Source organism: Candidatus Arsenophonus lipoptenae, assembly GCF_001534665.1.
Classification (GTDB): Bacteria; Pseudomonadota; Gammaproteobacteria; order Enterobacterales; family Enterobacteriaceae; genus Arsenophonus; species Arsenophonus lipoptenae.
In genome coordinates, this window is sequence record NZ_CP013920.1 from 747,843 (window position 1) to 805,513 (window position 57,671).

The 57,671-nt window shown below is 25.8% G+C and carries 39 protein-coding genes, 5 tRNA genes and 1 pseudogene; 31 read left to right on the forward strand and 14 right to left on the reverse strand.

From position 1 onward, the window contains the following. Nucleotides 1-627 precede the first annotated feature (627 nt). From hflK to rplI, 8 genes are all read left to right on the forward strand, one after another. A complete protein-coding gene (hflK, locus tag AUT07_RS03020) occupies nt 628-1,857 on the forward strand; it encodes an FtsH protease activity modulator HflK (RefSeq protein ID WP_066283968.1) in 1,230 nt (409 codons plus the stop codon). Between the two features lie 2 nt (nt 1,858-1,859). Next, nucleotides 1,860-2,858, forward strand: coding sequence for a protease modulator HflC (hflC, locus tag AUT07_RS03025; protein WP_066283969.1), 999 nt, complete (start codon nt 1,860-1,862; stop codon nt 2,856-2,858). A 187-nt stretch (nt 2,859-3,045) separates the two neighbouring features. Continuing rightward, entirely contained in the window at nt 3,046-4,344 is a 1,299-nt protein-coding gene (locus AUT07_RS03030) for an adenylosuccinate synthase (RefSeq protein WP_066283974.1), read from the forward strand. A 113-nt stretch (nt 4,345-4,457) separates the two neighbouring features. Next, the gene (gene rnr / locus AUT07_RS03035; RefSeq protein ID WP_066283976.1) at nt 4,458-6,662 is read left to right on the forward strand and encodes a ribonuclease R; all 2,205 of its coding nucleotides are present in this window, start codon (nt 4,458-4,460) and stop codon (nt 6,660-6,662) included. Nucleotides 6,663-6,763: 101 nt separating this feature from the next. Further along, nucleotides 6,764-7,510, forward strand: coding sequence for a 23S rRNA (guanosine(2251)-2'-O)-methyltransferase RlmB (rlmB, locus tag AUT07_RS03040; protein ID WP_066284202.1), 747 nt, complete (start codon nt 6,764-6,766; stop codon nt 7,508-7,510). 211 nt (nt 7,511-7,721) lie between these two features. Further along, complete coding sequence (gene rpsF / locus AUT07_RS03045) at nt 7,722-8,108, forward strand: 30S ribosomal protein S6 (protein WP_066283979.1); 387 nt, start codon at nt 7,722-7,724, stop codon at nt 8,106-8,108. Between the two features lie 316 nt (nt 8,109-8,424). Continuing rightward, the gene (gene rpsR, locus AUT07_RS03050; protein ID WP_066283981.1) at nt 8,425-8,652 is read left to right on the forward strand and encodes a 30S ribosomal protein S18; all 228 of its coding nucleotides are present in this window, start codon (nt 8,425-8,427) and stop codon (nt 8,650-8,652) included. Nucleotides 8,653-8,691: 39 nt separating this feature from the next. Continuing rightward, the gene (gene rplI / locus AUT07_RS03055) at nt 8,692-9,141 is read left to right on the forward strand and encodes a 50S ribosomal protein L9 (protein ID WP_066283983.1); all 450 of its coding nucleotides are present in this window, start codon (nt 8,692-8,694) and stop codon (nt 9,139-9,141) included. Nucleotides 9,142-10,151: 1,010 nt separating this feature from the next. On the opposite strand, the gene ppa is transcribed toward rplI, so the two are convergent. Further along, a complete protein-coding gene (ppa, locus tag AUT07_RS03060) occupies nt 10,152-10,679 on the reverse strand; it encodes an inorganic diphosphatase (protein ID WP_066283986.1) in 528 nt (175 codons plus the stop codon). A 598-nt stretch (nt 10,680-11,277) separates the two neighbouring features. Here ppa and mdh point away from each other — a divergent pair. Beyond that, on the forward strand, nt 11,278-12,222 hold the full coding sequence (gene mdh, locus AUT07_RS03065) for a malate dehydrogenase (protein WP_066283988.1): 945 nt from the start codon (nt 11,278-11,280) through the stop codon (nt 12,220-12,222). A 149-nt stretch (nt 12,223-12,371) separates the two neighbouring features. On the opposite strand, the gene ispB is transcribed toward mdh, so the two are convergent. Next, the gene (gene ispB / locus AUT07_RS03070; protein ID WP_066283989.1) at nt 12,372-13,343 is read right to left on the reverse strand and encodes an octaprenyl diphosphate synthase; all 972 of its coding nucleotides are present in this window, start codon (nt 13,341-13,343) and stop codon (nt 12,372-12,374) included. 162 nt (nt 13,344-13,505) lie between these two features. On the opposite strand from ispB, the gene rplU reads away from it, so the two are divergent. The 18 genes and pseudogenes from rplU to AUT07_RS03155 all read left to right on the forward strand — a co-directional run bounded on the left by rplU (nt 13,506) and on the right by AUT07_RS03155 (nt 34,148). Continuing rightward, nucleotides 13,506-13,814, forward strand: coding sequence for a 50S ribosomal protein L21 (gene rplU / locus AUT07_RS03075; RefSeq protein WP_066283990.1), 309 nt, complete (start codon nt 13,506-13,508; stop codon nt 13,812-13,814). 22 nt (nt 13,815-13,836) lie between these two features. Then, a complete protein-coding gene (rpmA, locus tag AUT07_RS03080; RefSeq protein WP_066284204.1) occupies nt 13,837-14,094 on the forward strand; it encodes a 50S ribosomal protein L27 in 258 nt (85 codons plus the stop codon). A 103-nt stretch (nt 14,095-14,197) separates the two neighbouring features. Beyond that, nucleotides 14,198-15,232 (forward strand): annotated as a pseudogene (cgtA, locus tag AUT07_RS03085) (Obg family GTPase CgtA); the annotation flags it as partial. 671 nt (nt 15,233-15,903) lie between these two features. Then, nucleotides 15,904-16,380 carry a transcription elongation factor GreA gene (gene greA / locus AUT07_RS03090; RefSeq protein ID WP_066283997.1) on the forward strand — a complete coding sequence of 159 codons (477 nt, stop codon included), beginning with the start codon at nt 15,904-15,906 and terminating at the stop codon, nt 16,378-16,380. 727 nt (nt 16,381-17,107) lie between these two features. After that, nucleotides 17,108-19,027, forward strand: coding sequence for an ATP-dependent zinc metalloprotease FtsH (ftsH, locus tag AUT07_RS03095; protein WP_157871128.1), 1,920 nt, complete (start codon nt 17,108-17,110; stop codon nt 19,025-19,027). 615 nt (nt 19,028-19,642) lie between these two features. After that, entirely contained in the window at nt 19,643-20,491 is an 849-nt protein-coding gene (gene folP, locus AUT07_RS03100; protein WP_066284000.1) for a dihydropteroate synthase, read from the forward strand. Continuing rightward, the gene (glmM, locus tag AUT07_RS03105) at nt 20,484-21,821 is read left to right on the forward strand and encodes a phosphoglucosamine mutase (protein WP_066284003.1); all 1,338 of its coding nucleotides are present in this window, start codon (nt 20,484-20,486) and stop codon (nt 21,819-21,821) included. Before folP ends, glmM begins: the two co-directional genes overlap by 8 nt. Before the next feature lie 143 nt (nt 21,822-21,964). Beyond that, the gene (gene secG / locus AUT07_RS03110; RefSeq protein ID WP_066284006.1) at nt 21,965-22,297 is read left to right on the forward strand and encodes a preprotein translocase subunit SecG; all 333 of its coding nucleotides are present in this window, start codon (nt 21,965-21,967) and stop codon (nt 22,295-22,297) included. 63 nt (nt 22,298-22,360) lie between these two features. Then, nucleotides 22,361-22,447, forward strand: a tRNA-Leu gene (locus AUT07_RS03115). Nucleotides 22,448-22,508: 61 nt separating this feature from the next. After that, nucleotides 22,509-22,584, forward strand: a tRNA-Met gene (locus AUT07_RS03120). Between the two features lie 314 nt (nt 22,585-22,898). Then, the gene (locus AUT07_RS03410) at nt 22,899-23,141 is read left to right on the forward strand and encodes an LSm family protein (RefSeq protein WP_257720821.1); all 243 of its coding nucleotides are present in this window, start codon (nt 22,899-22,901) and stop codon (nt 23,139-23,141) included. Between the two features lie 143 nt (nt 23,142-23,284). After that, nucleotides 23,285-24,799: a transcription termination factor NusA gene (gene nusA / locus AUT07_RS03125; protein WP_066284009.1), complete on the forward strand. Its 1,515-nt coding sequence runs from the start codon at nt 23,285-23,287 to the stop codon at nt 24,797-24,799. Nucleotides 24,800-24,819: 20 nt separating this feature from the next. Further along, nucleotides 24,820-27,438: a translation initiation factor IF-2 gene (gene infB / locus AUT07_RS03130; protein ID WP_066284011.1), complete on the forward strand. Its 2,619-nt coding sequence runs from the start codon at nt 24,820-24,822 to the stop codon at nt 27,436-27,438. Between the two features lie 162 nt (nt 27,439-27,600). Next, nucleotides 27,601-28,014 (forward strand): 30S ribosome-binding factor RbfA, encoded by a 414-nt coding sequence (gene rbfA, locus AUT07_RS03135; protein ID WP_066284012.1) that lies wholly within the window; start codon nt 27,601-27,603, stop codon nt 28,012-28,014. After that, nucleotides 28,011-28,958 (forward strand): tRNA pseudouridine(55) synthase TruB, encoded by a 948-nt coding sequence (gene truB / locus AUT07_RS03140; protein WP_066284014.1) that lies wholly within the window; start codon nt 28,011-28,013, stop codon nt 28,956-28,958. Before rbfA ends, truB begins: the two co-directional genes overlap by 4 nt. A 126-nt stretch (nt 28,959-29,084) precedes the next feature. Beyond that, nucleotides 29,085-29,354, forward strand: coding sequence for a 30S ribosomal protein S15 (rpsO, locus tag AUT07_RS03145; protein ID WP_236860971.1), 270 nt, complete (start codon nt 29,085-29,087; stop codon nt 29,352-29,354). A 252-nt stretch (nt 29,355-29,606) separates the two neighbouring features. Beyond that, nucleotides 29,607-31,706, forward strand: coding sequence for a polyribonucleotide nucleotidyltransferase (pnp, locus tag AUT07_RS03150; protein WP_066284018.1), 2,100 nt, complete (start codon nt 29,607-29,609; stop codon nt 31,704-31,706). Nucleotides 31,707-32,318: 612 nt separating this feature from the next. Then, nucleotides 32,319-34,148 carry a DEAD/DEAH box helicase gene (locus AUT07_RS03155; protein WP_066284020.1) on the forward strand — a complete coding sequence of 610 codons (1,830 nt, stop codon included), beginning with the start codon at nt 32,319-32,321 and terminating at the stop codon, nt 34,146-34,148. A 428-nt stretch (nt 34,149-34,576) separates the two neighbouring features. Here AUT07_RS03155 and pyrI read toward each other — a convergent pair whose 3' ends face one another. The 5 genes from pyrI to pepA all read right to left on the reverse strand — a co-directional run bounded on the left by pyrI (nt 34,577) and on the right by pepA (nt 41,799). Continuing rightward, complete coding sequence (gene pyrI / locus AUT07_RS03160; RefSeq protein ID WP_066284023.1) at nt 34,577-35,041, reverse strand: aspartate carbamoyltransferase regulatory subunit; 465 nt, start codon at nt 35,039-35,041, stop codon at nt 34,577-34,579. 12 nt (nt 35,042-35,053) lie between these two features. Continuing rightward, nucleotides 35,054-35,989 carry an aspartate carbamoyltransferase gene (gene pyrB / locus AUT07_RS03165; RefSeq protein ID WP_066284026.1) on the reverse strand — a complete coding sequence of 312 codons (936 nt, stop codon included), beginning with the start codon at nt 35,987-35,989 and terminating at the stop codon, nt 35,054-35,056. Between the two features lie 891 nt (nt 35,990-36,880). Then, nucleotides 36,881-39,784 carry a valine--tRNA ligase gene (locus tag AUT07_RS03170; protein ID WP_066284028.1) on the reverse strand — a complete coding sequence of 968 codons (2,904 nt, stop codon included), beginning with the start codon at nt 39,782-39,784 and terminating at the stop codon, nt 36,881-36,883. 9 nt (nt 39,785-39,793) lie between these two features. Then, a complete protein-coding gene (locus tag AUT07_RS03175) occupies nt 39,794-40,255 on the reverse strand; it encodes a DNA polymerase III subunit chi (RefSeq protein WP_066284030.1) in 462 nt (153 codons plus the stop codon). A 29-nt stretch (nt 40,256-40,284) separates the two neighbouring features. Next, complete coding sequence (pepA, locus tag AUT07_RS03180; protein WP_066284032.1) at nt 40,285-41,799, reverse strand: leucyl aminopeptidase; 1,515 nt, start codon at nt 41,797-41,799, stop codon at nt 40,285-40,287. A gap of 306 nt (nt 41,800-42,105) precedes the next feature. Here pepA and lptF point away from each other — a divergent pair, with 306 nt between their 5' ends. From lptF to ubiA, 4 genes are all read left to right on the forward strand, one after another. After that, complete coding sequence (gene lptF / locus AUT07_RS03185; protein WP_066284035.1) at nt 42,106-43,203, forward strand: LPS export ABC transporter permease LptF; 1,098 nt, start codon at nt 42,106-42,108, stop codon at nt 43,201-43,203. Beyond that, entirely contained in the window at nt 43,203-44,279 is a 1,077-nt protein-coding gene (lptG, locus tag AUT07_RS03190) for an LPS export ABC transporter permease LptG (RefSeq protein ID WP_066284037.1), read from the forward strand. Before lptF ends, lptG begins: the two co-directional genes overlap by 1 nt. A 243-nt stretch (nt 44,280-44,522) precedes the next feature. Next, nucleotides 44,523-46,175 (forward strand): glucose-6-phosphate isomerase, encoded by a 1,653-nt coding sequence (gene pgi, locus AUT07_RS03195; RefSeq protein ID WP_066284040.1) that lies wholly within the window; start codon nt 44,523-44,525, stop codon nt 46,173-46,175. 415 nt (nt 46,176-46,590) lie between these two features. Continuing rightward, nucleotides 46,591-47,457 (forward strand): 4-hydroxybenzoate octaprenyltransferase, encoded by an 867-nt coding sequence (gene ubiA, locus AUT07_RS03200; protein ID WP_066284042.1) that lies wholly within the window; start codon nt 46,591-46,593, stop codon nt 47,455-47,457. Nucleotides 47,458-47,601: 144 nt separating this feature from the next. Here the strand turns inward: ubiA and plsB are convergent, their stop codons facing one another. The 7 genes from plsB to rho form a co-directional block, all read right to left on the reverse strand. After that, nucleotides 47,602-50,055 (reverse strand): glycerol-3-phosphate 1-O-acyltransferase PlsB, encoded by a 2,454-nt coding sequence (gene plsB, locus AUT07_RS03205; protein WP_066284043.1) that lies wholly within the window; start codon nt 50,053-50,055, stop codon nt 47,602-47,604. A gap of 936 nt (nt 50,056-50,991) precedes the next feature. Next, a tRNA-Pro gene (locus AUT07_RS03210) sits at nt 50,992-51,065 on the reverse strand. A 75-nt stretch (nt 51,066-51,140) separates the two neighbouring features. Further along, nucleotides 51,141-51,213, reverse strand: a tRNA-His gene (locus AUT07_RS03215). A 56-nt stretch (nt 51,214-51,269) separates the two neighbouring features. Further along, nucleotides 51,270-51,343, reverse strand: a tRNA-Arg gene (locus AUT07_RS03220). A gap of 163 nt (nt 51,344-51,506) precedes the next feature. Further along, entirely contained in the window at nt 51,507-52,874 is a 1,368-nt protein-coding gene (locus AUT07_RS03225; RefSeq protein ID WP_157871129.1) for an amino acid permease, read from the reverse strand. A 1,772-nt stretch (nt 52,875-54,646) separates the two neighbouring features. Next, the gene (gene wecA / locus AUT07_RS03230; protein WP_066284212.1) at nt 54,647-55,735 is read right to left on the reverse strand and encodes a UDP-N-acetylglucosamine--undecaprenyl-phosphate N-acetylglucosaminephosphotransferase; all 1,089 of its coding nucleotides are present in this window, start codon (nt 55,733-55,735) and stop codon (nt 54,647-54,649) included. 216 nt (nt 55,736-55,951) lie between these two features. After that, nucleotides 55,952-57,211: a transcription termination factor Rho gene (gene rho, locus AUT07_RS03235; protein ID WP_066284046.1), complete on the reverse strand. Its 1,260-nt coding sequence runs from the start codon at nt 57,209-57,211 to the stop codon at nt 55,952-55,954. Nucleotides 57,212-57,671: the final 460 nt, after the last annotated feature.

The following is a 57,671-nucleotide window of genomic DNA, read 5'->3' on the forward strand; positions in this document are numbered from 1 at the left end:
AATATTCTAATATTACTATTAGAATTTTTAATTAAATTTTTACTTGTAATTATATCTTTAGTATTTTAGATTAAAATTATAAAAATAAGCATAATAATTTTAATTAATTTTAATTAAAATTAATTAAAATTAATTAAAATTCATAATCCATAAATTTCTAGAAATTTATAATAAATAAATTAATGAATAAATTTAGTTATATTGATTATTAGTATAAAACATTAAATAATCACATAATTATTTTTGTTTATATTTATTTGTAATATATCAATATATGAATAATTTTTATAATTATTATGAAAACTAACCTAATTTTTATTAAAAAGTTATTTATTCTTAGAATGAAAATATTTCGGTAACTAAAATATATGTTTATTTATTAAATTTTATAAATTAAAAATGATCTAAATATAAAAGAAAATTATGGTAAAATCATAATTTATTTAGTATGTTAGTTGTTAATTTAATAATCTATATTAACTAAAATTATTTATTGAAAATTTTTAATTACATGCATTTTAAACAATTAATTAAAATATAGTAAATTATAAATAAAATAAAAAAATTAAGAATAAAGATTATAATTTAAGCGTTTTAGAAATAATTATAACGAATGGGAGCTATAACATGGCGTGGAATCAGCCCGGTAACAACGGACAGAACCGCGATCCGTGGGGAAGCAACGATAGTGGCGACTCCAGTGGTAATAAAAGTAATCAAAAAAAGAAACCAAATAATCTTGATGATTTATTCATTAAGTTAAGTCGCAAAATTATAGATTTAGGTGGTAATTATAAGGGTAAAAATAGCTTTGGCTTTGGTAATCAAAATAATATTAATTTAAATATAAATAACCGTTTTATATCTTTTATTATTACTTTATTAATAATCGTTTGGTTTATTAGTGGTTTTTATACAATAAAAGAAAGTGATCGTGGTATTGTTTTTTTGTTTGGTAAATATAGCTATACAGTAGAACCAGGTTTAAATTGGAAACCTACTTTTATTGAAAAAGTAATTTCTGTTAATGTGGAAACTATACGTGAACAAGCTACTAGTGGCATGATGTTAACTTCTGATGAAAATGTTATTCAAGTGGAAATGAATGTACAGTATCGTGTAACAGATCCTACTTGTTATTTATTTAATGTGACTAATCCTAATAATAGTTTACGTCAAGCTATAGATAGTGCAGTGCGCGGAATTATAGGTCAATCAGATATGGAGCAGATATTGACAACAAAGCGTGCTTTTATTCGAGATGAAACACAAAAAGAACTAGAAAGTACAATAAAACCTTATAATATGGGTATAACAATATTAGATGTTAATTTTCAGGCAGCTCGCCCACCAGAAGCTGTTAAAGCAGCTTTTGATGATGTGATTGCTGCACGTGAAGAAGAACAAAAAACTATTCGTGAAGCACAAGCTTATCGTAATGAAGTATTGCCATTAGCAAAAGGTAATGCACAGAAATTAATTGAAGAAGCAATGGCTTATAAGGCAAGTGTAGTTTTTAAAGCAGAAGGTGAGGTCGCTAGTTTTTCTAAGATATTACCTGAATATCATGCAGCACCTCAAATTACTTGTGAACGTTTATATATTGAAACTATGGAGAAATTATTAGGTAATACTCGTAAAGTAATTGTGAATGATAAAAGTAATAGTGTTGTCATATTGCCATTAGAACAAATATTAGATATCAGCAAAAAAAATAAAATTTTAGATGCAAATAAAATAAAAACATCAAAAATTATAAAAAAATCAGATAAATCTAATGATGCACCTTATTCATATAGTTATGGTACTAGTGATAATGCTCGTAGTAATAGTTCAACTCGTATTGGGAGACAATAATTATGCGTAGTAAATCACTATTTAGTTTTATTATAGGTTTATTGTTGTTTTTATTATATATTTCAATTTTTACAGTTCAACAAACAGAAAGAGTTATTATTTTACGGTTTGGTAAGGTTGTGCGTGATAGTAATAATAAACCTATTATTTATGGTCCTGGATTACATATAAAAATACCATTGATTGAAAAAATAAAAATATTAGATGCACGTATACAGACACTAGATGTACAAGCAGATCGTTATCTAACTAGAGAAAATAAGGATTTAATGGTTGATTCTTATTTAAAATGGAAAATTATTGATTTTAATCGTTATTATGTTGCTACCGGTGGGGGTAATGCTTATCAAGCTGAGACTTTATTGAAACGTAAATTTAGTGATCGCCTACGTTCAGAATTTGGTTGTTTAAATGTAAAAGATATTATTACTGATTCTAGAGGAAGATTAACTGTTGATGTACGTGATGCACTTAATAAAGGTTCTAGTTCAGATATTGTTGTTATAAATAACATGAACAATAATATTGATTATCCTAATATCTATTCTAATAAAGATATTAGAAATAAAATAGATATTTTTAATTCAAATAGTATAGCTGCATTAGGAATTGAAGTTGTGGATGTTCGCATTAAACGTATTGAATTACCAAGTGAAGTTTCTGAAGCTATATATCAACGTATGCGTGCTGAACGTGAGGCTGTAGCAAGACAGCATCGTTCACAAGGTCAAGAAGAAGCAGTTAAGATACGGGCTGCAGCAGATAAAAATGTCACAGAAACATTGGCTAAAGCTAAACGTACTGCACTTAAATTACATGGTGAGGGAGATGCAATAGCATCTAAGTTATTTGCTGATGCTTTTAATCAAGATCCTGATTTTTATGCTTTTATTCGTAGTTTACGAGCGTATAAAAAAAGTTTTAATAAAAATGGTGAAGATGTAATGGTATTGAGTCAAGATACAGATTTTTTCCGATATATGAAAGCACCTACTAAATAATGATAATATTAAGCAACCAATTTTATGAAAATAGAAAGATTTATTATTACTGAATAACATAGATAAGCCCGCATAACGCGGGCTTATCTATGTTATTCAGTAATAATAACATATTTTTGATATTATAAATTATTTATAAATAATAATTCTTATACTTTGATTTTTAAGTAAATGAGTGAATTTTAAAATGAGCAAAAATGTTGTTGTATTAGGTACCCAATGGGGTGATGAAGGTAAAGGTAAAATAGTAGATTTATTAACTAAGTATGTAAAGTATGTTGTTCGTTATCAAGGTGGGCATAACGCTGGTCATACTATCGTAATAAATGGTGAGAAAACAGTACTTCATTTAATCCCATCAGGAATTTTGCATAAAAATGTTATTAGTGTCATTGGTAATGGTGTAGTATTAGCACTTGATGCTTTGATGGATGAAATAAAAAAATTAGAATTGCGTGGTGTTCCTGTGCGTAAACGTTTGAAAATTGCAGCATCTTGTTCATTAATTTTACCCCACCATGCTGCTTTAGATAAAGCACGTGAAAAAGAATTAGGTATCAAATTATTAGGTACTACAGGTAGGGGTATTGGTCCTGCTTATGAAGATAAAGTTTCTCGTTCTGGAATACGTATGTGTGATTTATTTAATAAGCATACTTTATCAGCTAAGTTAAAAGAAATTATTGATTATCGGAATTTTCAATTAGTTAATTATTATAAAGTTCCTGCAATTGATTATCAAAAAACGTTAGATGATATTATGTTTATGGCTGATATGTTTACTTCTATGATTGTTGATTCAGCTAATTTGTTATATCAAGCATATAAGAATGGTGAATCAGTTATGTATGAAGGTGCGCAAGGAACATTATTAGATATTGATCATGGTACATATCCATATGTAACCTCGTCAAATACAACTGCTGGTGGAGTTGCTACTGGTTCTGGATTAGGTCCTCTTTATATTGATTATGTTTTGGGAATTTTAAAGTCTTACTCAACTCGTGTTGGCAATGGACCTTTCCCAACTGAATTATCAGATGAAATTGGAAAATATTTACGTAAGAAAGGTAAAGAATTTGGTGCGACAACTGGTCGTTATCGCCGTACTGGATGGTTAGATATCGTTGCTATCAACAGAGCTATTCAAATTAATTCACTTTCTGGATTTTGTTTAACTAAGTTAGATGTATTAGATGGTTTAAAGGAAATAAAAATTTGTGTTTCTTATTGTAAACCAGATGGCACGAAATTAACAATAACACCATTAATGTCAGAAGAATGGTCAGTTTTAGAACCTATATATGAGATTTTACCAGGATGGAATAAGAATACTTTTGGAATGACTGAATATAAACAATTACCTAATGAAGCAATTAACTATATTAAACGAATTGAAGAATTAACTGGTATACCTGTAAATATTATTTCTACAGGTCCTGAACGTCATCAAATAATAATATTAAAAAATCCTTTTGATGCATAATTTTAAAAAATAAATGTAAATAAGTAATTTATTATATAATTAATACTTTTTTTTAAAAAAATTATTATTTTTATGATTATTGTATAGATTTTGGTTATAGAGAATTAATATAAATGATAAAAAAAATTTTATATAAGTACCTAGTAGATGAAAAATATTATTTACCAATTTGTGAATCCATTTTGAAATTATTAACAAAATTTACCATACCTATTAGCCAAAAAAAGATAGCTAAAATACTAAAATTAACTAAAGAAGAGGAATTAAAAACTTTGTATCATCTTTTACAAATGATGGAATATAATAAGCAATTGGTATCCACTTCCAGTAAATATTATGCGTTACCGGAGAATATTAATTTATTAAAAGGTGTTGTTATTGGTCATCATAATGGTTTTGGTTTTTTGCGAGTATATGGCAAGAAAAAGGATATGTATATCTCTTCAAAAGAAATGAAAAAAGTATTACATGGTGATTTTGTTCTTACACAACAATTATATAAAGATGGCCGAGAAAGTAAAGAAGAAGTACATATTATTCGAGTCCTTATCCCCAGAAATAATCATATTATTGGACGTTATTTAAATGAATCTGGAATTGGATATGTAATCCCTGAAGATCGTAGATTATCATTTAATATTTTTGTTTCTCCAGAGAACATTAATGGTGCTAATATAGGCAATATAGTTGTTGTAGAGATGACTACTAGGCCATTAAAAAATATCAAAGCATCAGGAAATATTATAGAAATATTAGATGAAAAAGTTAGTATTAATATGGCTATAGAGGTTGCATTAAGAACTCATGCAATTCCTTATATTTGGCCACAAGCAGTAAAAAAACAAGTTTCTAGACTTTCTAATAAAATTTCTATATCAGAAAAAAAAAATCGGGTTAATTTATGTCATCTACCTTTAGTCACTATTGATGATGACGATGCTAGTGATTTTGATGATGCAGTATATTGCAGTTTACAGGAAAATAGAAGTTGGTGTTTATGGGTTGCGATTGCTGATGTCAGTTATTATGTCCATCCACAAACTGCTTTAGATATTGAAGCTATCAAACGTGGAAATTCAGTGTATTTCCCGTCACGCGTAATACCAATGTTACCTGAAATTTTATCTAATGGATTGTGTTCATTAAAACCTTCAGTGGAAAAGCTTTGCTTGGTATGTGAAATGCAATTATCAGAACAAGGACAAATGATTTCATATAAATTTTATGAAGCAGTAATGTGTTCTCATGCTAGATTAACGTATAACAAAGTTTGGAGAATTTTACGGGGTGACAAAAAATTACGTCTGTATTATATTAATTTAATACCACATTTAGAACAGCTTTATCATTTATATAAAACAATATATAGTTCACGTTTGAAAAGAGGAGCTATTTCATTTAAAACCACAGAAGTTAAATTTATTTTTGATAAAAAAAAACAAATTAAGCGGATAGAAAAAATTAAACGTAATGATATACATAAATTAATAGAAGAATGTATGATTTTAGCAAATATGGCGGCTGCTAATTTTGTTGAGAAAAATAAAGAACCTAGTTTATATCGTATCCATGAGAGTCCTTCAAAAGATAGTATTATAAATTTACGTACAATATTAAGTGAATTTGGTTTACAATTATCAGGAGGTATGAATCCTAGGACTGCTGATTATGCTAATATTATGGATAAAGTTAATAAGCATTTAGATTATGAATTATTACAAATGATAATTTTGCGCTCAATGAAACCGGCTTTTTATTATCCGAAAAATATTGGACACTTTGGATTAGCATTGAAATCTTATGCTCATTTTACTTCACCTATTCGTCGTTATTCAGATTTATTATTACATCGTTCTATTAAATATATTTTATCTACTGATCAGAAAAACAGCGATAATATATTAACACCAACTGGTGGTTATCATTCATATGCTAATAATTTATTCTCATTAGGTGAGATTTGTTCAATGGCAGAACGGCGAGCTGATGAAGCGATTAGAGATGTTTATGATTGGTTAAAATGTGATTTTATGAAAAATCAAGTTGGTAATGTATTTAATGGTATTATTACTAGAATAACAGATTTTGGTTTTTTTGTACGCTTAAAAAATATTTTAATTGATGGTTTAGTACATATTTCTTCACTTAATAATGAATATTACTTTTATGATAATATTAGAAATCGACTTATTGGTGAATTATCAGGAATAGAATATCATCTTGGTGATAAAGTGAAAATTAGAGTTGAAGCTATACATATGAATATTCGAAAGATTGATTTTAAGCTTTTATCGATTTTGCGTAAAGTAAAAAAATAAAATAGTTTTTAAAAAAATTATTTAAAATTATGAAAAATTTTAGTAATTTAAATTTAAAAATTATTTATCATTTTAAATTATATTTATTAATTAATAAATTTATGAGCGAAATTATTTATGGTATTTATGCAGTAAAAACTTTATTAGAACAAAACCCTATGCGGTTAAAAAAAATTTATGTTATTAAGGATTCAAAATATAACCGTTTATTATCAATAATTAATCAAATTAAAAAATTAAATATCATGATTACGATTACCAATCGTCAATGGATGGATAAGTATACAAGATATGCTGTTCATCAAGGTGTTATCGCTCTTATAAAACCTGAAAGGCAATATCAAGAAAGTGATTTAAATATTATTATTTCTCAAGTAAAATCGCCTTTTTTGCTTATTTTGGATTGTATTAATGACCCTCATAATTTAGGAGCTTGTTTACGTAGTGCAGAAGCTGCTGGTATTGATGCTGTTATTTTACCAAAAGATAAATCAGCTCAGTTGAATAGTACTGTTAAAAAAGTTGCTTGTGGTGCAGCTGATAATATTCCATTAATTAGAGTTACTAATCTTGCACGTACTTTATATAAATTAAAGGAATATCATCATATTTGGATAGTTGGCACTTCAGATAAAGCTAGTAAAACACTATATGATAGTAAATTAATTGGTTCTATAGCATTAGTTATGGGTTCAGAAGGTTATGGAATGCGTCGATTAACAAGTAAATATTGTGATGAGTTAATTAGTATTCCTATGAAAGGAATAGTTTCATCTTTAAATGTTTCTGTAGCAGCTGGAGTGTGTTTATTTGAAGCAGTACGTCAACGTAGAAATTATTTAGAATGATAAAACTAAAATAATATTATAGCTATATTTATAATATAGCTTAGTACTAGATTAATAACCATTTATTTAATAATTGTAATGTAATTAAAAATTACATATAATATCATATATAAAAAATATTATGTTTTAACTGAATTCTATCAGTTCCTTCTTCTAAATAAATTTATTGATTTTTAATACTAGGTATAATTAATCTATAAGGAGCAAATTCATGCGTCATTATGAAATCATATTTATGATTCATCCAGATCATAGTGATCAGATTACAGATATGATTGAACGTTATAATAAATCAATTAGTGAATATAAAGGTAAAGTTCATCGTTTTGAAGATTGGGGTCGACGTCAATTGGCTTATCCAATCAATAAATTACACAAGGCACATTATATTTTAATGAATATTGAAGTACCACAAAATTATATTTTTAATTTAGAAACAAATTTTCATTTTAATGAAATTATCATACGTTATATAATTATTCGTGTTAAGTCTGCTATTACAGAGTCTTCACCTATGATGACCTCTAAAGATAATCGATGTCTGTCTAATTTAACTGATGAAAATCTAAAAGAGAGTCATGTAAATTATAATAAATAATCTTATTTTTTAATAGTAAAATATTACTATTAGGTCAATGTTATATAAAAAATAAAAAACATAATCTTTTTTACTAAGAAAGATTTTATTAAATATAGTTTGCAAATGTTTTTTATCATATCTTGCTGTTAAGCAAGATTATATTTACTATTATAGGTGTTATTATAGTTATTTAACTAAAATTGTAAAGATTTGATCTTCTAATTATTTAAAATTAAATCAAATATTGATTTATTAATATTATAATTTTATTAAACTAATTTGGTATTTTATATATGATATATCATGAAATTGATAAATTTTGGAGAATATTAAAATGACACGTTATTTTCGTCGTCGAAAGTTATGTAGGTTTACAGCAGAAGGAATTAAAGAGATTGATTATAAAGATATATTAATGTTAAAAAATTATATTGCTGAAAGTGGTAAAATTGTACCTAGTCGTATAACTGGTACTCGTGCAAAATACCAACGTCAACTAACTCGTGCTATTAAGAGAGCACGTTATTTATCTTTATTACCATATACAGATAATCATCAATAATTATTATATTTTACTATATTAATTAAAGGAAAATGAAATATGCAAATTATTCTATTAGACAAGGTAGAAAATTTAGGTGATTTAGGTGATTATGTTAATGCTAATGCTGGTTATGTCAGGAATTATTTAATTCCACGTGGAAAAGCTATGCTTGCAACTAAAAAAAATATTGATTTTTTTGAAGCACGTCGTGTTGAATTAGAAAATAAATTAGCAAATATTTTAGATATTGCAAAAGACAAAGCTAATAAAATTAATTTATTAACAGTGTTAACAATTTCTTCTAAAGCTGGTGAGGGTGGTAAATTATTTGGTTCTATAGGTGCTCGTGATATAGTACAGAGCCTTGTTAAGCATGGTATTAATATAAATAAAAATGAAGTTCGGTTACCTAATGGTTTATTACGTAATACTGGTGAATATGAAATACATTTTCAATTGCATAGAGAGGTTTTTGTAAAACTACAAGTTAATATTATTGCTGAATAACTATCTTTTTCTTTTTGTTTAGAATTATATAAAGTAAAATATCATAAAATATTGTGTAAAGATAATTACATTTATATATTTTATAATTCTAATAATTAATATAAATATAAATAAATTTTATTTATTATTGTATAATAAGTGATTAAAAATAATTAAAATAATTATAAGATATAAATTAAATCTTAGATATATAATAATGATAATTATAGATAATTAATTAAAGAAATTTTAATTAATTAAGTTCTCTATAGTTTATTTAATATTTGGTAATTGTTTCATTAAAAAAATAATTTATTTTAAATAATTTTATAATTCGTAATTCAGATTATTATTAATAATATAGTTGTCTATATAAAATAATTAAATGCTGATAAGTTCAAAACTATGATGCTTTATGAGTTAAAAATAATAAGATATATTATCTTATTATTAATAGATAATAAAGGTAATAAGATGAGAAATTATAAACTGTTAGTGTGATGATAATAATCATTTATTTTTTGATTAATGTTTTATTATCATAAACTAAAAAGTTATTAAAAATCATGGGTAAATTTTTTGAGTTATTATTAATATTAGATAATAATTAGTTAAATAGTAAATATTAAGTGAATAAAGATAAAGATCTTTTGTAAATAAGAGTGTGATATGTAGCATTAATTCATTGCTGTAGTAACTGCTATAAGATGTTACTCTATTAATTAATATCGCAAATATATTTGATAATATATATCTATAATTTAAAGATTATTGGATCTACTTAATTAGTTATTATAATAATATATATAAATTAAAATAAATATTAATATCATTATAAGTTGTTTTTTGCTTGTTAAAAATAAATAAATAATTTAATTATATATTTTATTTCTTAAAGTGCTTTATCATATCATATTAAGCATATTATTGTTAAATTTAGTTCATTTAAACGATATGTATTATGAAAAGTAAAAAAATATTTTTTTACACTAATAACTTTTTATTGAATTTGCATAAGCCAAAAATATTTTTTATTTAGATGCACGTTCAAAAGCAGAAATAATTTCTGATTTTGCTACATTAATATCCCCCCAATTTTCAATTTTTACCCATTTTTTTTGTTCTAAATTCTTATAGTGTTCAAAAAAATGTTGAATTTGAGATTTTAATAATTTAGGCAAATCTTGAATATCTTTAATGTCATTATATTCTTTAGTCAATTTAAAATGGGGTACAGCGATTAATTTTACATCTTCACCTGATTCATCTTTCATTTTTAATACACCTATTGGACGACAACGAATTACTATTCCTGTTTGTAGAGGATAAGGTGTTGGCACTAATACATCAACTGGATCTCCATCAAGCGAAAGTGTATGATTTATATATCCATAATTACATGGATAGAACATAGTGGTAGATATAAATCGATCTACAAATATATTGCCAGTATTTTTGTCTACTTCATATTTTATTGGATTAGTATTTGCTGGAATTTCTATAATGACATATATATCTTCAGGTAAATTTTTTCCAGCTGGAACATTATTTAAGCTCATAAAATATCCTTTTAAAAATTAAATATTTATTATATATATGTACATTATAGATATTTGTAAATCAAAGAAGTAATTATTAATTATAATTTATTTTATAATAAAAATGTTTTTCTGAAAAGGAAAATAAAATAATAATTTATAAAAGTATATTTCATATATTTTAGTATATTGTTAACATTAAATATATTTTAACAATATTTTTAAAATTATTAAAGTTTAATATATTTTAAATAATATATATTTTTACTGTAAAATTACATTATTAATCTTTATAATACATTATAAAGATAAAATTTATTTTTATAAAAATTAAGTTTTTTAAAATATAAAAAAATAATTTCAGTAATTTTGTTTATAATAATAATTAATAGTAAATTAATAATTAGCAGTAAAATACTAATATATATTCAGAATTATTAATTATTAATCTATTTGTAATTTTTAATTATAATTAATTAATATTTTATGTAAGTATTATAATACTTTGCTTTTATGATTATTTTTGAATAAATAAAATTTAATTTATTATATGGAATTGTTTTTAATTTTAGTTGTTTTCAAAAAAAATTAGCATAAAGTATATAAAGGAGTATTAAGTATGAAAGTTGTTATTCTTGGAGCAGCTGGTGGCGTGGGGCAAGTGCTTGCATTACTTCTTAAAAATCAGCTACCAGCAGGAACAGATCTTTCTCTTTATGATATTTCTTCTGTAATTATTGGTATCGCTAAAGATTTAGATCATATTCCAACTGATGTAAATGTGATTGGCTATACTAGTATAAATTATGTATCTGCACTTCAAAATGCTAATATAGTATTAATTGCAGCTGGTATTACAAGACAACCTAATATGAATCGTTCAGATTTATTTAATACTAATGCTATTATTATTTTTAATTTGATCAAAAAAATTGCTTATAACTGTCCTAAGGCATTAATTGGAATTATTACTAACCCCATTAATGCAATGGTCCCTTTGGCAGCTAAAGTATTAAAAAAAAATGGGGTTTACAATAGAGATAGATTATTCGGTATAACAACATTAGATGTTATCCGTTCTAATATTTTTGTTGCTAAATTAAAAGGCAAAAAAGCTCAAGATATTGAAGTAGTAGTTATTGGTGGTCATTCTAAAATGACTATTTTACCATTACTATCTCATATTCCAGATATTAGTTTTAATCTTAAAGAAATAGAATACTTAACTAGTTGTATACAGAATGCTGGTACTACAATTGTTGAAGCAAAATTAGGTTGTGGATCAGCTACATTATCTATGGGTTATGCTGCTACTCGTTTTTGTTTATCTTTAATCCAAGGTTTATATGGTAAAGAAAATGTAATCGAGTGTGCTTATATAGAAAGTGATATTGGATACACTAGTTTTTTTGCTCATCAAATCAGTTTAGGTATAAATGGTATAAAGGATAGATTCCCTATTGGTATTATTAGCAAATTTGAAAAAAAATTGCTAGAAAATATGTTAGATGAACTTAATAAAGATATTAAGTTAGGTGAATATTTTGTTGAAAACATGATATAAAATAAATATTAATAATAGTTATTAAAATTTTAAAATTTTTTATATTTTATAATCTAATAATATTATAATACATAAATATTTTATATTGTATTGATTAGTACTTTAAAAGTAGAATAATCTTAAAGTGATAAATTCTAAAAAATAATATATTATGATGTATGTTGAATTGAAATATATACTAAACTAATCAAAGCATCTTTATATGAGGTGTCAGATAAAATATCAAGAGCTTTAATTGCCTTATCTGCCTCTTCTTTAGCTCTTTTTTTAGTATATTCTAGGGAACCACAACGTTTCATAGTAATCAGTATGATATCCAGTAAATTTCGGCCATTACCTTTTTTTATTAAATTACGAATAAGTTTTGATTCTTCTTTAGTACCATTTTCCATTGCGTGAAGTAAAGGTAATGTTAGTTTACCTTCATTTAAATCATCACCAATATTTTTCCCAAAAGTACTACTATTTGAATCATAATCCATAAGATCGTCAATCAATTGAAATGCAGTTCCAAGATAACGACCATAATTTCGTAGAGCTTGCTGTTGTGTATCATTAGCACCTGATACAATTGCTGATGCATGTGTTGTTGCTTCAAATAATCGTGCAGTTTTGCTATATATTATCTGCATATAAGTATTTTCAGTGATATTTGGATTATTACAATTTATTAATTGTAAAATTTCACCTTCAGCAATAATATTTGTTGCATCAGACATTAATTTTAGAATTGGTAGAGAATTGAGTTCTGTCATCATTTGAAAAGATTTAGTATAGATGAAATCTCCTACTAATACACTAGCTGCGTTGCCAAAAATAGCATTTGCAGTTCTTTTACCACGTCGCAAAAGTGATTTATCAATTACATCATCATGTAGTAAAGTAGCTGTATGAATAAATTCAACTAATGCAGCTATATTAATATGGTTTTCCCCTTTATATCTAAGCGCTTTTCCGATTAAAATAGCAATCATTGGTCTAATTTTTTTACCTCCAGAACTAATAATATAGTTGCCTAATTGATTAATTAAGTGTATATCTGAATTTAATTGATTTAAAATTATTTTATTAACTGCTTCCATATCTTTTGCAGTTAATTTTATAATTGATTTTAGATTCATTTTATAAAATTTCTATTTAAATAACATTATTGAGTAATATTGTTTTATTTTGTTTATTTTGATATTAATTGTACTGTAAAATTAATTACAAATGAATGTTTAGATATATTTTATAAGGCTGATTTTTATTATTAATTTTGTATTGTTTTAATTGGAGTTCGTATGTATGCAATTTTCAAAAATGGGGGCAAGCAATATAAAATTAGAGAAGGTGAAATAATTCGTCTAGAGAAATTAAATGCTAAAACAGGTGTCATTGTTGAGTTTGATCAAATATTAATGATAGTGGATGGTAATAATATTAAAATTGGTACTCCTACTATTAAGGACGCTAAAATAACTGCTGAAGTCGTTGCTCATGGACGTGAGAAAAAAATTAAAATTATCAAGTTTAAGCGCCGTAAACATAGCCGTAAACAAAAAGGTCATCGACAATGGTTTAGTGATGTTAAAATTATTAATATTTTTTAATTATTACTTAGGAAATCAAGTTATGGCTCATAAAAAAGCTGGAGGCTCGACGCGTAATGGTCGTGATTCTAAATCAAAGAGATTAGGTGTGAAACGTTTTGGTGGTGAATTTGTCGTTCCTGGTAGTATCATCGTTCGTCAAAGGGGCACTAAATTTCACGCTGGAAACAATGTTGGATGCGGTCGAGATTATACTTTATTCGCATTAATAGGAGGGAAAATTGAATTTGAAATTAAAGGAATTAAAAATCGTAAATATGTAAGTATTAATCCTAGCTAATTATTTCTTTATAAATAGCATAAAAATCATAGCAAAATTTTGCTGTGCCTTTTATGCTATTTTCATAAAATGAAAATATAGTTTTTAATATATAGAGAAAATGATGAAATTCATTGATAAAGCTAGAATCTTAGTTATAGCTGGTGATGGTGGAAATGGTTGTATTAGTTTCCGTCGTGAGAAATATATTCCTAAAGGTGGTCCTAATGGTGGTGATGGTGGTGATGGTGGTGATGTTTACCTATTAGCTGATGAAAATTTTAATACATTAATCAGCTATAAATTTAAGAAAATCTTTAGAGCAGAACGAGGTCAAGATGGTAAAAGTCGTAATTGTACAGGCAGGAGAGGTAAAGACATTATAATTAAAGTGCCAGTAGGTACACGAGTAAGTAATTTTTTAAATAATAAAGAAGTTATTTGTGACATGGTGTTTCATAATCAGAGTTTTATGATAGCAAAAGGTGGATTTCATGGTTTAGGAAATGCTAGATTTAAATCATCAATAAATAGAAGTCCACGTCAAAAAACTATGGGGACAAAAGGAGAAACAAAAGAATTATTACTGGAATTGATATTATTAGCTGATGTAGGTCTTTTAGGTATGCCAAACTCAGGAAAATCTACTTTTATTCGCTCAGTTTCATCTGCAACACCCAAAATATCAACTTATCCATTTACTACTTTATCGCCAAGTTTAGGTGTAGTAATTATAAATATTTGTTCTAGATTTATTATTGCTGATATCCCTGGATTAATTCAGGGAGCTGCAGATGGTGCAGGATTAGGCATTCATTTTTTGCAACATTTAGAACGTTGTAAGATGCTTTTGCATATTATTGATATTTGTCCAATAGATGGTTCTGATCCAATCGAACACATTAAAATAATTGATGCAGAGTTGAAAAAATACAGTGTAAAACTAACACAAAAACCTAGGTGGTTAGTATTCAATAAAATTGATCTTTCAGTTTCTGAAAATATTAATAATCGTATTAAAACTATTATCCAAGCATTAAAATGGAAAGATAGATATTATCAGATTTCTGCTGTTAATTTTATAGGAACTAAATTACTTTGTTTGGATATTATGAGATTTATAGAATCTTATTCTAAAAATATATCTATACATGAAACTAAACTAAAATAACGCTATATTTATATAAGACTAATTTTTATATATAATTATATCTATTAATGTAATTTATTTAATAATAAATAAAATTTATTAAAAGTTTAAATTAAGATAATATTTTAGAAAAATTAATTAATATTATTTTTATTTTAAAGATGCTAGAAAATAATTTATAATATGTAATATATTCTATAGTTTTATGATTATATGATAATTTTATTACTATGATAGTATATACCTATATAGATAGATAATAGTATATTATTAGTTGATTAATACTTTACATTTAATAATGTATTGTGAAATTATAGTATTATTAGTTAGTACTAAATTTTACTGTAATTATAATACATATTATTTTTCTTACTATAAAAATACCTGAAATGTGATCATATTATTAGTTTATTTAGTCAGTAATCTATTGTTAATATTTTGATTTTTAAAATATAATAAGTTAAAATGCAATATTTTAAATATAAATTTAAATGACTTAGTATTAAGTATATATGATATTTTAATTCAAATAACTAATTTAAACTGTGAAATATTTGTTATAATAATGAATTAAAATCATATTTTTAGTTTTAAATTTTATTTTTTAAAAAGTAGTAATTTATTTAAATTAATAAAAATTTAATATTTCTTTAAGTTAGAAGAATCAGAGGAATTTATGAATGAAACGGATTCCAATGACTATACGTGGTGTAGAAAAATTACGTAAAAAATTAGAGTTTTTAAAAAACATTCGTCGTCCTGAAATAATTTCTGCCATTGCAGAAGCTCGTAAACATGGTGATTTGAAAGAAAATATAGAATATCATTCAGCTCGTGAGCAACAAGGATTCTGTGAAGGCAGTATTCAAGAAATTGAAGCAAAATTATCTAATGCACAAATTATTGACGTAACAAAAATTAAAAATGAAGGCCGAGTAATATTTGGCGCAACAATAATTTTATTTAATATCATAATAAATGAAAATGAAACTTATCGTATTGTTGGTGATGATGAATCTGATATAAAGGAGAATTTGATTTCTATTAACTCTCCTATAGCAAGAGGTTTAATTGGAAAAACTACTGGCGATGAAGTAATAATCAATACTCCTGGTGGTAATGTTAAATATAAAATTTTAAGAGTACAGTATATTTGAAAATTATTTTTTTGTTTTTGCAGAAAAATTAGATAATGTTTTTGAAATGGTATAGTATTTTTTTATAGTTATAAAAGTTATCTATTTTAGATAAAGCAATATTAATATAAATACAGCAAATACAAATTTAAATTTAATTTCATGATTTTTTCATTACTTTTATTTTAAAATTTATTATTATATGTATTATAAAAATTATTTTTTGAATAATTATATTGACTGTGTTGGTTACATGTAGTTTTTTAAAAAAAATTTAAGTATTTATTTTAAATTATTTTTTATTAAGTGTTAATATAGTATAGTTTATACAACTTTTAAACAAATTTTAGTATTTTTATTTATTTTATAAAATAAAAGTTATCATATATTATATAGCAGAGTCTTACTCTGGTTTATTATTAATACTTAAGATTAAAAATAAAAATATTGTAGAGTTATAGTTAATGTATTTAAGCTAATAAATATTTGATTAGTTAAAGTTAATTAACATTTATTATTAGTTAATTATGTATAATTTAATGATGATTTTAATATAGATTTAGTTATTTATTTAGTTATTTACTTAATTATATAAGGCAAATTATTTATATAAGTGGATATTACAATAAATGTAATTCAAGCAAGTTGTTTATAAAATTTTTCATGACGGCAGGATGTAAAATACAGTATCTTATACGTTATCTATTTAATGAATTTGCAATTAAAGAGGTTTCATCCCTTGAGTGATATGGCTAAAAACCTGATTCTGTGGGTAGTTATTGCAGTAGTGCTTATATCTCTATTCCAGAATTTTGGTCCTAGCGATTCAAATAATCGCAAGGTGAATTATTCTACTTTTATAAATGAGTTAATTCAAGATCAAATTAGTGAAGTGCGGATTTCTGATCGTGAAATTAGTGTTAAGAAAACAGACAATAGTCGTTATACGACGTACATTCCAGTAAGAGAAGACTCAAGATTATTAGATACATTACTTGAAAGACATGTCACTGTTATTGGTGAACCACCTCAAGAACAAAGTTTCTTAGCAACTATTTTTATTTCCTGGTTTCCAATGTTATTATTAATTGGAGTTTGGATTTTTTTTATGCGCCAAATGCAAGGGGCTGGTGGTAAAGGTGCTATGTCTTTTGGCAAAAGTAAAGCTCGTATGTTAACAGAAGATCAAATCAAAACAACTTTTGCAGATGTTGCAGGTTGTGATGAAGCTAAAGAAGAAGTTAGTGAGTTAGTTGAATATTTGCGTGAACCTGGACGGTTTCAAAAGTTAGGTGGTAAAATTCCTAAGGGCATTTTGATGGTAGGTCCTCCAGGAACGGGTAAAACATTATTAGCAAAAGCTATTGCTGGTGAAGCAAAAGTTCCTTTCTTTACTATTTCTGGTTCAGATTTTGTAGAAATGTTTGTTGGTGTGGGTGCTTCTCGTGTTAGAGATATGTTTGAACAATCAAAAAAAACTGCACCTTGTATAATTTTTATTGATGAAATAGATGCTGTTGGTAGACAACGTGGTGCTGGTTTAGGAGGAGGACATGATGAACGTGAGCAGACACTTAATCAAATGCTGGTAGAAATGGATGGATTCGAAGGCAATGAAGGTATTATTGTTATTGCAGCTACAAATCGCCCAGATGTTTTAGATCCGGCGTTATTACGTCCAGGACGTTTTGATCGACAAGTTATTGTAGCTTTACCTGACGTTCGTGGTCGTGAACAGATTTTAAAGATTCATATGCGTCGTGTGCCTTTAGATCTTAATGTTGATGCTTCTGTATTAGCACGAGGAACACCAGGTTTTTCTGGTGCCGATTTAGCTAATTTAGTTAATGAAGCTGCACTTTTTGCAGCTCGGTGTAATAAATCTGTTGTTGCAATGTTAGAGTTTGAAAAAGCAAAAGATAAAATAATGATGGGCGCAGAGCGTCGTTCTATGGTTATGACAGAAGCACAAAAAGAATCTACTGCTTATCATGAAGCTGGTCATGCAATTATAGGACGTATTGTTCCAGAACATGATCCTGTTCATAAAGTAACAATTATCCCTAGAGGGCGTACTTTAGGTGTAACATTTTTTTTACCAGAGGGAGATCAAATTAGTGCAAGTAGACAAAAACTAGAAAGTCAAATTTCTACACTTTATGGTGGTCGACTAGCTGAAGAAATTATTTATGGATCAGAAAGAGTATCAACTGGTGCATCAAATGATATTAAAATAGCAACTAATCTTGCCCGTAATATGGTTACCCAATGGGGTTTTTCTGAAAAATTAGGCCCATTGCTTTATGCTGAAGAAGAAAGTGAAGTTTTTCTTGGTCGTTCATTTGCAAAAGTTAATCATATATCAGATGAAACTGCTAGGGCTATTGATAAAGAAATTAAAGCAATAATTGATCGTAATTATAAACGAGCCCATAAAATTTTAAATGATCATATGGATATTTTACATGCAATGAAGGATGCATTAATGAAATATGAAACTATTGATGCACTTCAAATAGAAGATTTAATGAATCGGCGTCCAGTTAGAACACCAGTTGGATGGGATGATAATAATATCACTACTACTATAAAGTATCCATTAAAAGAAAATTCAAAAAAGAACATTACTGTAACTCATGATGAAAATAGTTTACATGGACATGATTAATAATCATGGATATATAAATATATAAAAATAATTATAAATTAAAAATAAAAATATAGTTTAAGTTATAATTAATTTTTTGCTGTTTAGATAAACTTAAACATTATTAAATAAGCTTAGTATTATTTGCTATAATTCATTTAAAAATATTATTTTAATACATGAATATCATTTTTATTATTTAATTAATGCTAACTAAATTATAATTCAGTTAGTATATGAATTTGCGCTATATTAGTAATATTTTCATTTATAAAATAAATTACTTTTTTTTAATTTTTAAAAATATTGTAAAAATTATATTTACATGTATTTTTAACTTTTAGATGTATCTTTTTAGAATATTACAAAAATCTTATTTCATAAATAATAGTTGTCATTCTAGCAATAATAAGTATTTATTTTAAATAATGAGACAAGGAATTTTATAGTTAATTTAATTTATAAATCAGTTATAAATTAAGTATGCTTATATTCTTAACTCTTATGGTATAGCTAAAAAGTAGTTTTATATAAATTTAGTTTTATAGCCCTTCTATAATTTATGAAAAAAATATTAATTAACCTATATTGAAGATTTTTATCTTCAATTTGTATTTTATATTAAATAAGGTAATTATGAAAATTTCTACTAGAAATATGAATTTTAATTTTAATTCTCCTATTGTTATGGGGATATTAAATATTACTCCTGATTCTTTTTCTGATGGTGGATTATACAATTGTTATGATTATGCAGTTAAACATGCATCTAGTATGATAAAAGATGGTGCTTCAATTATTGACATTGGTGGCGAATCGACTAGGCCTGGTGCCCATAAAGTAAGTTTACAACAAGAACTGGAAAGGGTTATACCAATAATTAAAGCGGTTACTAAAAATTTTGATGTTTTAGTATCGGTAGATACATCTAAAGCTATTGTTATGGAAGAAGCATATAAAGCAGGAGTACATATTATTAATGATATTCGCTCATTGCATGAACCTGGTGCGTTAGAAGTTGCTTCAAAAACAGGGTTACCAATTTGTATTATGCATATGTTAGGTAGCCAGAAAATTATGCAAAAAAATATTAATTATAAAAATATAGTATCTGAAGTAAAAAAACAATTATTAAATGAAATTAATCGCTGTGAGATAAATGGTATTAAAAAAAATCGTTTAATCATAGATCCAGGTTTTGGTTTTGGTAAAAATTTAAATCATAATTATCAATTATTAGCAAAATTACATGAATTTAATAGTTTAGGAGTCCCATTATTAGTTGGTATGTCACGTAAATCTATGATAGGTGAATTGTTGAATGTGCCAACAAATAATCGACTTGTTGGTAGTATTAGTTGTGCAGTCATTGCAGCTATGAAAGGAGCACAAATTATTCGTGTCCATGATGTAAAAGAAACCGTACAAGCTATGAAAATTGTTCATGAAATCCTTTTAATAAAGGAAATGAATAATTATGAGTAAGCGCAAATATTTTGGTACTGATGGTATTCGTGGTAAAGTAGGAGAAAAACCTATTACTCCTGATTTTGTTTTAAAATTAGGTTGGGCTGCAGGTAAAGTATTAGCGCGCCATGGTTCTCGAAAAATAATTATAGGTAAGGATACACGTATTTCAGGTTACATGTTAGAATCTGCTTTAGAATCAGGGCTTGCGGCTGCCGGTTTATCAGCTGCATTTACAGGTCCTATGCCTACACCAGCAATTGCTTATTTAACAAGAACATTTCGTGCTGAAGCAGGAATAGTAATTTCAGCATCTCATAATCCATATTATGATAATGGAATAAAAATTTTTTCACTTAATGGAACTAAATTACCTGATGAAGTAGAAGAGGCGATAGAATTTGAGATGGAAAAACCACTTACATGTGTAAAATCTGCTGAATTAGGAAGAGCTAGTCGTATTGTTGATGCTGCTGGTAGATATATAGAATATTGTAAAGGAACATTTCCTAGTGATCAAAGTTTAAGTGGATTAAAAATAGTTTTAGATTGTGCTAATGGTGCAACATATCACATAGCACCAAATGTTTTAATTGAACTTGGTGCTGAGGTTATAACTATTTGTTGTGAACCAAATGGATTTAATATCAATAATGGTTGTGGTGCTACTGATGTTGTACTTTTGCAAAAATATGTTATAGCTGAAAAAGCAGATATTGGTCTTGCATTTGATGGTGATGGTGATAGAGTAATTATAGTTGATCATATGGGAAATAAAATTGATGGTGATCAAATACTTTATGTTATTGCTAGTAATGCACTTAAACAAGGCAAATTACATGGTGGTGTTGTTGGTACTTTGATGAGTAATATAGGATTAGAATTAGCATTACAAAAGTTAAATATACCTTTTATTAGAGCTAAAGTAGGTGATCGTTATGTATTAGAAACATTACAAAAACAAGGATGGCGTATTGGTGCTGAAAAATCAGGTCATATTATTTTATTAGATAAAACAACAACAGGTGATGGTATTATTGCAAGTTTACAAGTTTTAAGTGCAATCATACGAAATAATGTTAGTCTTTATGATTTTTGTCAAGATGTTGTATTAATGCCTCAAGTATTGGTTAATGTATATTTTTCAGGTAATTGTAATCCATTGGTTACAGAAGATGTTTTAAACGCTGTAAATAAAGTAGAAAATAAATTAAATAGTAGAGGCAGAGTGTTATTACGAAAATCAGGTACTGAACCTGTAATTCGGATTATGGTGGAAGGTGAAAATGAAAAAGAAATTAATATAATGGCTCATTTTATTGCACAAGTAGTACAACATGTAAAATAAGTAAAATTTTTATATAATATTACTTATAAAAATAAAAATTAATATTAGTAGTTTTTATATAAAAATAGTCTTGCTTATTATTTATTTTTTAGCTAATATAAAAAAGCTGCTTATTAATAATTAATTTATTGTAAGGTAATTAAATGTATATTACTTTTCTAGTTATTTTCTTATTAATTTCGGTATCTTTAATTTTAATGATACTACTACAGCCTAGTAAAGGTAGTGATATTGGGAGATCTTATAGTTTAAGTACTTCTACATCATTATTTGGTTCATCAGGACCAAATAATTTTTTAACAAAAATGACAACACTGTTTACAACGTTATTTTTTGTTATTAGTTTGGTTTTAGGAAATTTAACTACGAATACTAGTGTAAAAAATAAATGGGAAAATATTGGCAAATCTGTTACAGATAGTACTCCTAAAAATTTTAATAATTCTGTATCACCAATACATGGCATTCCTAATTAGTATTTTTACTTTTTATATTTTATTAAAAAGATTTCTTGTAGTGTTTAATTTCATTATATAAAAGCCGAGGTGGTGAAATTGGTATACATGCTATCTTGAGGGGGTAGTGCTCAATACAAGAGCATACGGGTTCAAGTCCCGTCCTCGGCATTATTTAGAAATGATGACTTATAATTTCTATAGATTACAAATTTTAAATTTAAAATATTAAAGCGGGATGGAGCAGATGGTAGCTCGTCGGGCTCATAACCCGAAGGTCGTCGGTTCAAATCCGACTCCCGCAACCACTTTTTCAAAAATAATCTATCTCAGAGGTTATCTTAATTTAATTACATCATTTTTATATTAAAAAAATGCTAAGTCAGGGATTTAAACCTCTTACTGGCAGTAATAAATATTCTCCAGTTATATGAAACCCCTATTTTCGGGGTTTTTTTATTTACAATAAATTTAATGAGTTATTTTTATATATATTTTATATTTAATTTTTTTTAAAAGGTTGAATTTATTTATGATCAAACAAAAATTAAAATCAATTATTCCAGCTTCTATAAAAGGCTTGGGTTTTGCATTTATTGGTTTGTAATTTATACGATTACAAATTTTAACTTTACTAGTTTATATTGATCATAAATATAATATTACAATTAATAATTATATAGATGTTAGCCATCAAATTAGTGCTATATTAGATATTGAAGATTCTATTACAGTAATTTATAACCTTGAGATATCTTCACTAGGAATTGAACTTTTATTATTTATTATTAGTGCTCATTATAAACGTTTTATTAGTAAAGAAGTTAACCTGACATTAAAAATAAAAATGCATAATTGTCATTAATGGAAAGAAATAATTAAATTTATTGATGACAGAATAATTATGATTACTGTAGATGGTAAGAATTAAGTGTTTTTATTAAAAAACATATAAAAAGCCAATTTGGTACCCATCTTTTAATAATAAATTTTGATGAGGTAACTAGGATGAATAAAGAAATTTTAGCTGTTGTAGAAGCTGTTTCTAATGAAAAATCACTTCCACGTGAAAAAATATTTGAAGTTCTTGAAACTGCACTAGCAACAGCTACTAAGAAAAAATACGAACAAGAAATTGACGTACGTGTCAATATTAATCGTAAAATAGGAGATTTTGACACTTTTCGTCGTTGGTTAGTAGTAGAAGAAGTCACGCAACCTACACGTGAAATTACTTTAGATGCTGCTAAATTTGAAAATTCATCTATTAAAATAGGTGATTATATAGAAGATCAAATAGAATCTATTACATTTGATCGTATTACGACTCAAACTGCAAAACAGGTAATTGTTCAAAAGGTACGTGAAGCTGAAAGAGCAATGGTAGTTGAACAATTTCGTAAGCAACAAGGTGAAATTATTACTGGTATAGTAAAAAAAGTAAATCGGGAAAATATTACATTAGATTTAGGTAATAATGCTGAAGGAATTATCTTGCGAGAAGATATGCTTCCTCGTGAAAATTTTCGAATAGGTGATCGTATTCGTGGCGTATTATATGATATACATCCTGAATCTAGGGGGGCTCAACTATTTATTACAAGATCTAAACCTGAAATGTTAATAGAATTATTTCGTATAGAAGTACCTGAAATTGGAGAAGAAATGATTGAAATTAAAGCTGCAGCCCGTGATCCAGGTTCTAGAGCAAAAATTGCAGTAAAAACTAACGATAAACGAATTGATCCAGTAGGTGCCTGTGTTGGAATGCGTGGCGCACGGGTACAAGCTGTATCAACTGAGCTTTGTGGTGAGCGTATTGATATTGTTTTATGGGATGATAATCCCGCACAATTTGTTATTAATGCTATGGCTCCAGCTGATGTTGCTTCTATTGTAGTTGATGAAGATAAATGTACTATGGATGTTGCTGTCGAAAGTAATAATTTAGCTCAAGCAATTGGTCGTAATGGACAAAATATCCGATTAGCATCCCAGTTACTAAAAAAACATCAAAGAGATGAAAAATGGGAATTAAATATCATGACTGCTGAAGAACTTGAAGCTAAGCATCAAGAAGAAGCACATACATCTATTAAAGCTTTCATTAAGTATTTAAATATTGATGAAGAATTTGCAGTTATTCTTGTTGAGAAAGGGTTTTCCACATTAGAAGAATTAGCTTATATACCAGTCAAGGAATTATTAAATATTACAGGACTTGATGAAACAACAATTAAAGTTTTGCGTCAAAGAGCAAAATCTGCATTAACAATATTAGAATTAGCTAAAAAAGAGAGTATTAGAAATAATCAACCAACTGATAATTTATTAAATCTACCAGGTATGGATCATGCATTAGCCATGAGCTTAGCTTCTCGTAATATATGCACATTAGAAGATCTTGCTGATCAAGGAATTGATGATTTAAAAGAAGTTGAAGGATTAATAAGTGATAAACAAGCTGGTGAAATTATTATGGCTGCACGTAATATTTGTTGGTTTGGTAGCGATTCAAAATAATTTGAGTAGGAAGAAATATAATGGTAGATGAAACTGTAAAATCATTAGCGGCAGGAATTCAAACTTCAGTTGAACGTTTAGTACAGCAGTTTGCTAATGCTGGAATAAAAAAAACTGAAAATGATTCTGTTACCCATAATGAAAAAAAGACTTTGCTTGAATACTTAAATCGTGAAGATGGAACTACAAATAATCATACTGGAAAGTTAACACTACAGAGAAAAACCCGTAGCATACTTAATGTGCTGAGTACTAGTGGTAAAAGTAAATCAGTTAATATTGAAGTACGTAAAAAACGCACATATATTGACTATGAAATATTAGAAAAAATAAAAACAGAAAAGCAAGAAAGTCAAGAAAAGCAAGAAAGGCAAGATGAAAAGTATAAAGTAGTGGAAAAAAAACATGTGAAACAAAGAAAAATTAATCAAAAAATAATTAAATCTAATCGGGATTTAAATGCTGTTACTGAAAAACAACGACGAGAAGCTGAAGTAATAGATCTTAAGCGTAAGGTTGAAAAAGAAACACTTCATAAATTTAAAATTGGAGCAAAACGAGTAGCTGATGAAGTTCGTCATATGGCAAAGGAAAATGCTAAACGTTGGAATATTAATAATCATATTGACGATAATGTAGATTATCATACTACTACTTATCGTCATGCACGTGAAGCAGAAGATGAAAATGATGAAAAAGAAGAAGGAAAGCGAATTAAACATAGGATTATAAGGAGTATACGACAAAAAAATAATAAAAATTTTGAAAAATTTGATCGTGAAGAGGAAAGATCGGTCGTTCGTACTAATAAAATTAAAAGCAAACAGAAAAAATTAAGTTCATTACAACAAGGTTTCACAAAACCGATATCTGTTATTAATCGTGACGTTGTTATTGGAGAAACTATTTCAGTGTCTGAATTAGCTAATAAAATGGCAATTAAAAGTTCTCAAATTATTAAAACTATGATGAAAATGGGTGCAATGGTAACTATTAATCAGATTCTTGATCAAGAAACAGCTCAACTTGTTGCAGAAGAAATGGGTCATAAAGTTATATTACGTCGTGAAAATGAATTAGAAAAAGCTATTTTGATTGATCGTGATATAGGTAAATCAATAATAAAACCAAGATCTCCAGTAGTAACAATTATGGGACATGTAGATCATGGAAAAACTTCTTTGCTTGATTATATTCGTTCAACTAAAATTGCATCAATGGAAGTAGGTGGGATTACACAACATATAGGTGCTTATCATGTTGAAACAGATAAGGGCATGATTACATTTTTAGATACACCAGGACACGCGGCATTTACTTCTATGCGCGCTCGTGGTGTTAAAGTAACTGATATTGTTGTTTTAGTTGTTGCTGCAGATGATGGAGTAATGCCTCAAACTATAGAAGCTATTCAACATGCTAAGTCTGCTGATGTGCCAATTGTAGTTGCAATTAATAAAATAGATAAAACAGGATCCGATCCTGAACGGGTTAAAAATGAATTATTAAAATATGGTATTATTGCTGAAGATTTAGGAGGGGAAAATCAATTTATTAATGTTTCTGCAAAAACTGGATTAGGTATCGATGAATTATTGCAAGCTATTTTATTGGAAGCTGAGGTATTAGAACTAAAAGCAATTCATACTGGTATGGCATGCGGAGTTGTTATAGAGTCTTATTTAGATAAATGTCGTGGTGTAGTTGCTACTGTTTTAGTTCAAGAGGGTATTTTGAATAAAGGTGATATTGTATTATGTGGTTTTGAGTATGGTCGTATTCGTGCAATGCGTAATGAATTAGGGAAAGAAATTCAATCTTCAGGACCATCTATTCCAGTTGAAATTTTAGGATTATCCAATATACCTTCAGCAGGAGATGAAATAATGGTTGTTCGTAATGAAAAGAAAGCACGTGAAGTTGCACTTTATCGTCAAGGCAAGTTTCGGGAAGTAAAATTGGCAAATCAGCATAAATTAAAATTAGAAACTATGTTTTCTGATATGAAATCTGATAAGATATCTGAATTAAATATTGTATTAAAAACTGATGTACAAGGTACGTGTGAAGCTATTGCTGAGTCATTACAAAAAATATCAACTAATAAAGTAAAAGTAAAAATTATTGGTCTAGGTGTTGGTGGTATTACAGAAACTGATGCTACATTAGCATCTGCTTCTAATGCAATTATTATTGGGTTTAATGTTCGAGCTGATTTATCTGCAAGAAAAATTATTGAAAATGAAAATTTAGATTTACGTTATTATTCGGTAATTTATAATTTGATTGATGATATAAAGCAATCTATGAATGGTATGTTAGGCTTTGAATACGAACAGAATATCATAGGATTAGCAGAAGTACGTAATATTTTTAAATCACCTCAATTTAGTGCTATTGCAGGTTGTATGGTTATTCATGGTATAATAAAACGTAATAATCCTATTCGCATATTACGTGATAATATAGTTATTTATGAAGGTGAATTAGAATCATTACGTCGTTTTAAAGATGATATTAATGAAGTTTGTAATGGTATGGAGTGTGGTATTGGAGTGAAGGACTATAATGATATACAAGTTGGTGATATGATAGAAGTTTTTGAAGTTATTAAAATAAAACGTTCTATTGATGCTTAAGTTTTTTATAATTTCGTTAAAGATTGTGTAAAATTATAGATTAAGATTGAATTAATATTATAAAAGATTTTTAATTTTTAATATAGATACTATTTGTTAATTTAACGTATATAATATTATTGTTTGCTAGTATATGATACTAGCATTTTAAGGAATTTCTTAATGAGAAAATGTTTTTATCGTACTCATCGTATTGCACAGGAAATAAAAAAAAAGATTTCTATTATTTTTCAACTAAAAATTAAAGATCCTCGTATTAATATGGTTACTATTTCAGAAGTTAAAATTTCTTCTGATTTAGTTTACGCTAAAGTATTTGTTACTTTTTTAAATATATTAGATCAAAAACATGAAGATATGATTTTTAATAATATTAAATTATTGAATAGTAATATGGCTAAATATATTCGTTTTTTATTAAGTAAAGAAATGCGGTTGCGTATCATTCCTGAATTAACTTTTTTTTATGATAATTCTTTAATTAAAGGTATACAGATATCTAATTTAGTTAGTAAGTCAGCTCCTGATAATAAAAATCATCTAGGTGCTACTAATAATTTCAAGAGTAATAAATGAGACATCAGAAAGGACGTGATATTCATGGAATATTATTATTAGATAAACCTGTAGATATTTCATCTAATAATGCTTTACAAAAAGTAAGATATTTATTCAACGCTAAAAAAGCAGGTCATACTGGTTCACTTGATCCTTTAGCTAGTGGTATGTTGCCTATTTGTTTAGGTAATGCAACAAAATTTTCACAATATTTACTTGATTCTGATAAGAGGTATAAAGTTATTGCTCGATTAGGAGAACGTACTGATACTTTTGATATATATGGCAAATTAATTTGTCGACGTCCAATAAAAATAAATCAAACTCAACTTGAGAAAGCATTAGATACATTTCGTGGTGATTTAATACAAATACCACCTATGTATTCTGCTATTAAATATCACGGGAAACCACTTTATAAATATATTCGCCAGGGTATTACTATAAAACGTAAAGGTAGATTAATTAAAATTTATGATTTACAATGTGAACGTTGGCAAAAAAATGAACTAGAATTAACTATTCATTGTTCAAAAGGAACTTATATAAGAACTCTGATTGATGATTTAGGTGAATTTTTAGGTTGTGGTGCTAATGTGATCTATTTAAGACGTTTACAGGTAGGTAGTTATTCTATTAAAAATATGGTAACAATGGATAATTTATACACCATCAAACAAAAAACAAATGGGGGGATTTATTTAAATAAAAAATTAGATTCTTTATTATTACCTATAGATAGCGCTATTAATCATTTTTGTGAAGTAAATGTTCCATATACCATTTCTAATTTTTTTAAAAAAGGACAATCGATTATTATTCATAATAATTCTTTTTCTAAAAAAATGTTTAAAGGTATGAAAGTTAAAGTTACAGAAGGTGATATGCATAAATTCATTGGGATTGCTGAAATAAAAGAACAAAATATAATAACTCCTATCCGTTTAGTATTTGAAAATTAATATTAAAAAGTTATGGCAAAGTATTAGTTTTATCTTGTAATAAAAACAATTTTAGTATATAATGCGATTGGTTATTAGTTCTAATAATTATATATTAGTTTCCTTTGTTTGATTTTTATAGAAAATTTGGAGATGTTAATGTATTCAAAAGCAAATATTATAGCAGAATATAGCAATAATAAAAAAGATACAGGTTCAAATGAAGTACAAGTTGCTTTATTAACCGCAAAAATTAATCTTTTACAAAATCATTTCATTAAACACAAGAAAGATCACCATAGTCGCCGCGGTTTATTAAAAATGGTTTCTAAACGTCGTAAGCAATTAAATTATTTGAAAATTAAAAATTTTGATAGCTATGTAAAACTTATTAATTGTTTGGAATTGCGTCATTAATCAATCTCTTTTTAGTATAAAGGGGCCTTTTAAAATTGGCCCCTTTATACTAAAAAGAGATTGATTTGATACTTTTTTATATTATTTAGATGTTTTATATAACAAAACTTAATAATATTTAAAATAAGTGTTATGTTAATGTATTAAATAAAATTTATAGTATTTATTTAGTTTTTAATATTAAATCTATATAGTTAAAGCTAAAAATATTATTATATAAATAATTGGTAATATTTAATAAGGGTATTTAATTTGCTTAATCCTATTATTCATAAATTTCAATATGGCCATCATACTGTTACTATTGAAACTGGTATAATGGCACGTCAAGCAACTGCTTCTGTGATGATTAACATGGATGGTACAGCTGTATTTGTAACTGTAGTTGGCCAAAAGAAAATTAAAAAAGGATTAGATTTTTTTCCGTTAACAGTTAACTATCAAGAACGTTGTTATGCCGCAGGACGAATACCTGGCAGTTTTTTTAGGCGCGAAGGACGACCTAGTGAAAAAGAAATACTAACTGCTAGGCTTATTGATCGTCCAATTCGTCCTTTATTTCCAGAAGGATTTGTTAATGAAATACAAATTATTGCAACAGTAGTATCTATCAATCCACAAGTAAATCCTGATATTGTTGCTATGATTGGTGCATCTGCTGTATTATCTATATCAGGTATCCCATTTGATGGCCCAATTGGTGCTGCACGGGTTGGTTATGTTGATAATCAATATATTTTAAATCCTACAGTTGATGAATTAAAAATAAGTCACTTAGATTTAATAGTCGCTAGTACATCAAATGCAGTAATAATGATAGAATCAAAAGCAGATTTATTAACTGAAGAACAAATATTTGGTGCAATAATTTTTGGTCATGAACAACAACAAATTGTAATTGAAAATATTAATTCTTTAACTATAAAAATTAATAAAGAAAAATGGAATTGGCAGCCAGATTTAATTAATGAAGAATTAAATATTCATATAACTGAACTAGTTGAAAAATATTTATGTAATATTTTCAGTATTACTGAAAAACAAGAACGTTATGCTAACATTGATAAAATAAAAGAAGATCTAATTAATACTCTGTTAAAAGAAAATGCATCTTTAGATATTATAGAAATTAACAAAATTTTTTCTAAGTTAGAAAGAAAAATAGTGCGGAATCGTATATTAAAAAATGAATCAAGAATTGATGGTAGAGAAAAAGATATGATAAGATCTCTTGATGTACGTACTGGTATATTACCACGCACCCACGGTTCAGCTTTATTTACTAGAGGAGAAACACAAGCATTAGTCACAGTAACTCTAGGAACTGAACGAGATGCACAAATTATTGATGAACCTATGGGTGAGTATATAGATCGATTTTTGTTTCATTATAATTTTCCATCTTATTCAGTTGGTGAAATAAGTATGCTTGGTACTCCTAAGCGTCGTGAAATTGGTCATGGATATTTAGCAAAACGTGCCATGTTGCCAGTTATTCCTAAACAATTAGAATTCCCTTATACTATACGTGTAGTTTCTGAAATAACTGAATCTAATGGTTCTTCTTCTATGGCTTCTATATGTGGGGCGTCATTAGCGCTAATGGATGCTGGAGTTCCAATTAAATCAGCAATAGCAGGGATTTCTATGGGATTAGTAAAAGAAAAAAATAATTTTATTATTCTTTCTGATATCTTAGGTGATGAAGATCATTTAGGCGATATGGATTTTAAAGTAGCAGGTAGTCGTGAAGGTATTAGTGCTTTACAAATGGATGTAAAAATTAATAGTATTACGCAAGATATTATTCAAATTGCTCTACATCAAGCAAAAGGAGCCAGGTTGCATATTTTAAATATAATGGAAGAGGTAATTAGTAGACCTCGTGATGATATTTCTGAATTTGCGCCTAGAATTCATACTATACGAATTAATCCTATTAAAATTAAAGATGTGATAGGTAAAGGTGGTTCTGTTATTCGTGCTTTGACAGAAGAAACAGGTACTATAATTGAGATTAATGATGATGGTACAATAAAAATTGCAGCAACTGATATTTCTAAAACCAAAGCTGCTATCAGACGTATTGAAGATATTACTGCAGAAATTGAAGTTGGTCGTATATATAATGGTAAGGTTACACGTATTGTTGATTTTGGAGCTTTTGTTTCTATAAGTAGTGGTAAAGAGGGATTAGTACATATTTCACAAATATCAGAAAAAAGAGTAGAAAAGGTTATTGATTATTTACAGTTAGGTCAAGAAGTGACGGTTAAAGTATTAGATATTGATCGACAAAATCGTATTAAACTCAGTATTAAAGAGGTCATTTCTAGCAAGAAACTTTTCTGAATAAAACAAGTTTTTTTTAAAATAAATATTTTATATTAAGTATGTATTAATAATTTTTCATATACTGACTATTTAAGTCAATAATTAATTTAAAAAAGTTTTTGTAAAAAATATTACGACAGTAAATAAAATTAATTCGTATTATAGTTAAATTATAATTCTAAAATTATTATTTATAAAAATAATTTATATATCAATTATTATAAAATGCTCATTTAATTAAAAATTATATAAGTAATTGTTTATAACAAAAAATGCAGTTTATAACTAATATTTGTAAAATATTTAATATTTCTTAAATTTAATAAAATTAAATTTTATTCTAGTTAATAAAACATCCAGTTTATATTATATTAATTATATAAAAAATTAATTATATAAAAATTAATATTTTTTATGTATGATTATATATTAAATTAATTAAACTTTTAACATAAAACATCAAAAAAACATCAGTGGGACAAATAAATTATCACTATTTAGAATTTTTTATAATTTTAAAAAATATTTGTCTAGTAACATAATTTTAGCCAGTTAATATTTTAATAAGATTAAGAGAAATTTTTATAAAGCTATCTAAACTGGCTACCATAAATACATGAGGCATTTTACATGACCAATGAGACTGAAATCTCTTTTGCTGATTTAGGTTTATCAACACCAATTATTTCTGCATTAAATGATTTAGGTTATGAAAAACCATCTCCTATACAAAAACAATGCATTCCTTATTTATTAGATGGTGGTGATTTATTAGGTATAGCACAAACTGGTAGCGGGAAAACAGCAGCATTTAGTTTACCATTGTTACATAACATAGATATGTTATTAAAATTCCCCCAACTATTAATATTAGCTCCAACTCGTGAATTAGCAGTACAAGTTTCAGAAGCAATAATTGAATTTTCTAAATATATGAGCAATATAAAAGTAGTTGCACTTTATGGTGGTCAACGTTATGACTTGCAGTTACGTGCACTTAAAAACGGTCCACAAATTGTAGTAGGAACACCTGGTCGTTTATTAGATCATTTAAGACGAGGCACTTTAAATCTTTTTTATTTACGTGGGTTAGTTATCGATGAAGCTGATGAAATGTTACGTATGGGATTTATTGAAGACGTTGAAAATATTATGAATAAAATTCCAAATAAACATCAAACAGCATTATTTTCTGCTACAATGAGAACAGCTATTCGTCGTATTACTTATAAATTCATGAAATCACCTAAAGAAGTTAGCATAAAATCTAATATTAAAACTAGACCAGATATTACCCAAAGATATTGGTTTGTTTATGGTATGCGTAAACATGAAGCATTAGTTCGTTTTTTAGAGGTGGAAGATTTTGATGCAGCAATTATTTTTGTACGTACTAAAAATGCTACATTAGAAGTTTCTGCAGCACTTGAAAGTAGTGGTTATAATAGTTCAGCATTAAATGGTGATATGAACCAAACTTTACGTGAACAAACATTAGAACGTCTAAAAGATGGACGTCTTGACATATTAATAGCTACTGATATTGCAGCAAGAGGTCTGGACGTTGAACGTATTAGTTTGGTTATTAACTATGATATACCTATGAATGCTGAATCTTATGTTCATAGAATTGGTCGTACTGGAAGAGCTGGAAGAGCTGGTCGTGCTCTCTTGTTCGTAGATCATCGTGAACGTAGGTTCTTACGTAATATTGAACGTACTATAAAGCAATCTATTCCTGAAATTTATTTGCCTAATTCTTCTGTTTTAAGTGAACGACGACAAGCTAAATTTACTGAAAATATTTTAAAGCAATTAAAAATAGGTAATTTAGAAAAATATCGTTTATTATTGAATAAATTCAGTAATGTTAATGGGTTAGATATAGAAACTTTAGCTTCAATTTTATTAAAAATGGCACAAGGTAATCGACCATTAATATTACCACCAGATCCAGTTAATAAAAATAAATATCAAATTAGTAAGAAAAATGAAATTTCTCCTAATAAAGTTTTTTCTAAATGTAAAAAAAGAAAACGTGAAAGGCATACTACCCATGGTGATATGCAATTATATCGTATTGAAGTTGGTCTTAATGATGGCGTTGAAGTTAGGCATATTGTTGGTGCAATTGCTAATGAAGCAGATATTAATAGTCGTTATATTGGTAATATTGAGTTATTTGCTTATCATTCAACGATAGAATTATTAAAAGGTATACCAAATGAAATATTTAATCATTTAACACATACACGTATTTTAAATAAACCAATTAGAATGCAATTATTAAGTAAAAAAAATTTATTTGAACATAATAATAGTACATGCTACCGTAATTATAGTGAATTTCGCAAACGAGGACGTAGATTTAGTAATGAACATGAACGTGAACACTTCAGAAATCGTAATTCTGAACATCATAATTCTATTTTACGTCGTAAGATAAATTGTAATATTTAATATTAGGTAAAACTTAAAATTTTTCTAATAACAAAAAAATATTTAGTTGAATTTTAATTTTATCTTTATACCTTAAAATAGCATGTAAATATAAATATAATTTATAGTACTAATATACTAAAAAAGTAATTTTTATCCTGTTGAATTAATTAATTTTAGAATTATAAAATTAATATTTTCTGAATATACATATTTTATAAAATTTTAAATTTTAATTTTTTTTGAAAAAACTTTTATTTTTGCTAAATGGTCAAGTACTACTTATTTTTTATAATATTCTTATTATTTGAAATAATATACATAATTTTTAGAAAATATTTATAATTATAAGTTTGATTTATATGACATTTTATTATTTAAATATTAGAATTTGATATAATAATTTGGCATTCATTTTTAATCTATATAAATTAATAATATGTGTTTAACTACATATTATTAATTACCGCATTACGATTAAAGATTTGTTCACAATATTTACAAATTAAGATAACGTCATGATTTTGTTTTATAATGTTAAAACTGCTAATAATAGGCTCATTATGACTAATGCAGTTGGTATTAGGACAAATTAGCACTTCATCAATTTGTTCTGGTATATTAATTGATAATTTTTTTTCTACTTTATAATCTTTGATACAATTAATTGTAGCATTTGGAGCATATATTGCTAATTTATTTGCTTGTTCAGAAGTTAGAAAAGTATTTTCAATTTTAATTAAATCTTTTCTTCCTAATAAATTAGATGGTAAATTTAATCCTACTGTAATACGTTGATCAGTTTGTGTTAATTTAAATAATAAAAGCAATTTAAAACCTATTTTAGCAGTTATATGATCTATAACGGTACCACATCTAATTGCTTCGACTTGTAATTTATGATTATTAGCCATATTTTATATACCTTATAAATTAATATTTTTTTTTAAAATCATAGCTAAAATAGCTTGTCTTGCATAAATACCATTGCCAGCTTGTTGAAAATAATAAGCATGTGATGTGTGATCAACATCAGTAGTGATTTCATCAATACGGGGTAAAGGATGTAAAACTTTCATAGTTGGCTTAGCGTTAATTAATTCGTTAGTAGTTAAAATAAATTTATCTTTAATATTAGCATATTCTGAAGGATCTAGGCGTTCTTTTTGTACTCTTGTGATATAGAGAATATCTAATTTTTGTAAAACTGATCCTATATTATTATGTAAACTATAGATAATCCTTTTTTCTCTTAGTAGCTGTAAAAAATTGAATGGCATAGCCAAATCTTTTGGGGAAATAAAATAAAAAGTATTATTATCAAATTTTGATAATGCTTGAGTTAATGAATGAACAGTTCGCCCATATTTTAAGTCACCAATCATTGCTATATGTAAATTATTTAAACTACCTTGAGTTTCTTGAATGGTAAGCAAATCAAGAAGGGTTTGTGTAGGGTGTTGATTCGCTCCATCACCAGCGTTAATTACAGGAATATTTCCTGAAAAATTAGCTGCTAAACGAGATGCTCCTTCTTGTGGATTACGGATTATAATAGCGTCAACATATTGACTAATAACCGATATTGTATCGGCCAAAGTTTCACCTTTTTTACCTAAAGATGTATGATTTCTATCAGAAAACCCTACTACAGAAGCACCTAAGCGATATATTGCTGTTTCAAAAGAAAGCCGTGTTCGTGTAGAAGCTTCAAAAAAACAACTAGCAATTACTTTATTTTTTAAGAGATTTGGTTGAGGCTTTTTTTTTAGTGATGTAGCAACTTTAAGTATACTAATTATATCTTTACGGTTTAAATCATTAATTGAGATTATGTCTTTAAGATATAAAGGATTAACCATATTATTATTTTCCTTCTTATGTCATACATAAAGATGTAGACTTTAAAAAAAATAATTAGTTATTAACTAATTATTTATATTTTTGATAAAAAATATTTAAGATTAATATGTTATGATAATTTTTATAAATTTATTATCCAACATGTTTTCTTAATTTTATATTAGTTTTTTATGGAAAAATCTTATCGTTATAAGATAAAAATCAATTTTTTAATAAATTAATAATAAAACTTAATATTATCATATAATATTAAGTTTTATTATTCAATAAATACATTATATCAATAAAATGATATTTTTTTATAAGTTAAATTTTTAATAAATTTTCCTAATTATTTAAATTAATTATATTTATATGATAATAAACTGCAGATTCTTATTAAAAATAAAATAAAAAATTATTCATAAATATGAATATTAATTTATTTATATCTTGGCATAATAAAAAATGTAATTAATATTTTTGTAAATAAAATTAGTGTTATTTATATTAATTGGCTTATTTGAAGATTATTTGAATATTTTTATTTTTAATATCTTTTAATTAAATTTAATAAGAGATAATTTGATTTTTTTAAAGTATTTAATATATTTATTTCTGTATATTATTTTTTTTGTAATAAAAATTTTTACAAATTTATTATAGAGTCATATATAAAATAATTTATTACTAGTAATAGTACAAATAACTAATAAATTATTAAAATACTTTATTAGTTATTTGATATAAAATAGTCATAATTTATGCTAAGATTAAGATATAAATATACACTATAATTACATATACGAATTAATACTTTTGATTTGTCTTTTTTATTAATTAAAGTTAAGTATAAATCTATAAACTTTATAAATAATTATTTTTTGACATAAAATAGTGTTTCGTTAAATTTATTTTAGTATATTTGATTTTTGATTAATAAGTTGTTGCTTTATTTTTAAACAGTTATTAAGTCGACTACGTTCTTTTTCTACAATAGAAAAAGGCGCCTGTTTAATAAAGTTATCATTAGATAGAATTCTTTCAATAGAAGATATTTTTTTAGTCAATTGTTTTAATTCTTTATCTATTCGTGATAATTCGATTTTTTTATCTATTAGATTTATTATTGGAATGAATATTTCAATATCTTCTTCTATCCTTTTAGATATAGCAAGTGGTCTTGGTTGTATTTTATTTAAAATAATAATAGATTTAAGGCTAGTCATTGATTTAATAAAATGTATATTTTTTATTACACTTTGTTTAGCAGTATTATTAGTACCATTGAACATCATATAGAGTGATATATTAGATGAAATATTCATTTCTACCTTAATATGACGTATAGCGATAATAATTTTTTTTATCAATTCTAAATCAGATCTTGCTGTTTCGTTAATTTTAGTTGTTTCAAAAATTGGAAATGGTTGTAACATTATAGAATTTTGATGTATTCCTTTTATTATTTTTATATGTTGCCAAATAGTTTCAGTAATAAATGGAATAATAGGATGTGCTAATCGTAATAAACTTTCTAGTATTTCAACTAAAGTATAACGAGCTGCCCGAATATTTATTTCATTACCTTTTAAAATAATTATTTTTGATAATTCTAAATACCAATCACAAAATTGATTCCAAGTAAATTTATATAAAATATTTGCAGCAATATCAAAACGATAAGAATCTAATGCTTCGCGATATAGTTTTATAGTTTGATTAAATTCAGCTATGATCCATTGATCTGCTAATGAAAAAGTCATTTTTCCACCATCTTGCCCACAATCATAACCTATAGTATTAATTAGTACATAACGACTTGCATTCCACAGTTTATTACAAAAATTATGGTAACCAGTAAGTCGTCTTATATCCCAATTAATATTCTGCCCTGTGGATGCTAATGTTGCAAGAGTAAAACGTAAAGCGTCAGCACCATGTGCTTTAATGCCATATGGATACTCCTTGCGAGTGCATTGAGCAATTTTTTTGGCTAATTGTGGTTGCATCATATTACTAGTACGTTTTATTAATAAATCTTCTAAAGAGATGCCATCAATTATATCTAGTGGATCAATAACATTACCTTTTGATTTTGACATTTTTTTTCCTTCTTCATCTCGAATTAAACCTGTCATGTAAACTATTTTAAAAGGTACTTGTCCTTTACCATTTTCATCTTTTATGAAATACATTGTTAACATAATCATACGAGCAATCCAGAAAAAAATAATATCAAAACCACTCACTAATACATCAGTTGGATGAAATTTCTTCAGTATTTCTTTGCTTTCTTCTTCTGGCCAACCTAATGTTGAAAATGTCCATAAACTAGAAGAAAACCAAGTATCTAATACATCTTCATCTTGTTGTAACTTGGTATCTAAATTTAAATTATTTTTCTTACGAATTTCTTCTTCATTATGGCCTACATATATATTTCCTATTTCATCATACCAAGCTGGTATCCTATGCCCCCACCATAATTGACGTGAAATACACCAATCTTTTATATTATTCATCCAGGAAAAGTATATATTTTCATATTGTTTAGGTAGAAATTTAATCCTACCTTCTTTTACAGCTGTAATTGCTTGTCTTGTTAATGGTATAGTACGAATATACCATTGATTAGTGAGCATTGGTTCAATAACAACACCACCACGATCACTATAAGGAATATTTAGGTTATGCGATTTTACTTTGATTAATAAACCTGATTTTTCTAATTCTTTAACTATAACTTTACGGGCAGCAAAACGTTCTAATCCTCGATAAGATACAGGAATTTCAATTTTTTGAATAATACAATTAGTTTCAGTTATATAAAATATTTCAGCTTGATCTAGAACATGTCCATTAAAATTAAAAATATTTATCATAGGTAAATGATGACGTTTACCTATTTCATAATCATTAAAATCATGTGCTGGAGTAATTTTTACACACCCAGTATTTTGATGCATATCAGTTTCTTTATCACCAATAATAGGAATTATACGATTAACTAATGGAATTAAAACATGTTTACCAATTAAATTATTATAACGTGAATCAGATGGATTAACTGCTATAGCTGTATCTCCGAGTATTGTTTCTGGTCTAGTAGTAGCGATAATTAAATAATTTTTTCCTTCTACGGTTTTTATTCCTTCAGCAAGTGAATATCGCAAATACCACATAAATCCATTTATTTCTTTATTTTCAACTTCTAAATCAGAAATAGCAGTATGAAGTTTAGGATCCCAATTGACTAATCGTTTACCTCGATAAATAAGATTATTTTGATATAGTAAAATAAATGCTTCTTTTACTGCTTTAGAAAATCCATCATCCATAGTAAATCGTTCACGGTTCCAATCAACAGAACCACCTAATCGTCTCATTTGATAAGAAATATTATTACCTAACTCTTTTTTCCATTGCCATATTTTTTCAATAAAAGCTTTTCTACCATAATCATGTCGAGTTTTATTTTCTTCAGCAGCAATTTTATGTTCAACTATCATTTGGGTAGCAATTCCTGCATGGTCTATACCACTTTGTAAAAGAGTATTTTTCCCTTGCATGCGTTGATATCTAATTATTATATCTATAATAGTTTGTTGAAAAGCATGCCCCATATGTAAATTTCCTGTTATATTTGGAGGTGGGATGACAATACAAAAATTGTCTTTATTATTATGAATATATGTTCTAAAAACCTCGTTTTCTTCCCAATATAAATATATTGATTTTTCTATTTCAGATGGTTGATAGATTTTATCTAGTAATATTTTAGAATGAGATCGATTTGTAAAAATTTTTTTCATTTTTATTTTTTAATTATCTATGGACTTTACTGGTTGTTTTGCTATAATTAAATCATATCCCATATTGCGATATATTTTATATCTTTCACGAGCTAATTGCTTTAAATGTTCATCAATAGGTACAAAATCTAAAATTTCATTGAACACTGTAGAAAATTGTATGAAAGTAGATTGTAAGTTTATTAATATATCTCTCATATGATTACTGCTTTTTGTTGGCCAACATAATTCAATGGGTGCTCCATATATAGGTCCTTCTCCAGTTAAATTATGCGGAATAAATTGATCAGGGTTTATTTCCCAAAGCATTTTATCTAATTTTTCAGCCTGTGATTTATTTTCACAAGCAATTAAAATACGTTTATTTATTCGCCATAATTTACATGCTAGTTGACACGCTAATAACTCATGAATTTCTAATTTTTTTTGTAGAGATAAATTAGATATTAAATAAAAAGTTACTTTTTTCATTTATTTTTATTAATCCATAAGTATTATCATTATTCGTTTGTTCTAGTTATATAGATTCGATTTAATAAAAATTGAGCAAGTAATGTAACTGGTCTTCCTGTTGCTCCTTTTTTTTTACCAGATTCCCAAGCTGTTCCTGCAATATCTAAATGACACCAGTGATATTTATTTGCAAATTTTTCTAAAAAACAGCCAGCAGTAATTGCACCACCATAGTTCCCTCCTATATTAGCAAGATCAGCAACTTTTGATTCTAACTGTTCATAAAACTCTTCAGAGAGAGGCAGCCTCCATGCTTTATCACCGGATTGGTTTCCTGCATTTAATAATTCATTTGCTAAAGAATCATGATTTGACATTAATCCATTATAATGGTTACCAAGAGCAATCATACATGCACCAGTTAAAGTTGCAACATCAATTACCACTTCAGGATTAAACCGTTCTATATAGGTTAATGTATCACAAATAACTAATCTTCCTTCTGCATCTGTATTCAATACTTCTACAGTTTTCCCTGACATAGTAGTTAAAATATCTCCGGGACGATAAGCTTTACTGCTGGGCATATTTTCACAACCAGCTAATACAGCAATTATATTAATAGGTAATTTTAGTTCAATAATAAAACGCATTATACCATAAGCAGTTGCAGCACCACACATATCGTATTTCATTTCATCCATATTATTGGACGATTTAATAGATATCCCTCCAGAATCAAAAGTTAATCCTTTACCTATTATTACAATTGGTTTTTCATTTAAGTTTTTACTTCCTTTATATTCTATAATAGACATCAATGATTCATTTTTTGATCCTTGACCAACAGCTAAATAGGCATTCATGCCGTAATCCTTCATTTGTTTTTCTCCTATTACTGTGGTCGTAATATTTTTAAAATTATCTGCTAATTGACATGCTTTTGAAGCTAAATAAGCAGGATTACAAATATTTGGTGGTAAATTAGCTAAATCTTTTGCTGATTTAATACCTATTGATATAGCCATGCCGTGTTGAATAGCAAGTTCTCCATTTTTTAAATCATGACATGTTGAAATATTAAAAATTATTTTATGTAATCTTTTTCGTGTTTCATTTTTATTACTTTTGAATTTATCAAACACATATAGTGTGTCCATTACAGTTTCTACTGCTTGTCTAATTTTCCAATAATTATTACGGTTTTTCACATATAAATCAGTTAAAAAATATATTGCATTTACTGCACCAGTTTTATTTAATGTATTAATTGTTTTTTTAATAATTTGTTTATATTGACGATCATTTAGTTCAAGTTCTTTTTTACCACATCCAACTAATAGAATACGCTCTGATAATATTTTAGGGACATTATAAAGTAATAATGTTTGTCCTATTTTGCCTTCTAATTCTCCAGAACGTAATAGGTTACTAATATAACCTTCACTAATAAAATCTAGTTTTTCAGCTATAGTCGATAATTTATTAAATTCAAATACACCAATAACAATACAAGAATTGTGCTCTGTTAACAAAATATTATTTTGTATATTAAATTCCATTTATTCTCCTATTTTATAAATGTAGATTAATTTTATGATTAAAATTTATAAAATTATATATTTATTTGACAAAATATACTTTAATTTTAAATTAATTTATTTTTTAATATTTAAAACATAAAATTAGTAAAAAATGTATTTTTTGTTTTTTATTTTAAATATTTAAATTTTTATCATTAATAATGATATATTTCCATTATTAATGATAAAATCATATAGAATTATAAAACATAAAACATATTATAATAGTATATATTATAAGATCTATTTTAATATAAAAACAATTTATTAATTGGTATAATTAGTATGATTATAATTAGATCTTTAGTTAAAGAAACACTAAAAAGTCAGATTTCAATACTTTTTATTCTTATTTTAATTTTTTTTAGTCAAAAAACTATCAATATATTAAGTTCAGCTGTTCAAGGAAATATCCCTTCTGATTTAATTTTTGTTCTTTTGGGGTATGGTATTCCTCAAATGGCACAATTAATTTTGCCATTAAGTTTATTTTTTGGATTATTAATGACTTATAGTAAACTTTATATTAATAGTGAAATTACTGTTATGCATGCATGTGGTTTTGGCAAGAAAATATTAGTTATATCTGCTTTAATTTTAGTGCTATTCACAACTTTTATTGCTACATTAAATGTAGCATTGTTATTGCCTTTATCAGAAAAGTATCAAGAGCAAGCTTTAGCTAATGCTAAAGCTAATCCTAGCTTAGCTAATATAGTTGAGGGTCAATTTAAAACATCTAAAAATCAAAATTTTGTACTTTATATTAATGAAGTAAATAGTAAAAAATTTAACGATATCTTTATCGCAAAATTACGTAAGGATAATCATCAATATCCTTCTGTAATTATTGCAAAAAGTGGTCATATTCATGAGGATATTGATGGTAATCAAATTATTATATTGGATAAAGGAATACATTATGAAGGTAGAGCACTGCTAAATAATTTTCGTATAACTAATTTTAAAGATTATCAATCTATAATAGATCACAAAGAAACTACAGTTATAAGTAATAAAATTGAACAGAAAAATATGTTTCAATTATGGCATTCTACAGATATTGCATCAAAAATTGAGTTTCACTGGCGTTTAACATTAGTATTATCTGTATTGATTATGGCATTAATAGCTGTTCCTTTAAGTAAAGTAAATCCAAGGCAAGGACGAGTATTAAGTATTTTACCAGCTATGTTACTTTATTTATTTTTCTTTTTATTGCAAAGTACTCTGCACTCTAATGCAAAAAAAGGTGTAATTGATCCTATAATTACGATATGGTTAGTCAACGTGGCTTTTTTATTATTATCAATTATATTAAATATTTGGGATATTATTTTTATTCGTAAATTACGATTTTTATTATATAGGATACTGTCTTAATGTTTAATTTAATAGAGAAATATATTGGACGTACTATTATTTACTCAATCCTTATGACCCTCCTAATATTAATTTCATTATCTGGTATTATTAAATTTGTTGAGCAATTAAAAAAGATAGGTGATGGGAAATATACCATTTGTCATGCCGGGTTCTTTACTATATTAACTATTCCTAGAGATATAGAAGTATTTTTCCCTATGGCTGTGTTATTAGGAGCATTGCTAGGATTAGGAAGTTTAGCATCTTGTAGTGAATTAGTAGTAATGCAGGTTGCAGGTTTTTCGCGGTTACAAATTGCGATATCAGTGATGAAAACTACAATACCTTTAGTTATCTTAACTATATTTATTGGTGAATGGATTACTCCTTCAGCAGAACAATGGGCACGTAATTATCGTGCTAAAAAAATTATTGGGCAACCACTAATGGTTACTGATCGTGGTTTATGGGCAAAAGATAGCAATTTTTTTATTCACATTCGAAGAGTGATTGATAAATATAACATAAAAGAAATTTCTATTTATCAATTTGATATAGAAAAAAAATTGCAAGCAATTTTTTTTGCTTCTTCAGGTGAATATAATTCCCATACTCATGTATGGAAATTATCAAAAGTTGATCAATTATTTATTAATAATGAAAATGAAGTTATTGGTTCACATAGTTTATTTATGGATTGGAAAACTAATTTAAACCCAGAAAAATTAGGAATGATTTCTTTAGAACCTGATTCTTTGTCAATTAGAGGTTTATATAAATATATTAGATATCTTAAGGATAGTAAACAAGATGCGCCTATTTATCAATTAAGTATATGGAAAAAAATTTTATCACCTTTTTCTATAACTGTTATGATGTTATTAGCTTTATCATTTATTTTTGGGTCACTGAGAAATGTTGTAATGGGTATTAGGATATTAATTGGTATTTTTGGTGGATTTATTTTTTACTTATTAAATGAAGGGTTTGCTAATTTAAGTTTAGTTTATGGTATGCCTCCAATTATAGCAGCAGTATTACCTAATATATTTTTTTTTGTATTTAGTATATTTTTATTAATTAAATCGCAATAATAAATTTTTATATAATATTTATTATTTAATTTTAAAAATCAATTGATTCTTAAAATTATTAAACTAATTTAAAATAATAATAATTATTATGGATTTTTATTAATAATAAATACTAATTAAGCTAATATTTATTATGGTATTTAAATATTATTATTTAATATTGTAAAATTAATTATAATTAATAAATTAGAATCTTATAGTATTATTATTTGTAAATATATATTTTTAATAGAGAGTAATTTGATGGAAAAAATTAATCCCAAGTTAACGAAAGCATGGCATGAATTAGAAAAACATTATCAACAAGTAAAAAGTGTCCATTTACGTGATCTTTTTATTAATGACGTCAACCGTTTTGTTAAATTTTCACTGACTTTTAATAATCAAATTTTAGTAGATTTTTCTAAAAATAGAATCACTGATAATACATTAAATAAATTACTTAATTTAGCAAAAGAAACAAAGTTAAGTCATGCAATTAATAGTATGTTTTCTGGAGCTAAAATTAATAAAACAGAAGATCGGCCAGTGCTACATATCGCTTTACGTAATCGTAGTAATACTCCTATAAAACTTGATGGTATTGATGTTATGCCTCAAATTAATGCAGTTTTAGATAAAATGCGTTGTTTTAGCGAACTAGTTATTAATGGCAACTGGAAAGGTTATACTGGTAAAGCAATAACAGATATAGTTAATATTGGAATTGGTGGTTCTGATCTTGGTCCATATATGGTAACAGAAGCATTAAAGCCTTATAAAAATCATTTAAATATGCATTTTGTTTCTAATGTAGACGGTAGCCATATTGCTGAAATATTTAAAAAAATTAAACCTGAGACAACATTATTTTTAATTGCATCTAAAACTTTTACTACCCAAGAAACTATGACTAATGCCATGACTTCTAGAAAATTTTTTTTAGATAGTGCTATTGATGAAACTCAGATTGCAAAACATTTTATTGCTTTATCAAGTAATGTTCAACAAGTAGCTAAATTTGGAATAGATACGAAAAATATGTTTGAATTTTGGGATTGGGTTGGGGGGCGCTATTCATTATGGTCAGCTATTGGACTCTCTATTATATTATCTATTGGTTTTGATAATTTTGAATGTTTATTAAGTGGTGCTCATGCAATGGATCAACATTTTTTAAAAATGTCGTTTAGGAATAATGTTCCGGTAATATTGGCTCTAGTTGGAATTTGGTATAATAATTTTTTTGCTACTGAGACTGAAGCTATTTTACCTTATGATCAATATTTGCATAAATTTGCAGCTTATTTACAACAAAGTAATATGGAATCAAATGGTAAATACGTTGATCGTAATGGTAAAGAAGTGAATTATCAAACAGGTCCTATTATTTGGGGAGAACCAGGAACTAATGGCCAACATGCTTTTTATCAATTAATACATCAGGGTACAAAACTGATTCCGTGTGATTTTATCGCACCTGCAATTAGTCATAATCCATTAAATGATCATCACGATAAACTAATGTCTAATTTTTTTGCTCAAACAGAAGCATTAGCATTTGGTAAAAATAGAATTGAGGTATTAAAAGAATTAAAAGATTCTGGTCAAAATTTAGATTTGATTAATAATTATACTTCTCATTATAAAATTTTTCCAGGTAATCGGCCAACTAATTCAATTCTTATTAATAAAGTTACACCTTATACATTAGGAGCTTTAATTGCAATGTATGAACATAAAATTTTTGTACAGGGTGCTATATTGAATATTTTTAGTTTTGATCAATGGGGTGTTGAATTAGGCAAAGAATTAGCAGGACGTATCTTGCCTGAATTACTAATTCAGGATAAAATTTGTAATCATGATAGTTCAACTAATGGATTAATTAATTGTTTTAAAGCTTGGAGAAAGTAATTTTTATCTACACTAAATTTTGCTAATATAGATATTTTAGAAATCTGATCTACAAATTTATAGTTAATATATTAAATTATTTTTAATTTTTTATAAAACACTTAACTTGTTATTTAATAATTTATCAATTTTACTTTGTGCTAAAAACTAGTTTAGTTATGTCTTCTTATTAATTACAATTTCTTTAACATTATATTTATATTTAAATAAATATTAATTTGTTTTTGAAATAAAAAATATAATTTTGGATATTATGTTCTTTTTTGATATATATTTATAATAAAATCAATAATATTTAAAATAAATTATAGCATTAATAAATAAATTTAGATAAAATAAATCATCAAAAAAATATCCTCTAAAATATATAATTTAATTATTATAAACAATTTTATTTAATTAATTTAGCGTAGCTATGACAAGAAATATTATTTTTAATAAAATTTTTTATTATTTCAATTTAATGCGGTTTAATAAACCTATTGGTATTTTTTTATTACTATGGCCTACTTATTGGTCATTGTGGTTAGCTAGCAAGGGGTTGCCGGATCTTTTTATTTTATTAGTATTTACTATTGGTGTTTTTTTAATGCGTACAGCAGGATGTGTTATTAATGATATTATAGATAGAAATATAGATAGTTATGTATTTAGAACAAGAGATAGACCAATTGCAAATGGTGATGTAACAGAAAAAGAAGCTAAAATATTATTTTTTTTATTAATTTTTCTTTCTTTTATGTTAGTCTTAATTTTAAATAAAATGGTTATTTTTTTATCATTTATTGGTTTTTTATTAACTTTAATATATCCATTTATTAAAAGATTTAGTTATTTTCCACAAGTTATATTAGGTATAACTTGTGGCTGGTCGGTTCCTATGGCATATATGGCTGTCAATCAGTCTTTTTCTGTAGAATGTTGGTTATTATTTTTAGTAAATATTATTTGGTCTATTATTTATGATACAGAGTATGCCATGATTGATCGCAATGATGATATAAAGATTGGAATAAAATCGACTGCTATTATTTTTTCTAAATTTGATAAATTGATTATTTGTTTTTTACAAATAATTATGGTGTTATTATTAGTTTATATAGGATATTATCTAAATTTAGAATTACCTTATTTTATTAGTTTAATATTAGTGTCTATTTTATTTATCTACCAACAAAAACTAATTTCTAATTGTCAACCATCATTATATTTTAAGGCATTTATGAATAATAATTATGTTGGTTTTATTTTGTTTATTGGTATTTTATTAAATTATTTTTAGATTCACACTAATTAAATTAGTAGTAATAATTGCTATTATTAAGTGTTTATATTAATTTTAATTTTTATTAAATCAAATTTTGATGTTATTTAATAATATTAATTAAATTAAGATAATTTATTTGAATAAAAATATCTTTTATTGTTATAAATTTATGTGTATAAATTTTTTAATACTTTCAATAGTTAGATAAACTTTATGAGATATTAATTTAATTATAATTAGATATAATTTTTTTATATCTAATTTATAAATTTTATTTCCTTCTATATTAATATAATCTTCTTGTTTTAAAGTATTTATCAATTTAGAAAAAACTGCTTTATCAAAAAATTCAGGGCTATTAATACTATGAATAATGGCAGATAAACGTTGAGCTAATATAACACTTTTTTTTTCTAAAAAATTTTTGTTTATTTCAGGTATAGTATTAAGTAAAGAAAGTGTAATTGTATAACGATATAGAGTTTCTTTAATATTATTAGCTAAAAGTTTAAGAGAGTAAATCCGATTTGGATTAATTTTTACAATATCTCCTGACAATAATATTATTAGTTGTTGATTATGTAGTTCATTTAATATCATACCAATACATTTTGGTAATTCTTCTATTTTATATTTCATAAATAATTCTGATTTTAAGAAAGGATAAATAATTGTGACTTGGTAATTAATTTCTTGGCGTTGAAGTTTTTTATAATAAAATATAATATTAGCTATTAAAGATGGTAGTATTAATAAGTGTATGATATTATTTCTATAGTAAGTCATTAATGAAACGTTTTTACTAGGCAAAAATATTATTTTATCTGAAAAATCACATCTTTCCTTAAATTTATCTAAATTTAAAGCTTCTTCTAATAAGAGTTCTGCTGTTTTATTTGGCACAGTGCTATCATCACTGTAAGGGATATTTATTAGTAGTTTAAGATAACATTTCATTTGTTCAATCAAATGTTCTCTAGTTAATTTATGTTGATTTGATGCTAATAATATTACTGAACATAAATTAACTCCATTAATTGCTCCAGCATTATTAATTTTTATCATAATATTTTGTGCTAAATGGTTTACAATTGAATTTAGCCATATAGGTCGTATTGGTTTATTAATATATTTTCTCCATTCAGGAACATATTTATTTAAATATTTTGTTAATATAATTGGTTGACTAAAATTAACATAACTATGTCCTAATTTTCTTAATTTTCTTAAGCCTTTTAACATAGATAAAAAATTTTCTTTTTCCTTAACTGCACCTTTTAATTCTTTAGTATATTCAGTAATTTCTAATACATGTTCATAACCAATATAAATTGGAATAATGGCAACCTGACGGGAGTAATTCCGTAGCATTGCTTGTATGGTCATTGAAAGTGTTCCAGTTTTTGGTTCTAGTAATTTTCCTGTTCTAGATCTGCCACCCTCAATAAAAAATTCAATTGGATATCCGCGATCAAATAATTCATTTAAATATTCGCGAAATATAGTTGAATAAAGTTTATTTCTTTTAAAGGAACGACGAATAAAAAAAGCACCTAAATACCGAAAAATTGTCCCAAGCGGCCAAAAATTAAGATTAATACCTGCGGCAATATGAGGAAGAACTAATCCTTGATGATAAAGTACGTAAGAAAGTAATACATAATCCATGTGACTACGATGAGACGGTATATAAACAATTTCATAACCATTTTGAGCTAATTTACGTACACGTTCAATATGCTTAACATTTATTTCTTGATATAATCGGTTCCATATCCAACTTAATAAGCGATCGGTAAGTCGAATTGCTTCATAAGAAAAATCAGTGGCTATTTCTTTCATAATGGTAATAGCGTTACAGTTTGCTTTTTTAAATGAGATTTTTTTTGTTTTAGCTTCATTTTCTATTGCTTTTTTGATTAAATTTGAAGCTAATAGTTTATTAAATAGATTTTGGCGTACAGGAAGTTTAGGACCAATTGTCGCTAATCGTTCTCTTGAATAGTGAATACGAGCAATTCTAGCAAGTTTGGTGGTAATCATTTCATCATTATGATATTTAACAGCAATTTTACGTAAAGAAATAGGTGCAAAAATACGAATAAAACTATCACGACCTAACCAGATAATAGTGAAAATTTTTTGAATTATATTAACCAAGTGTAATGTAGTTTTTGCTGAATCACTTTCTTTACCAGGATATCTACCAAACATGATTAATACTGGTAAAATTTGAATATTTAATTCAGGATGATGATGATAGAGATCAATATAAGATTGAAATATTTTTGCAGAATCGTTATTATCATATGATAGATTGTATCGAAATATAGATAAATCTTTATTTGTAAAGTTATCTATGAAAATATAAGAAGGTAATTTTATTTTATCTATCATGATGGGATTCATTGGATCAGGTAATCCAATAGCACGACATTTTTGACGTAATGTTAATAGATCTATTTTAGAATTAAAAGGTAGTATATATAAAGAGGGAAGTTTAATATCAAGATGTAATTCGTTAATTGTATTTTTTGGGATAAGTTGACTGTTTATCAAAAATTTTACTGATAAATTCAATAAATAATAATAAATCTTATGCCAAGATGACATATATAATAGATATCCTTTTATCAAAATAATTTTATTTATAACTTCGTGTACATTATATCTTCAATGTAAATTTCATGTTAATAAAAACAAAATTAACTATGTTAGTTAACATGATTATTATATAAGAAATTGAAATATTTATTAAATACTAATTTAAATACTAATTATTGTTTAATTATAGTTAATTTTTTATATTTTTATTTTTAATATTTTAATCATGGCTAATAAGTTTTGTTAATAGCATTAAATAACTATAACGGTTAGTCTAATAAAATTATTATACTTTTAATGTTAAAATTATTTAAATACATTATCATATATATCACATATTAAATACCATTAAAGTATAAAATCATTGAGATATTATAAATATCTGCACATGGAGATAAATTATAGAACAGGAATATTGACTAATTGTATTTCAGGTATAAATTAATTTATTCAAAAAATTAGTAATTAAAAAGTAGATTTTTATAAAAAAAGTTTTGACTATAATTTAGTTTAGTTAATTGTATTAATAATATTAATGTAATATATATATATCATAGAATATATATTCTTTTATTTGATCAAAGAGCTACATTTAGTATCTATTCTAGTATCTATGTACTATTTTAGTACAATTGCTATTGTTATTTATAGATGTATATAAAATATATAATTTAACTTAAATAATTTTATATTTTTAAAATGATTAATCACAATAAAAATTATTTTATTTAATTTTCTTCATAAAAATTATTTTTATATACCATATAAATAGTAATCATAGAAATAAAAATATCAGAAAAAACAAAGCACCTTGTATAGCTTTTTAAATAATGAATATTAAATAAATTTACTGTAAAATACATATAATATAATTATAATTATTTACTAATCTGTTATTTAACAATATTTAACAACCTATTAATATTAACCTATTTTTATTTTTTATCGGCGAGAGAGGATTTGAACCTCCGACCCACTGGTCCCAAACCAGTTGCGCTACCAAGCTGCGCTACTCGCCGAAAAATAATTTAAAATTTATTTTATTAATATAATTTAATTGCTACTAAAAGTAATTATTAGTAAAAGTAATAATGGGTGGCTAATGGGATTCGAACCCACGACAACCGGAATCACAATCCGAGGCTCTACCATCTGAGCTATAGCCACCACCATAAAGCTTTTAACTTAAAAAATATTTTAAGAATAAATATATTTTAAAATAACGCGCTCGTCAGGAATTGAACCTGAGACCTCTGCCTCCGGAGGGCAGCGCTCTATCCAACTGAGCTACGGGCGCTTAATATCATTATATTGTGATATTACGAATTTAAAATTATACTGTCCACTAATTTTTAAAATAAAAAACCCATCATTATTATAAAATAAAGTGTAATCTTTATATTTTTAAAGTTTATCATTATTTTTAATTTGTTTAAATATAGATTATTTAATTATTTTCGTTACTTTTTTATAAAAAAATAATTAATAAAATAAATTATAGAAATCATTACTAAAAATCCACCACCAATAATTAATGATAACCTAGTATCTGGATTTATTGCCATACCTACTAAAACACATACAAAAAAAAGCACTGTTAAATAATTTGCATAAGGAAAAAATACTGATTTAAAATTATGTGTAGCTAATTTTTGTTTATGTATTTTTCGAAAACGTATTTGACTTAATAAAATAACGAACCACGGTACCATCCCAGGTAGTATACTCATACTATAAACATAGATGAAAAAAGTTTGTGGATTAGGTACAATATAGTTAAGGCACGAACCAATAGTAAGACATACGATTGTTAATATAATACATCCGGCTGGAACCCCGTTTTCTGTCACTTTTAGTAAAAATTTTGGTAATTGACCATTTTGTGCTAAAGCATAAATCATCCGCCCTCCACTATAAATACCGCTATTACAACCTGATAATGCTGCTGTAAATACCACAAAATTAATTACTGCAGCTGCTGATACAATACCTACTTTAGTAAACATTATTACAAATGGACTACCTATTTGATCAAATTGAGTCCATGGAAATAATGTTACAATAATAAAGATAGCACCTACATAAAATATTAATATACGCCATAAAATGTTATTAATTGCTTTTTTCAAAGTAACTTGTGGATTTTTTGCTTCTCCTGCAGTAATACCAATTAATTCAATACCTTGATAAGAAGCGACTACAATACAGAGTGCATATAGAAATCCCTTACTACCGCCAATAAAAAACTGGCCATGATTAATCAAATTAGTTAAGCCTACTGGCTTAAAATTATTACCAATTCCAATAAAAATTAATCCTAATCCAATTAAAATTATTATGATAATTGTGATTACTTTTATCATAGCAAACCAAAATTCTAATTCACCATATAACCGTACTGTGGCTAAATTAGCTAATGCAACTAATACAATAGAAATAAATACAAAAAACCATTGTGGTGTATCAGGGAACCAAAATTTAGCATATACTCCAATTGCTGTGATCTCTGATATTCCAATAGTTACCCACATAAACCAATATCCCCAGGCTGTTAAATATCCCCAATAAGGACTTAAATATTTATAACCAAAAATGGCAAATGATCCAGTAACTGGTTCAAGAAATAACATTTCTCCCATTGAGCGCATAGTAAAAAACACAAATAATCCGGCAATAAGATATGCCAATAATACAGAAGGTCCTGCCCATTTTAATGTACTGGCAGATCCCATAAATAAACCAACACCAATTGTTCCACCTAATGCAATAAGTTCAATATGCCTTGTTTCAAGAACACGATTTAGTTCTTTTCCTTTTTTTTCTATCATAATATAAATTTACTCCATTATTTTTTAGTAATAATTAATATCATATTATTTTTTTATGAACAAAACTATAGACAAATAATACTTATTCCTATTACAATGAATTATTTCAGTAATGAAATAATTTTAAGTATAAATATAGATAAATGGCATATAAAAATAAGTACTGATTATTTAAGTTTTGTTATATGTTATGTAGGTAATTATATTTTATTATTTAAAAAAATTATTTGAACTTTTTGTTGCTTTTTTATCTTAAGATTAAAAAACATGGGTAATCTAACTAAACGAACGGTTTCTTTAGTTGTATAACAATCATTTCCATAAAAAATACTATATTTTATACTCCAAACTTTTTATACTCTAAACTACTAAACTACTATGTCTCCCATATGGAGTATTTTATGGAGTAGTTAGGAGATAATAAAATGCTGAAATATTAACTGATTGTGTATGTTTTTATTAAACAATTTTTTTATTTAATATCTTATAATTTTAAAATATAGGCGTTATATGTGACTGATATAGTTGATAATTATAATTTGTTTATTTTAGAACTAGTGGTTTTAATTTTTGATAGTATAGTAAGTAATGTTTTATAATCTTGATTGTTAATTCTATTTGTTATATTTATCTGCTTAAGTTGCATCTATAAGTAAGCTTCTTGCAAATCTGATATTAAATATTTTCAACCAATATTTATTAATTAGGTGTATTATTAATTATTTAAAAATAAACTAATTATATTTATGTATTTTTCTTTTAAAATTTTTGCACTTTCAATAAGTAGATGATTATCGATCATAGTATCGCATCATCTTCTCCATTAGTAAAATAATTTTTTAGGTTCATTAAAACTATACAACCAGTATGTCTTATTTTTTTTAAGTAGTTTACTTTATAAGTAACATAATTTTTATGTCAAGCATCTTCAATTTTGTTTTCATCTATATTAATAGTATTATGTCTTATATCGATAAATATAATAGTTATACATCTTAAGATAAAAATATTATCTACGTTGTAAATATAAAACTTGTCATGTTCATTTCATTATCTGGTTTTATATCAAATAAAATTATTGTTATTTTTACAGATATTGTACAGTAAAGAGTTAGAAGAAGAACTTCTGGGTATTAAAATTTTCTATTTAACTTTTATAAAGTTGAAAAAATATATATTATCACATAACTTACTATTATTTATGACTTTTTATATAAATCGGTTTAGTATTTATAATTGATTGTTTATTAAATGAAATTATGATATTTTTATATCAAGCAGTTTATTTTAATTTTTATTCTAATTCATGAATAAAAATAAATAATGAATAAATAATATTATTATTACAGTGAATAATTCACTAATACTTGTTAAATAATGAAAATATCTAATTTAATTGTTTTTATATTAATAAAATAATCATATTTTATAAAATAAAAGATTTTATTTTTACTAGTATCCAGTTTAATATACTTTTCTGAAGTAAATGTTAATTAACATATATTATAATTATTTTTAAATTAATAATATAGATATTATCTATAATAGATATATCGGAATAATATTAAAATATTTACAGTTAAAAATAATTCTTGTTTAATTAAATAATGATATAATAATATTAATGAAATTTAGTAATTTTGTTGAATATTAAATAAATGATGATATTTAATCGATGATTAAAATAATGTAAATTTAAATTTATTTGTTTTGAAACATTTAGATTATTGATCCTAGGATTTATTTTATTATTTATATTACTACAAAAAATTTTAATATTTATTTTGATTGTGTTTTGCCACAATATTTAATTTTTTTATAAAATGAGCTATTTTCCAAATACGTTTAATAACGTATACATAAATAAAAAAGGTGAATATAAATAACATAAACATAATCCATTCAGGAATAAATTTAGATTGTTCACCTAGCATGCCTATTGCTGCTAAAATAGTTGCTGCTAGAGTAATCAAGATTAAAGCTTGATTTTCTGTAAAACCTGAGCGCATAATTAAATGATGAATATGTTGTCTATCTGGAGAAAATGGACTGATTCCTTTACGCAATCTTCTGTACATAGTTGTAATCATATCCATTAAAGGAATGGCTATAGTCCATAGGGCAGTAACAGGTTTAATTGTATATTTGGCATCTTGAGTAGACATCAAAAGCAACCAAATAATGGTAAACCCAATTAATGTGCTACCTGAATCTCCCATAAAAACTTTATAGCGACTCCCTAATAAGCCTAAATTTAAGAAAATATAAGGAATAATGGCTGCAATAACAGAAAAACACCAAAAAGTTAATGCCATATTACCGTTTTGATAAAATAAAATACCTAAACTAGTGAAAGATACACAAGATACACCACCAAGAAGACCATCAATACCATCAATCATGTTAAAAGCATTAACTATTCCTAAAACAGCGAATAAAGTCGTAAAATAGCTTAAATAACCCAATGTTATTTGATATGGACCTAAAGCATAACCTAAATTATTTAGTTTTAGTTCAGCAAAAAAAATCATGATAAAAGTAATGATTACTTGAATTATCGCTCTAAATTTTACACTAATATCAAAACGATCATCTAATATTCCAATAAATACTAAGATACCAGCGCAAAATAAATATAACCATTTTCTTGGAATATATTCATTTGTAATTATAAATGCTAAATTGATACTAAAAAAAATAACAATACCACCAACTAACGGAATTTCTCCATGATGTTTTTTACGATGATTAGGTTCATCTACTAAACCAAATTTTTTAGCTAATTTTCTAGTAATAAATAAAATGTTTACAGAAAACAAAAAAACTAAAAAAATATCTGCAACTATATTTAGTATATACACTATATTATCTCTTTTAATTTTTATAAAAATCTCATGCATTGATTTATATGCATATATTATAATTTTTATTAAGTTAACGTATATTATTAAGATAACTTATTACATAAGTAATCAACTATTTAATATTTGAAAATTAAATAACATTAAGAAAATCTAATTAAAAAAATAAAACGTCACTTTATATGACGTTTTATTGTTAATAAAATGAATACTTATTTAAGACCTTTTCATAAATTCAAAAAATTCATCATTTCTTTTAGTCATAGCTAATTTATTAATTAAAAATTCCATTGCATCAATATCCCCCATAGGATGAATAATTTTACGTAATATCCACATTTTTTGTAATTCATCTGGCAATGTTAATAATTCTTCTTTACGAGTACCTGAACGGTTATAATCAATTGCAGGGAAAACACGTTTTTCAGCTATTTTACGTGATAAATGTAATTCCATATTACCAGTACCTTTAAATTCTTCGTATATAACTTCATCCATTTTTGAACCTGTATCAACTAATGCCGTAGCAATTATTGTAAGGCTACCACCTTCTTCTACATTACGTGCAGCACCAAAAAACCGTTTTGGGCGATGCAATGCATTTGCATCTACTCCACCAGTTAATACTTTTCCAGAAGAAGGAACTACTGTATTGTACGCACGTGCAAGACGTGTAATAGAATCCAATAAGATTATTACATCTTTTTTATGTTCCACTAATCTTTTTGCTTTTTCTATTACCATTTCAGACACTTGGACATGACGAGATGCAGGTTCATCAAATGTTGATGCAATAACTTCCCCTTTAACTAAGCGCTGCATTTCTGTTACTTCTTCTGGACGTTCATCAATTAATAATACCATTAATACGCAATCTGGGTAATTATTCGTAACATTAGCTGCAATATTTTGCAATAACATTGTTTTACCTGCTTTTGGTGGTGCTACAATTAAACCTCTTTGTCCTCGTCCAATAGGTGCTGATAAATCTAAGACCCTAGCTGTTAAATCTTCAGTAGATCCATTACCCCTCTCCATACGTAAACGATTATTAGCATGTAGTGGGGTTAGATTTTCAAATAATATTTTATTGCGTGCATTTTCAGGTTTATCAAAATTCACTTCATTTACCTTTAATAGTGCAAAGTATCGTTCTCCTTCTTTAGGGGGGCGAATTTTTCCTGATATAGTATCTCCAGTACGTAAATTAAACCTCCTAATTTGACTAGGAGAAACATAAATATCATCAGGACCTGCTAGATAAGAGCTATCAGCAGAACGTAAAAATCCAAATCCATCCTGCAAAATTTCTAGCACGCCATCTCCAAAAATATCTTCTCCACTTTTCGCATGTTGTTTTAAAATTGAAAAGATAATATCTTGTTTTCTCATTCGTGCTAAGTTTTCTAACCCCATACTTTCGCCAAGAATTATTAACTCAGATACTAGCGTATTTTTAAATTTGGTAAGATTCATAATGGTGGGTTCTTAAACTAGAATTATATTTTGACTATACAAACAAACAGTAATAATAAAGTATTATATTAAATATAATAACAACACATTAACTATTTTTAATAAAACATTTAATTTTATTAAAACATATATCTATATAAAAAATCAATTTTTATCATATTAATTTAAATAATATTGCTATGCAGTAAAAATGCAAAAATCAGAGATTTATTTCTAATGATAATTTAGGTAATTTTTATTTGTAAATGTTTTCTAAAAAACATAAGTAACATCACTAGAAATAAATAAACATAATTATTTGAAATATTATATATTTGAATTTAAGTAATATAAATCATTATATTCATATAGCATAGATTGTATACTAAATAATATATATATACAACATAACAAAATATATTACTAATTAAAATTAGTATATGTATTAATTATTGTAATTTATCATGATTAGAAGGACTCG

Coding starts and splice junctions, on each gene's coding strand:
- hflK (WP_066283968.1), top strand. CDS start 628: ATGGCGTGGAATCAGCCCGGTAACAACGGACAGAACCGCGATCCGTGG.
- hflC (WP_066283969.1), top strand. CDS start 1,860: ATGCGTAGTAAATCACTATTTAGTTTTATTATAGGTTTATTGTTGTTT.
- AUT07_RS03030 (WP_066283974.1), top strand. CDS start 3,046: ATGAGCAAAAATGTTGTTGTATTAGGTACCCAATGGGGTGATGAAGGT.
- rnr (WP_066283976.1), top strand. CDS start 4,458: ATGATAAAAAAAATTTTATATAAGTACCTAGTAGATGAAAAATATTAT.
- rlmB (WP_066284202.1), top strand. CDS start 6,764: ATGAGCGAAATTATTTATGGTATTTATGCAGTAAAAACTTTATTAGAA.
- rpsF (WP_066283979.1), top strand. CDS start 7,722: ATGCGTCATTATGAAATCATATTTATGATTCATCCAGATCATAGTGAT.
- rpsR (WP_066283981.1), top strand. CDS start 8,425: ATGACACGTTATTTTCGTCGTCGAAAGTTATGTAGGTTTACAGCAGAA.
- rplI (WP_066283983.1), top strand. CDS start 8,692: ATGCAAATTATTCTATTAGACAAGGTAGAAAATTTAGGTGATTTAGGT.
- ppa (WP_066283986.1), bottom strand. CDS start 10,679: ATGAGCTTAAATAATGTTCCAGCTGGAAAAAATTTACCTGAAGATATA.
- mdh (WP_066283988.1), top strand. CDS start 11,278: ATGAAAGTTGTTATTCTTGGAGCAGCTGGTGGCGTGGGGCAAGTGCTT.
- ispB (WP_066283989.1), bottom strand. CDS start 13,343: ATGAATCTAAAATCAATTATAAAATTAACTGCAAAAGATATGGAAGCA.
- rplU (WP_066283990.1), top strand. CDS start 13,506: ATGTATGCAATTTTCAAAAATGGGGGCAAGCAATATAAAATTAGAGAA.
- rpmA (WP_066284204.1), top strand. CDS start 13,837: ATGGCTCATAAAAAAGCTGGAGGCTCGACGCGTAATGGTCGTGATTCT.
- greA (WP_066283997.1), top strand. CDS start 15,904: ATGAAACGGATTCCAATGACTATACGTGGTGTAGAAAAATTACGTAAA.
- ftsH (WP_157871128.1), top strand. CDS start 17,108: ATGGCTAAAAACCTGATTCTGTGGGTAGTTATTGCAGTAGTGCTTATA.
- folP (WP_066284000.1), top strand. CDS start 19,643: ATGAAAATTTCTACTAGAAATATGAATTTTAATTTTAATTCTCCTATT.
- glmM (WP_066284003.1), top strand. CDS start 20,484: ATGAGTAAGCGCAAATATTTTGGTACTGATGGTATTCGTGGTAAAGTA.
- secG (WP_066284006.1), top strand. CDS start 21,965: ATGTATATTACTTTTCTAGTTATTTTCTTATTAATTTCGGTATCTTTA.
- nusA (WP_066284009.1), top strand. CDS start 23,285: ATGAATAAAGAAATTTTAGCTGTTGTAGAAGCTGTTTCTAATGAAAAA.
- infB (WP_066284011.1), top strand. CDS start 24,820: ATGGTAGATGAAACTGTAAAATCATTAGCGGCAGGAATTCAAACTTCA.
- rbfA (WP_066284012.1), top strand. CDS start 27,601: ATGAGAAAATGTTTTTATCGTACTCATCGTATTGCACAGGAAATAAAA.
- truB (WP_066284014.1), top strand. CDS start 28,011: ATGAGACATCAGAAAGGACGTGATATTCATGGAATATTATTATTAGAT.
- AUT07_RS03155 (WP_066284020.1), top strand. CDS start 32,319: ATGACCAATGAGACTGAAATCTCTTTTGCTGATTTAGGTTTATCAACA.
- pyrI (WP_066284023.1), bottom strand. CDS start 35,041: ATGGCTAATAATCATAAATTACAAGTCGAAGCAATTAGATGTGGTACC.
- pyrB (WP_066284026.1), bottom strand. CDS start 35,989: ATGGTTAATCCTTTATATCTTAAAGACATAATCTCAATTAATGATTTA.
- AUT07_RS03170 (WP_066284028.1), bottom strand. CDS start 39,784: ATGAAAAAAATTTTTACAAATCGATCTCATTCTAAAATATTACTAGAT.
- AUT07_RS03175 (WP_066284030.1), bottom strand. CDS start 40,255: ATGAAAAAAGTAACTTTTTATTTAATATCTAATTTATCTCTACAAAAA.
- pepA (WP_066284032.1), bottom strand. CDS start 41,799: ATGGAATTTAATATACAAAATAATATTTTGTTAACAGAGCACAATTCT.
- lptF (WP_066284035.1), top strand. CDS start 42,106: ATGATTATAATTAGATCTTTAGTTAAAGAAACACTAAAAAGTCAGATT.
- lptG (WP_066284037.1), top strand. CDS start 43,203: ATGTTTAATTTAATAGAGAAATATATTGGACGTACTATTATTTACTCA.
- pgi (WP_066284040.1), top strand. CDS start 44,523: ATGGAAAAAATTAATCCCAAGTTAACGAAAGCATGGCATGAATTAGAA.
- ubiA (WP_066284042.1), top strand. CDS start 46,591: ATGACAAGAAATATTATTTTTAATAAAATTTTTTATTATTTCAATTTA.
- plsB (WP_066284043.1), bottom strand. CDS start 50,055: ATGTCATCTTGGCATAAGATTTATTATTATTTATTGAATTTATCAGTA.
- AUT07_RS03225 (WP_157871129.1), bottom strand. CDS start 52,874: ATGATAGAAAAAAAAGGAAAAGAACTAAATCGTGTTCTTGAAACAAGG.
- rho (WP_066284046.1), bottom strand. CDS start 57,211: ATGAATCTTACCAAATTTAAAAATACGCTAGTATCTGAGTTAATAATT.